This is a genomic window from Microbulbifer litoralis (assembly GCF_023634065.1).
Taxonomy (GTDB): Bacteria; Pseudomonadota; Gammaproteobacteria; order Pseudomonadales; family Cellvibrionaceae; genus Microbulbifer; species Microbulbifer litoralis.
Map to the genome: position 1 here is coordinate 57,672 of NZ_JALKCV010000006.1, position 57,671 is coordinate 115,342.

Below are 57,671 nucleotides of genomic sequence, written 5' to 3' on the forward strand. Positions count from 1 at the left end.
TGGCCCCAGTGTGCCAATGCGAACAGTGCCGACGTCAACAGCAGTGTGCCGCTGAGCCCAAGCGCCGAGCGCCGCCAGGCCCGGAACAGGTAGCCCCGAAAGATCAGCTCCTCGAGCAACGGTGCCACCAGAACCACTGTCAGCACCATGGGAATATGGCGACTACCGGCAATCGCCTGAGTGAAATCCCCCTGCCCGGCCGCCAGGAATTCCACTGCCAGTATCTCCGCCGCCAGCAAGGTGGCCAGCGCCAGCAACCACCGCCACAAATGCCGCAGTGCAAATCCGCGCACAGCCAGTGTCTGCGTCCACGACTGCCCCCTGAAACTCGACGCCAGCAACAGCGCCGGCAGGACCAGCAGCCAGCCGGCAAAAGACATTGCCACCAGCGACGCCGGCGCCTCCAGCTGCCGCCGGATCTCCGCCGGTTCAATGACTGCTCCCCGGGCGTCCAGAAAAACGCCAAAACCGACGATATAGAGAAGCATTCCCAGAAAATGCAGGATGGAAAATATCACCAGCCAGTTGATGGCAAACCAGGGATCAGGCCGGGAGGCAGGCTTGCATGTTTTCCCGACACCCAATGGATGTTTCTTTCCGGCTATCGAGCCCATGGTTTCTGCCCCGAGAGAACAGCGCCAAAACACAGCAAAGCAGGCGATACCCCCTGAGTATGGCGACCTGCTACCTAAGAGCTATTTTCGTACACAGCGACGGAATTGCCACCCAACTGAAGGGGCGGGGACGGGTGTATCGGGATCGGGAAACAACGGGATCTGCGGAAGGATCTGACACGGGCGGCTGTGAGGCGACAAAGGCCCCAGGTTACAGCCGTCCGCAGAAGTTCGCTGCAGGCTCTGCAGACGGATGCCGGAAGTTAACCGGCCGCGTATCCCTCCGGATTCTGCGACTGCCAGCGCCAGGTATCCTCGACCATCCGCTCCAGGCCGAATTCCGCCCGCCAGCCCAGTTCCCGCTCGGCCAGCGCCGGGTCGGCATAGCATTCGGCGATATCCCCGGGGCGGCGCGGGGCAATTTTGTAGGGGATTTCGCGGCCGCTGGCCCGCTCAAAGGCGCGCACTATTTCCAGTACCGAACTGCCGCGACCGGTGCCCAGGTTGTAGGTGTAACAGCCGGCCTCCGTGTCCTGCCGGCACAGCTTTTCCAGCGCCGCCAGGTGGCCGCGGGCCAGGTCCACCACGTGGATATAGTCGCGCACGCCCGTGCCATCCGGCGTGTCGTAATCGTCGCCGAATACCTGCAGTTGCGGCAGGCGTCCCACCGCCACCTGGGCCACGTAGGGCAGCAGGTTGTTGGGGATGCCGCGCGGATCCTCGCCGATGGTGCCACTCTCGTGGGCGCCGATGGGGTTGAAGTAGCGCAGCAGGCTGACCGTCCAGCCACTGTCCGGCGCGGCACAGAGATCGCGGAGGATATCCTCCACCATCAGCTTGCTGGCGCCGTAGGGATTGGTGGCGCCAGTGGGGAAGTCCTCGCGGATCGGCACGCTGGCCGGGTCGCCGTAGACGGTGGCCGACGAGCTGAAAATCAGTTGGCGGACACCGGCCTCCTCCATCACCTGGCACAGGTTGATGGTGCCGGCGACATTGTTCTCGTAATAGCGGAGGGGCTGGGCAACGGATTCGCCGACGGCCTTCAGGCCGGCGAAATGGATCACCGCGTCTATGTCGTAGCGGGAAAAAATGTCCCGCAGCGCGTCGGCGTCGCGGAGATCGGCCCGGTGCAGGGGCAGGCGGCGCCCGGCAATGACCTCCACACGCTGCAGGGCCTCTTCACTGCTGTTGCTTAAATTGTCCACCACTACCGGCTCCAGGCCGGCGGCGAGTAATTCGACGCAGGTGTGACTGCCGATATAACCGGCGCCGCCGGTGACCAGAACTGCCATTGAATCCCCCGGGATATTTTCGGTCGCGCAAAAGCGCCCTAGTAGAGCGCAGAAATGCCATCGAATTCAACCGCTATATTGTCGCTTTATCCAACGCTATAGCCAGTGGGAAAGCTATGCTGGAAGTGCGGGAGCGGAATTCGCCCCCCGCTCACGCACGGCGAAAGGCGGTTTTCGCCACGGCAATAAAGATAGTGTTTTCGCGTGCAAGCGCATTCCAGCATAAGCGCAGTCCGGCGGCCGGATTGCGTCCAGGTCGCCAGCCCGACGGCAGAGCAGTACAGATTGGCGCAGGCCTCTGCGGCCCCCGGCCAGGCCCTGGCCGGACACCGAATGCTGTACGACACGCTACAGGGAGCTGTACATCATGACGATATTCAACCATTACCTGGAAAGGTACGAATCCATCCAGGACGAAGAGCTCAGCATCCAGGAGTACCTGGAGCTTTGCAGGAAAGACCGCAGTGTCTACGCCTCCCCGGCCGAGCGCATGCTGATGGCCATCGGTGACGCGGAGCTGATCGACACCTCCCTGGATCCGCGCCTGTCGCGCGTCTTTTCCAACAAGGTCATCAAGCGCTACGAGGCTTTCAACGAATTCTACGGCATGGAGGAGGCCATCGAGCAGATCGTCTCCTTCTTCCGCCACGCGGCGCAGGGGCTGGAAGAGAAGAAACAGATTCTCTACCTGCTGGGTCCGGTCGGCGGCGGCAAGTCATCCCTGGCGGAGAAGCTCAAGTCCCTGATGGAGAAGATCCCGATCTATGCCATCAAGGGCTCGCCGGTATTCGAGTCACCGCTCAGCCTGTTCGATCCGGATGAGGACGGGCAGATCCTGGAAGAGGACTACGGCATTCCGCGCCGTTACGTGAATACCATCATGTCCCCCTGGGCCATGAAGCGCCTGCACGAATTCAAGGGCGACCTCAGCAAGTTCAAGGTGGTGAAAATCCGCCCGTCGATCCTGGACCAGGTGGCCATCGCCAAGACCGAACCCGGCGACGAGAACAACCAGGATATTTCCTCGCTGGTAGGCAAGATCGATATCCGCAAACTGGAGGACTTCCCCCAGAACGATCCCGATGCCTACAGCTTCTCCGGCAGCCTGTGTCGCGCCAACCAGGGGCTGATGGAGTTCGTGGAAATGTTCAAGGCACCGATCAAGGTGCTGCACCCACTGCTGACCGCTACCCAGGAGGGCAACTACAACAGCACCGAGGGGCTGGGCTCGATCCCCTTCAACGGCACCATCCTGGCGCACTCCAACGAATCCGAGTGGCAGTCGTTCCGCAACAACCGCAACAATGAAGCCTTCCTCGATCGCATCTATATCGTCAAGGTGCCCTACTGCCTGCGGGTACAGGAAGAGATCAGTATCTACCGCAAGCTGCTGGAAAACAGTTCCCTGTCGAAGGCGCCCTGTGCACCGGATACCCTGCGGATGCTGGCGCAGTTCTCGATCCTCTCGCGCGTCAAACTGCCGGAAAATTCCAGTATCTTCTCCAAGATGCGCATCTACGACGGCGAGAACCTCAAGGATACGGACCCGAAAGCCAAAACCATCCAGGAATACCGCGACAACGCCGGTGTCGATGAGGGGATGACCGGGCTCTCCACCCGCTTTGCCTTCAAGATTCTGTCCAAGGTCTTCAACTTCGACGCCACCGAAGTGGCGGCCAACCCGGTGCATCTGCTCTATGTACTGGAACAGCAGATTGAGCAGGAACAGTTCCCACCCGAAATCCAGGAGAACTACCTCGGCTTTATCAAGGAGTACCTGGCACCGCGCTATGTCGAATTCATCGGCAAGGAAATCCAGACCGCCTACCTGGAATCCTACGCGGAATACGGCCAGAACCTGTTCGATCGCTATGTGACCTACGCCGACTTCTGGATCCAGGACCAGGAATACCGCGATCCGGAAACCGGCGAGATCCTCGACCGCGGCGCCCTGAACGAGGAGCTGGAGAAAACCGAGAAACCGGCCGGCATCTCCAACCCGAAAGACTTCCGCAACGAGATCGTCAATTTCGTATTGCGCGCCCGCGCCAACAACCAGGGCAAAAACCCCGACTGGCGCTCCTATGAAAAGCTGCGCGCAGTGATCGAGAAGAAGATGTTTTCCAACACCGAGGATCTGCTGCCGGTCATTTCCTTCAACACCAAGGCCTCGGCAGACGACAAAAAGAAACACGCGGACTTTGTCGATCGCATGGTGGAACGGGGCTATACCGAGAAGCAGGTGCGGCTGCTTTCCGAGTGGTATCTGCGGGTACGCAAGTCGCAGTAGTAAACCCGGCACCCGGGCGGGCCCGCCCCGCCCGGCAATATCGGGACGGGCCGCAGCGAATCCGACGAAAGGCAGTAATATGAGCTACATCATCGACCGCCGACTCAACGGCAAGAAAAAGAGCACGGTAAACCGCCAGCGGTTTCTCAGGCGCTACAAAGCCCATATCAAGAAGGCCGTCGGCGAGGCCATGAACAGCCGCTCCATCACCGATATGGACAAGGGTGAGCAAATCAGTATTCCCACCCGCGATATCAACGAACCGATATTCTCCCACGGCGCCGGTGGTCATGTGGAACGGGTGCTTCCCGGCAACAAGGAATTCATCACCGGCGATCGTATCCCGCGCCAGGGCCAGCAGGGCGGTTCCGGTGGCGGCGGAGGCGGCGCCAGCGACAGCGGCGAGGGTGTCGACGACTTTGTCTTCCAGATCTCGCAGGAAGAATTCCTCGACTTCATGTTCGAGGGCCTGCAGCTGCCCAATATGATCAAGCGCCGACTGGCCGGCAACGAGTCCTTCCAGGTGGTGCGCGCCGGCATCAGCAACGAGGGCACCCCGGGGCGAATCAATGTGGTGCGCTCCATGCGCGCAGCCAACGCGCGCCGCATCGCCCTGACCAGCGGCAAGCGGCGCAATATCCGCGAACTGGAAATGGAACTGGATGTCGAGGAAGGCAAGGATCCGGCGCTGCGCGACATGCGCAGGATCGAGCAGTTGCGCGGCCGCATTGCAGAGATTCGCAGCCGAATACAGCGGGTACCGTTCCTCGACGACTTCGACCTGAAGTACAACCTGCTGGTGCGCCAGCCGCGACCGCGCTCCAAGGCGGTGATGTTCTGCCTGATGGACGTTTCCGGCTCCATGAACCAGGCTACCAAGGATATGGCCAAGCGCTTCTTCCTGCTGCTGTACCTTTTCCTGCAACGCAGCTACGAATACACGGAGGTGGTCTTTATCCGCCACCATACCAGCGCCAAGGAGGTGGACGAGGAGGAGTTTTTCTACTCGCGCGAGACCGGTGGCACCATTGTCTCCAGCGCCCTGAAACTGATGCGCCGCATCATGCTCGAGCGCTACCCCGCCAGCGAATGGAACATCTACGGCGCCCAGGCATCCGATGGCGACAACTGGAACGACGACTCCAGCACCTGCCACAAGATCCTGATCAACGACATCATGCCGGAAGTCCAGTACTACTCGTATGTGGAAATCACACCGCGCGACCACCAGGCGCTGTGGGAGGAGTACGAAAGTGTGCGCGCGCTGTTCCCCGAGCATTTCACGATGGAACAGATCGTCGACGTGCAGGACATCTACCCGGTATTTCGCCAACTGTTCAGCCATAAGGTGGCCGCCTGATGCTCGATACCTACCCGACAGGAACCACGCCGCCCGATGCCAAATCCAGCGGCCCCATTTCCACCAGCTCGGAGTGGACTTTCGAACTGGTCCAGGACTACGACGCCGCCATCGGCGAGCTGGCGGACGAATTCGGCCTGGACACCTACCCGAACCAGATCGAGATCATCAGTTCGGAACAGATGATGGATGCCTATTCCTCCGTGGGTATGCCGGTGGGTTACAACCACTGGTCCTTCGGCAAACAGTTCATCAGCGTCGAAAACAATTACCAGCGCGGCCTGATGGGGCTCGCCTATGAAATCGTCATCAATTCCAACCCCTGCATCGCCTACCTGATGGAAGAGAACACCATGACGATGCAGGCACTGGTCATTGCCCATGCCAGTTACGGCCACAACTCCTTCTTCAAGGGCAACTACCTGTTCCGCAGCTGGACCGATGCCGGCAGTATCATCGACTACCTGATCTTCGCCAAAAACTATATCTCCCGCTGTGAAGAGCGCTACGGGCTGGACGAGGTCGAGGCCGTACTGGATTCCTGCCACGCACTGATGAATTACGGCGTGGACCGCTACAAGCGTCCCTACCCCATCTCCGCCGTGGAGGAGGAGCGGCGACAGAAGGAACGGGAGGAATATCGCCAGCGGCAACTGAACGACCTGTGGCGCACCATTCCGAAAATGGGTGAGGGCGAAGAGGAGAAATCGGAGCACCGCTTTCCGGAAGAGCCGCAGGAAAACCTGCTCTACTTCATCGAGAAGCATGCACCGCTACTGGAGAACTGGCAGCGCGAACTGGTGCGCATCGTGCGCAAGCTGGCACAGTATTTCTACCCGCAACGCCAGACCCAGGTGATGAACGAGGGCTGGGCCTCCTTCTGGCACTACACACTGCTGACGGAGCTGTACAAACGCGGGCGGGTGACCGACGGCTTTATGATGGAGTTCCTGCAGAGCCACACCAATGTCATCTACCAGCCGCCGTTCGACAGCCCCTACTACAGCGGCATCAACCCCTACACACTCGGGTTCAGTATTTTCAGCGACCTCAGGCGCATCTGCGAAAACCCCACCGACGAGGACCGCCAGTGGTTCCCGGATATCGCCGGCAGCAACTGGAAGGAGACGCTGCAGTTCGCGATGCGGGACTTCAAGGATGAGAGTTTTATCCTGCAGTTCCTGTCGCCCAAGGTGATGCGCGACATGAAACTGTTCTGCATCAGCGACGACGATCGGGAGAACGAAATCCTGGTCGATGCCATCCACGACGAGGACGGCTACCGGCAGCTGCGCGCCAACCTGGCCGGGCAGTACAACCTCGGCAACCGCGAGCCCAATATCCAGGCATTCTCCGTGAATACCCGCGGCGACCGCTCACTGACACTGCACCACACCCAGCACCAGCGCCGCCCGCTGGGCAAGGATACCGGCGAGGTCATGCGCCACCTGCACCGGCTCTGGGGCTTCGATGTGCATTTGCATAGCCTGCACGGCGATGAAATCACCGCCAGCTACCACTGCCCCGAACTGGGACGCGATCGCGCCGAAGGCGATGAGGAATCCATGCTGATTCCCAAACCCATCTGACGCCATGAACAATTAACAATGACCAGTGATCAATGCAGCCCCCGCAAACGCCGGTCCCTGATCATTGTTTATTGGTCACCGATCAAATTTCGAGCAGTAATTTCACCTTGGCCGCCAGCTCCCCGCGATCCGCTGCCTGGCTGATCAAGGCATCGGCGCCCGCATCCAGCCAGCGTTGCTGGTCCCGCTCCCCGACCGGCGCCACCACCAGCACACCGACATTGGCGAAGTCACTGTTGGAGCGCAGGTGGTCGAGAATCTGGAACCCGGTGACGCCCACCAGGTTGGCGTCCATCAGCAACAGCGCCGGCTTGCAACCGGCCATCAGCGTACCGGCAACAAACGCGTCGCCGGCAATCTCCACCTCGCAGCCCTCCTGCTGCAGTGCCTGGCGAGCGGCGCCGGTCAGTTCCGGGTCACCGGCCAGCATCAGTACCTTGCGGCTGGCGCCGGCCAGCTCGGTGGGCACCGGCATGGCGTTGTCGCGCAGAAAGCCGACAAAATCCTCCACACAGATTCGGTGATCGCCGCGCCCGGGCAGCTTGTAAGCCTTGAGCTGGCCCCGCTCGATCCAGCGGATCACTGTACGGAAATTGACCCCGCAATACCTCGCGGCCTCCCCGGTGGTCAATACATGCAGTTCATTCATCTTATTATTTCCCCCAAACATCCTGCGATTGGCAACGGTACTCACACAGGCATTCTCAAAATCCACCTCTGCGTCCAAAACGCCGATAATGGCAGCTTTACGCGAATTTATCCTGTTTTTTCGAAGCACCCTTATAAATTATGCTGCCGAAGACTGCAAAGTCAGTCTTAAACTCGGCCCCTTGTAAGAGTATGACGAACGGCGATCAAAGGTCCTCAAAAATATCTCGAAAGATAGAGTTGACAGTTAAGACAGGTCAAATAGAATGGTCAACACTGAATGGTGAATGGTTATTCCCAACGCGAATACCCTAAGACCCTGGGCCCCCTTGTATTTTCGGGGCCTTTTTTTTATCTTGCCGAAATCCCTGTTTCACCTTTCCTCTATCTACCGCGGCCGTGCAAAACGGTGAGCGGCGCCGGAATCAACGGACTTATGGCAGTAGAGCGCGCACCCCGGCAAACCGCCCCTGTCCCTGTGGGGCCGATCCCGTGAAAATCTACCTGGTCGGCGGCGCCGTCCGCGACAAACTGCTGAAACGACCCGTGCACGAACGCGACTGGGTTGTCGTCGGCGCCGATGCCGCACAGATGGAAAGCCTCGGCTACCGCCCGGTGGGCAAGGATTTCCCCGTATTCCTGCATCCCGACACGGGCGATGAATACGCCCTGGCCCGCACCGAACGCAAGAGCGGTCATGGCTACGGCGGCTTTACCGTCTACGCGGAGCCCGATGTCAGCCTGGAACAGGACCTGCTGCGCCGCGACCTCACCATCAACGCCATGGCCGAGAGCGATAACGGCGAACTGATCGACCCCTACAACGGCCGCGCCGACCTGGAAGCCCGCCTGCTGCGCCACGTCTCCCCGGCCTTTGCCGAGGATCCGCTGCGCGTCCTGCGCGTGGCCCGCTTCGCCGCGCGCTATCACCACCTGGGCTTTGCCATCGCCGACGAGACTATGACGCTGATGCGGCAGATGGTGGATGCGGGGGAAGTGGCGCACCTGGTACCGGAGCGGGTCTGGAAGGAGGTCAGCCGCGCGCTGACCGAGCCGGACCCGGATATTTTTATCCGCACACTGCGCGACTCCGGTGCACTGAAGGTGCTGCTGCCGGAAGTGGATCGCCTGTTCGGCGTGCCGCAGCCGCCGGCGCACCACCCCGAGGTCGATACCGGAGTCCATGTGCTGATGGCCCTGCGCGCCGCACCGCCGGAACTGCCGGTGCGCTTCGCGACGCTGCTGCACGACCTGGGCAAGGGCATCACCCCCGAGGAAATACTGCCCAGCCACCGCGGCCACGAAGTCGCCGGCCTGCCGCTGGTGCGCGATGTCTGCAAGCGCTGGCGCGCGCCCAAACAGCTGACCGCGCTGGCCACCGGCGTCTGCGAATACCACCTGCACTGCCACAAGGCCTTCGAGCTGCGCCCACAGACACTGATGAAAGTGTTGCGCGCACTGGACGCACTGCGCCGCCCGGAGCGCTTCGAGGATTTTCTCAAGGCCTGCGAAGCGGACGCCCGCGGCCGCGCCGGACTGCAGGATCGCGACTACCCGCAGGTGGACTACCTGCGCGCCGTGCGCGAAGCCGCCGCCGGCGTCTCCGCCGAGGCGCTGATGGCAGAGGGCTACGAGGGCGCCGAACTGGGCCGGGCCCTGGACCGCGCCCGTATCCGGGCGATTGCCGCGGTAAAGAATCAATACCTTGAGAACAGCGCCCCCGGGAACAACGGCGATGCGTAACGCCCTGATCACCGGCGCCGCCGCCCGCCTCGGCCGCGCCATCGCCCGCGACCTGCACCGGGATCACCGCATCGTCGTGCACTACCGCCATTCCGGCCAAGCCGCGCGGGAACTCGTCGACGAATTGAACGCCATCCGCCCGGACTCCGCCGCCGCGCTGCAGAGCGACCTGGGCGCGGTCGCGGATTGCGAACGGCTGGCCCGCGAGGCAACCGGACTCTGGGGCGGCATACAGGTGCTGGTCAACAACGCCTCCGCCTTCTACCCGACGCCCATCGGCGAGGCGGACGAAAAAGCCTGGGATGAACTGCTCGGCAGCAACCTCAAGACGCCTTTCTTCCTCAGCCAGGCGCTGGCGCCGAGCCTGGCGGAAGGCGGCGGCTGTATCGTCAATATGGCCGATATCCACGCCGAGCGCCCGATGCCCGGGCACACGCTCTACTGCGCCGCCAAGGCCGGCCTGGTCATGCTGACCAAGAGCCTGGCGCTGGAGCTGGCACCAACGGTGCGGGTCAACGCCGTGGCGCCGGGCGCAATCCTGTGGCCGGAGCAGGAAGAGGTCGACCCCGATACACAGCGGGATATCCTGGCGCGCATCCCGCTGGCCCGCACCGGCACCGAGGCCGATATAGCCCGCACAGTGCGCTTCCTGGCTGCGGATCCCTCCTATATCAACGGGCAGGTGATCGCGGTGGACGGCGGGCGCAACCTCAATATCTGACGCTTCAGCCTACCTACCACCGGCAGGATCCGCCGCAAAGTGCGCCAGAATCCAGCGTTTGAGCGCGATAGCCTCCGGACCCAGGTTCGCATCGCGGCGGTGGGCGAGAAACAGGTGCCGGCGCGCCGGCAGAGCCACCGCCACCGGCATCACCAGTGCGCCCCGCTCCAGTGCCGGCCCGGCCAGCATGCGGTCGGTCAGCAACAGGCCGAGCCCTCCCTCCGCCGCCTGGTGCGACAGGATGGCCTGGTCGAAATAGAGGTTATCCACCGGTGTCCCCCGCAACCCGGCACAGCGAAACATGCGCTGCCAGTCCTGGTGCAGGTGATCGTGAATCAGGGTGCAGCCATCCAGGTTGCCCGACCGCAGCGACGGATGCCGGCGCAGGTAATCCGGGCTGCAGGCGACGACCACCTCCAGTCGCGCCAGGCAGGTGCAATCGAGCCGCCGATCTTGCCCGGGCAGGAAGCGGATCGCCAGGTCGTGGTCCGAGCCATCCAGTGGCGACAGCATCGAAGAGGCGTGCACCTGCAGTTCGATACCGGGGTTCCAGCGGCGAAAATCCGCCAGCGCCGGCCCGAAACTGATCATCGCAAAACTCGGTGGCAGCGTGATACGCACGACCCCCGACCGGTTGACGCGCTGCATCGACTGGCTGATATCCAGCACCTCCGACAGCAGCGGATAAACGCGCCGGTAAAAGATGCCGCCCGCCTCGGTCAGATGCACCTGCCGCGCATTGCGCGCGAACAGCTGCAGCCCCATCCACTGTTCCAGAGACCTGATCTGCTGGCTGACCGCACCGGGGGTTACCGACAGTTCCTCGGCGGCGCGTTTGAAGTTCTGGTGTCCGGCGGCGATGCAGAAATAGTGCAGCGCCTTCAGTGGCGGCGGGTTCATGGCTTAGATTTTCTATTCAGCATGGCAAGAAAATATCGTTTGCCGGCTTCTACCAGCATTCGCAGAATAGAGAAATTAGCCCTCCACGTAAAAACCCGCAAAAAAGGAAGTATCGATGCAAGCACCTCGCCTGCCCTCCTCCGCCTGGCTCACCATCGCCGCGGGCTCCTGCCTGCTGATGCTGGCGTTCGGTTTCCGCGCCAGTTTCGGCCTGTTTGTCGGCCCCATCTCGGAAGCCAACCAGTGGGGGCGCGACCTGATCGGACTGGCGCTGGCGATACAGAACCTGGCCTGGGGCCTGATCGCAGTGCTGGCCGGCGGCCTGGCGGACCGCTTCGGCAACCGCCCCGTGCTGGTGGCCGGCGCGCTGCTGTATGCGCTGGGGCTGTGGATGACATCCGGCGTGGAATCGGTCTGGTCGCTGCAGATGGGCGCGGGCCTGCTGGTGGGCGCCGGTATCGCCGGTACCGGCTTCGGTATCGTGCTGCCGCTGATGGCCAGGTCCGTCAGCGAGGAGAACCGGCAGTGGGTGCTCGGCGTCGGCACCGCGGCCGGCTCCCTGGGCCAGTTCCTGATCGCACCGCTGGCGCAGCAGTTTATCCACTGGTTCGGCTGGAGCGGCGCCCTGAATGTCATGGCACTGATGGCGCTGGCCATGGTGCTGCTGGTCATGCCGCTGGCGCAGCGGCTGAAGCCGGCGGCAGCGGGTGGCAACACTGACGACGAGCCCTTCGTCGCAGTAGTCGAGCGCGCCCGCGGCCACCTCTCCTACTGGCTGCTGACGGTCGGCTTTTTCGTCTGCGGTTTTCACCTCGCCTTTATCACAGTGCACTTTCCCGGCTACCTGACGGACAACGGCTTCGAGCCGGATGTGGCCGCCTGGTCCATCGCCCTGATCGGCCTGTGCAATGTGGTCGGGGCCATGGTGTCCGGCTACCTCTCCGGGCGCCTGTCGATGAAGCGGGTGCTGATGTTCATCTACCTGGTCCGCGGCGCGGTGACCGTGGCGCTGTTATTGCTGCCGCTGTCACTGGCCTCGGTGCTCACCTTCAGTTGCCTGACCGGCTTCCTGTGGCTGGCGACGGTACCGCCCACCACGGGCCTGGTGGCCACCATGTTCGGCACCCGCTATATGGCCACGCTGTACGGCGTGGTGTTCCTGGGGCATCAACTGGGCAGTTTCACCGGCGTCTGGCTGGGGGGCTGGATTTACGAGCGCACCGGTAGCTACGACGGCGTCTGGTGGACGGGTGTGGCGCTGAGCCTGGTGGCGGTGGCACTGCACTGGCCGATCCGGGAGAAGCGGGTGGCAATGCCGCAGCCAGTCGCGGCCTGAGCCGACTGGAGAGAAACTGGACTGGAAAGAAACTGGAGAGAGTGCAACTCAGCCGGTCGACTCCAGCGGCCGGCCCTCCTCGTCCACGAACAGCACATCCCGGACACCCAGCGCCTCTCCCGCGGCGCTTCGCACCGCCAGCGGCGCAATGGCCTCGCCGCTGCTCCGCTCCACCAGCTGCATATCGTCCCGGTTGCCATTCCAGCGCTCGCTCCACTGGCGCAGGGCGACCACCACGGTAAACAGGTCGCGCCCCTTGTCCGTCAGCCGGTACTCGTAGCGGGTACCGTGCTCGCCCACGTCGACGCGGGCCAGTACCCCGTTGTCCACCAGCCGGGACAGGCGGTCACAGAGGATATTCCTGGCGATGCCCAGGCTGTTCTGGAAATCCACGAAGCGCCGCGTTCCCAGCATCGCCTGCTTGATCACCAGCAGGGACCACCAGTCGCCGACTTCGTTGAGCGCGCAGGCCACCGAGCAGTTCAGGTCATCGAATCGTTTGCGTGTCATGGGGACAGTATACGCAAAAGAGGTTGCATCAAGAAACCAAATAAAGTCTCATAACGCAACCAAATACGCCGAAGCAGACGCCCGGCGCCCACGATCCCCGACGACTGCGAGAATTCCGAGAGTTAGAGACATGAGTGATTCCCTGGACAGCCTGCTGCGTCCGTTCGAGCACAAATCCCTGAAACTGCGCAACCGGGTGGCCATGGCCCCCATGACCCGCACCGCCTCTCCGGGCTATGTGGCCAACGACCAGGTGGCCGGCTACTACCGCCGCCGCGCCGAGGGCGAAGTGGGCCTGATCATCACCGAGGGCACCTTTGTCGGCCACAAGGCCGCCAACGGCTACGAGAATGTACCGGCCATCTTCGGCGATCGGGCCCTGGCGGGCTGGAAAAAGGTCGTGGACGAAGTGCACGCCGCCGGTGGCCAGATCGTTCCGCAGCTGTGGCATGTGGGTGCCGTGCGCCGGGAGGGCACAGGGCCGGACAAATCCGTGCCGGGCCACTCGCCTTCCGGCCTGTTCAAACCGGGCAAGGCCAACGGTCACGCCATGAGCAGGGAAGATATCCGCGAGGCGGTGCAGGCGTTTGCGGAGGCGGCCAGGGCCGCGAAAGCAGTGGGTTTCGACGGCGTGGAGATCCACGGCGCCCACGGCTACCTGATCGACCAGTTTTTCTGGGAAGGCACCAACCAGCGCGACGACGAATACGGCGGCTCGATCGAGAAGCGCGGCCGCTTCGCGGTGGAAATCGTCGAGGCCGTGCGCGAGGCGGTCGGCGAGGACTTCACCATCGTGTTCCGGTACTCCCAGTGGAAACAGCAGGACTACGAAGCCCGGCTGGCACAGAACCCGGAAGAGCTGCAGCGCTTCCTGGCGCAGCTAGTCGACGCCGGTGTGGATATTTTCCACGCATCGACGCGGCGCTTCTGGGTACCGGAATTCGAGGGCTCCGACCTGAACCTGGCCGGCTGGACCAGAGAACTGACCGGCAAACCGGTCATTTCCGTCGGCAGCGTGGGCCTGGACGACGACTTTATCGGCGGCAAAAACCAGGGCATGGGCGGCACCGCCAACCCCACCGGCCTGGACGAACTGACCCGGCGCATGGACAACGGCGAGTTCGATATCATCGCCGTCGGCCGCGCCTTGCTGCAGGATCCGAACTGGCTGGCGAAAGTGCGCACCGGCCGCGAGGACGAAATCACGCCTTTCACCAAAGAGGCGTTGGCGAGCCTGAGCTGAGGCTCTCCGGACAACAAAAGCGGCCGCCCCCGGCCGCTTTTACTTCAATTTCACCGGCAACTTGTCACAATGCTCCGGCGAGCAGACAGAAGAAGAACAGCGCCGGTGAATCCCCTCAAGATACTGCTGATCGAAGACAACCCCACCCTCGCCCGCCAGACCGGCGAGTTCCTGCAGGCCCACGGCTGGCAGATCGACTTTGCCCACAACGGCCGTCTCGGCCAGCAGCTGGCACTGGAACAGGTCTACGACCTGGTGATCCTGGACCTGGGCCTGCCGGATATCGACGGCCTGGAAGTCTGCCAGCGGATCAAGGAGCGGGCGCCGGTCAATATGCCGGTGCTGATGCTGACCGCCAGGGATGCCTTCACTGACAAGGCACAGGGTTTCGAAAGCGGCACCGACGACTACCTGTGCAAACCCTTCGACCCGCGGGAGCTGGCCCTCCGCTGCAAAGCGCTGACGCGGCGCAACCGGCTGTACCAGAGCGACCGCGTCTGTGTCGGCGAGCTGACCATCCATCGCCGCGGGCACTGCGCCGAGAGAGCCGGGCAGCGCCTGCACCTGACAGCCATCGGCTTCCGCATACTGACACTGCTGGCCGAGGCCCATCCGGAGCCGCTGAGCCGCTCGGCAATCACGCACCATATCTGGGGCGACGATCCGCCGGAAACCGACGCGCTGAAATCCCATATCTACAGCCTGCGCCAGGCCCTGGACAGACCCTTCCCGTCCGCAATGCTCAAGACCATCACCAGCCTCGGTTACCAGTTGGAGGCACCCGATGCGGATCGATAACAGCCTGCAGCGGCGCGTCTTCGCCACCTTCGGCGCCTTTACCCTATTGCTTTGCCTCATCTATACAGCCATCTGCGCCCTCGCAGCCTACGTCATTGAAGACCAACTGCTGGACAACCTGCTCGCCGATGAAGCCAGCCATATCGCGCGGCAGTATCGCGCCAGCGGGGAATTGCCGTCGCCGCGACTTCCCTATATCCGACTCTACTCCGACAGCAATCCGGCGCCCGCCGATATCCGCAGCGCCCTGCCCGCAGGCGCAGACAGGGCCGAGTGGTTCAGCGATACCGATCGACACTTCCACCTGCGCAGATTACACCTGGACGACCGGACTTCGCCGATACTGGCCGCCGAGGTGAGCCGGCTGCTGACTGTCTCGCACCAGGCCGGCGGCCTGCTGTGGCTGGTTTTTTTCGCGTTGCTGGCCACTTCCGCCATGGCCCTGTGGGCCGCCTATCGAATCTCATCCCGCACCATCGCACCGGTGATCGCACTGGCCGGAGAAGTCGAGAGCCAGCAGACAGGTGGCGCACCGCTCTCCCTCAGTGCTACCGGCACCCACGATGAAATCGGTTTTCTTGCGCGGACCCTGGAGACCACGTTCAACCAGCTCAAACTCGCCCTGCAGCGCGAGTCCGAATTTACCCGCGACGCCAGCCACGAACTGCGCACCGCGATCAGCATCACCAGGAACACCCTGGCACTCTCCCGGCAGCGGGAACTGTCACAACGCGAAAAGAATGAGCTCCACAACACGGTGGAGGGAATGGAACACACCGTCTCGGCACTGCTGGCGCTGGCCAGGGCCGAATCCATAGAGAGGCAGCCGCTGGAACTCCGGCCACTGCTGGAGGAGCGCATACTCGCCCAGCACCGCAGGATTGCAGAAATGCAGTTCCGGGTTCGGCTGGACCTGGCGGACCAGTATCGCACCTGCGGCAACCGCCACCTCGCCGCGCTGCTGATCGACAATCTGCTCAACAATGCCATGCGTCACGCGGCGCATCCCGAGCTGCATATCTATGCCGCTGGGGAAACCCTGGTTTTTGAAAACCCTGTCGCGGAAACCTTTGATACGGACAGATCTTTTCTCCCGAGACAAAAAGGCAAGCAGAGTGACGGCCTCGGCCAGGGGCTGTTCCTGGTCAGGAGAATACTGGCAGCGTTGGAGTGGGACTCGAGCGTCGACTGTGCCGACGGATTTTTCCGGTGCGTCATCAAACCGGCAAACTCCACAGTCTGAGCCGAAATCCCCGCATTTTCACCCGCACTTTACCGACCGCCACTCAAGGTGGCTCCTGCCAAACAGGAGAATCACACCATGGTAAAGAAACTGCTACTTGTCTTTTCAATTCTTGTTTTATCACTGGCCGGCACCGGCCTGTGGCTGAAGGGCCTGATTCCACCGCCGCAGAATCACCAGCTTCTGGCCCGGACCCTGCCCACCGACCTGGGTTACCTGCAGCAGAGGCCAACCGAAAACCGCGGCAAGATACTCGCGGTGGTCACCAGTGCCGACACCATGGGCAGCGGCGGGAACCCTACCGGCTATGAGCTGACGGAACTGTCCCGCCCCTACTATGTATTTACCGCCAACGGCTTCCAGGTAGAGATCGCCAGCCCCGCCGGCGGAAGACCCGGGGCCGTGATTGATAAGGACGATATGGGTCCCTTCGACTACGCCTTCCTCAACGACCCCGAGGCGCAACGCAAAGTCGACAACAGCACCCCGGTGGAGCGGGTTTCAGCGGCAGACTATCGGGGCGTATTCTTTGTCGGTGGCAAGGGCGCCATGTACGACTTCCCCGACAACCCGGCCATACAGCGCCTGGTTCGCGATTTCTACAGCGACGGCAAACTGATCGGTGCCGTGTGCCACGGGCCCGCAGCGCTGGCCAATGTCGCGCTGGAAAACGGCGAGCCGCTGGTGGCCGGCCGCCGGGTGACGGGCTTTACCAACGAGGAGGAACTGTTTCTGATTCCCGATGCACGGCAAGTGTTTCCGTTTTTACTGGAGGACGGCTTGCGCAACAGCGGCGCAATTTTCGAGCCGGGCCCGGCCTATCTGGCGCAGGTCAGCATCGACGGCCAATTGCTGACCGGACAGAACCCCTGGTCAACCTGGCCACTGGCCGAAGCGATGGTGGCAGCACTGGGCTATCAACCCGTTCCGCGGGCTATCACACCGGCGGAAAACACCGTTGAGATACTGCTGGCCTATGAGCGACAGGGAATAGCGACGGCCGCGGAAAGGCTGCGCCAGATTGTCGCGCAGAAGGGTGACAGGGTCGACCGGCGCCTGCTGGCAATGCACGGTGTGGTGGCCGCGATGCGCGGCGAGTTTCGGAAGTCTGTGGATATTGTGCGACTGGCAGCACAGGCCAGGCGCTACGACTAGTGGTCCATGCGGAAAGTTTGGTGACTAAGGAGCACAGCCAAAGTGTTCAGGTCAAGGCGAGAAAGCGCTGGAATAGCAGCGTTATTTCAAACTTTCTCAACGCAGAGCTGGACGATTTGGCGAAGCGAACTGTTACCTAACTTTGCGAGCGGCCCACTAGGGCCAGTCAAATTCCACCGGCCACAGCTTCTGTTTCGACTTGTCGTACTCGGCCCACATCTGCGCAAAGGTCTGGCCAGTGAGCGGGTGCCGGTGCTGCGGTGCCAGCTCCGCCAGCGGCTGCAATACAAAAGCATTTTTCTGTATTTCGCCGCGCGGCAGTTTGACACCGTCGATGGTGCCGGTGAGGTCGTCGTAGGTGAGGATATCGATATCCAGGGTGCGGGCACTGAACTTGGGGCCGGCGCGCAGGCGGCCGTTGGCGTCTTCGATGCCGCGCAGGAACAGCGCCAGCCGCCCCACCGGCAGGTCGGTGTGAATACCCACCACCAGGTTGTAGAAATCGTCGCCGTCGAAACCCACCGCCTCGCTCTCGAACACCCGCGATACCCGCAGCGTGCCGAACTCCGCCGCCAGTGCATCGAGGCCGGAGCGGATATGGCGCTCGCGATCGATATTGCTGCCGAGACTCAGGAACACCTCTGCCACGATCACACTCCGTTCGGCGCGGACGCGACAGCGGACGCCGGGCGTGCGCCCGCAGCGGGCAAAGAGCCGCGCTCGATGATGACCCCCACATCCCGGGAGCCGCGCACGGCGCCGGGCTTGGACAGGCGCAGGCGCAGCCAGCCGACGTTGAACTCGTCGCGCACGATGGCCGCGGCCTGTTCCGCCATGGTCTCCACCAGCAGGAACTCGCTGCCCTCGATAAACGCGATCAGTCGCTTGGCCACGGCCTTGTAGTTGAGCGTGTGCGCGATATCGTCCGTGCGCGCGGCCTCGCTGATATCGAATGCCATTTCCAGGTCCAGGCTGACAGTCTGGCGCACTTCGCGCTCCCAGTCGTAGATACCGATGATGGTATCCACCTTCAGGTCCCTTATATAGACAATGTCCATGGGTTGGCTGAGACTCCCCTTCAACTCTTGTTTAACTGCGTCATCGGCCAGCGCGGCCTGACTTCTATATCCAGATCGGCGCGCTCGCCCGCTTTCAGGCGCAGGCTGCCGGCGTAGGCGATCATGGCGCCGTTGTCGGTGCAGAACTCGTGGCGCGGATAATAGACACCGGCACCTTCTTGCCGCAGTTTTTCTTCCAGCCGCGCGCGCAGGACCCTGTTCGCGGACACTCCTCCCGCCACCACCAGGGTCTTGTGGCCCGACGCCTTGATCGCGCGACGACATTTGATCACCAGGGTGTCGACCACCGCGTCTTGGAAAGCCGCGGCGATATCGGCGCAGGTCTGTTCATCCGGCAGCCCGTCTTCCTGCGCGTGCGCGCGCACCGTGGTCAGGGTGTAGGTCTTGAGGCCGGAAAAACTGAAATCCAGCCCGGGCCTGTCGGTCATTGGCCGCGGGAAGGTAAAGCGCGCCGGGTCGCCCTTTTCCGCCAGCGCCGCCAGGCGCGGGCCGCCGGGGTAATCGAGGTCCAGCATCTTGGCGGCCTTGTCGAAGGCCTCGCCGGCGGCGTCGTCGAGGGACTCGCCCATCAGCTGGTAATCGCCCAGGCCGCGTACCTCCACCAGCTGCGTGTGACCGCCGGAGACCAGCAGCGCCACGAACGGAAAGGCGGGCGGATTCTCCTCCAGCATCGGTGCCAGCAGGTGACCCTCCATATGGTGGATCGCCACCGCCGGGATGCCCCAGCCGTAGGCCAGTGCGCGGCCGGCGCAGGCACCCACCATCAGGGCGCCGATCAGGCCCGGGCCGGCAGTATAGGCAACACCGTCCAGATCATCGGGGCCGGTACCCGTCTCGCCCATGATCCGGCGGACCAGCGGCAGCAGTTTGCGCACATGGTCGCGACTGGCCAGTTCCGGCACTACACCGCCGTAATCCGCGTGCAGGCCCACCTGACTGAACAGGGCGTGACCGAGCAGTCCTTTTTCGCTGTCGTAGATGGCGACGCCAGTTTCATCGCAGGAGGTTTCGATACCCAGAATTCGCACTTGGTCTCTTCACTCGTGGCTGTCTGAAAAGGCGCCTATCATACTGGAAAACAGGGTTGCGATCCCGCCGGGGAGTGTTTAGAATTTGCGCCCTCGCTGTGAACCGGCCGCCGGATAGCAGCTATCGAGCAACTGCCGGAATGGCCGAAGAAACGAATTTTACAGGTAAACGAATGCCCTCAGTACGAATCAAAGACAACGAACCGTTCGATATCGCCCTGCGCCGCTTCAAGCGCTCCTGTGAGAAAGCCGGTGTACTGTCTGAAGTACGTCGCCGCGAGCACTACGAGAAGCCGACCGCCGTTCGCAAGCGCAAAGCTGCCGCGGCCGTGAAGCGTCACGCCAAGAAGCTGCAGCGCGAAAACCGCAAGTTCCAGCGTCTGTACTGATCGACTGCAGGCGCTACCGATTCGGCTTCCCACGGCTGGAAGCGCCCTGAGAGCGTAGCGTCACTGCAGGGGCCAGAGCCCACAGCGGTTACCGAAACGGCGTGCGAGCCCGACTCGCGCGCCGTTTTTGCGTTCTGCGGCGCGGCATTCTCCACTGCCGGCGGACGCGCTATTCTATGTCTTTCTTCCTGATAACAACCCAAAACCGGGATCGCGCACTATGAGTACTCTCAAGGAAAGCCTGACCCAGGCCACCAAAGACGCCATGAAAGCCCGCGACAAGGAGCGCCTGGCGACCCTGCGGCTGGTCAACGCCGAAATCAAGAAAGTGGAAGTGGACGAACGCATCGAGCTGGATGACGCCCGCATCCTCGCCCTGCTGGACAAGATGACCAAGCAGCGCCGCGACTCCATCGCCCAGTACGAGAAGGCCGGTCGCGCCGAACTGGCCGCGGTTGAGCAGGCCGAAATCGACGTAATCCAGGAATTCCTGCCGGAACAACTGTCCGAGGGCGAAATCGCCGAGATCGTCGCCGCCGCAGTGAAGGAAACCGGCGCCAGCGGCATGGCGGATATGGGCAAGGTCATGGCCCAGGTGAAGCCGCAGGTCCAGGGCCGCGCCGATATGGGCGCCGTCAGTAAACTGGTCAAGGCCCAACTGGGTTAAACGCGAGCCCGAACAGCACTCTATGGCCGGCAAGATCCCCCAGCACTTTATCGACGATCTGCTCGCACGGGCGGATGTCGTCGAGCTGATCGACAGCCGCGTCAAACTGCGCAAGACGGGGAAAAACTATTCCGCCTGTTGCCCGTTTCACGATGAGAAAACCCCATCGTTTACCGTCAGCCCGGACAAACAGTTCTACTACTGCTTCGGCTGCGGCGCCAGCGGTACGGCCCTCGGCTTCCTGATGGAATACGACCGCCTGGGGTTTCCCGAGGCGGTGGAAAAGCTGGCCGGCTCCCTGGGCCTGGAAGTGCCGCGGGAACAGCTGGCACCGGGCGTGGAAAAGCGCCGCCAGGAGAGCCAGTCGCTCTACCAGCTGACCGAGAAGGCCGCCGACTACTACCGACAGCAACTGCGCGCACACCCCGCCGCCGGGCCCGCCATTGCCTACCTGCGCAACCGCGGCCTGTCCGGCGAAATCGCGCGGGATTTCGGTATCGGCCTGGCGCCGCCGGGCTGGGACAACCTGCTGAATGAACTGGGCGACACGGCACAGAAAGCCGACCAGCTGGAACAGGCCGGCCTCGCCATCCGCCGCGGCGACAGCGACGGCAACACCTCCACAACAACCGGCTCCGGCCGGCGCCACCACTACGACCGCTTCCGCAACCGGATCATGTTCCCGATCCGCGACCGGCGCGGCCGCACCATCGCCTTCGGCGGTCGGGTGCTGGGGGACGACAAGCCCAAGTACCTGAACTCGCCGGAGACCCCGATCTTCCACAAGGGCCGCGAACTCTACGGCCTGTGGGAGGCGCGCCAGGCCAACCGCGAGCTGAAGCGCCTGATTGTGGTGGAAGGCTATATGGACGTGGTGGCACTGGCGCAGTTCGGCATCCGCTGCGCCGTGGCCACGCTCGGCACCGCCTGCGGCGAGGACCATATCCAGCTGGCCTTCCGCCACACCGCGGAGCTGGTGTTCTGCTTCGACGGCGACCAGGCCGGCCGCACCGCCGCCCGCCGCGCGCTGGAGGCCGCGCTGCCGCACATGCAGGACGGCCGCAGCCTGCGCTTCCTGCTGCTGCCGGAGGGCGAGGACCCGGACACCCTGGTACGCCAGCTGGGCGGCGAGCGCTTCGAGCAGATACTGGAAGAGCAGGCGCGCCCGCTGGAAGACTTCCTGTTCGACCTGCTGGGCGAGGACATCAACCTGCAGACCATGGACGGCCGCGCGCGCCTGTCCAAGGCGGCGGCGCCACTGCTCGACCTGTTGCCGGACGGCGTCTACCGGCAACTGATGTTCCAGCAACTGGCGGCGCGCACCGGGCTCGATAAAGAGACACTGCAGGAGGTCATCGGCGCCGAAAAGGCCAAAGCGCGCGCCGCGCAGGCCGCACTACAGCCGCCGGCGCCACGCCCGCCACAGGTGGAGGCAGCGCCGGAGCCCGGCGAGATACCGCCGCCCGACGACCCGCTGCTGCCGGACTTCGAAGCCGCCGCACCGGGGTACGAGCCGGACCGTCACGGGGCCCCGCCGGCGGAGCAGCCGCGCCGGGGCCAGTATCGCCTGCCGGCGGAGCGGATGCTGATTGCACTGGTCCTGCACCACCCGGAACTGGCGGCACAGATCGGGGACCCGGAGCCCTACCGCACCAGCGGCGATCCGGACCTGCAGCTGTTCGGCAGGCTGGTGGAAGTGATCCAGTCGCGCCCCGGCCTGACGATGTTCCAGCTGTTCGGACACTGGCGCGGCAACTTCCGCGACGGCACCCACGAGATCCTCGAGGAACTGGCCAATACACCCCTGGTCAGCGGCGTGCGCCAGCTGGCCCGGGGAGATGCCAAACTGGAATACGACCCGGCGGCCGAATTCGCCGACTGCCTGCAGCGCCTCGAGCGCGCGGCACAGAAACAGCGCAATCGCGGCCTGCTGGCCCAGTTGGGCAACAGCGGCCAGCTGACCGAGGAGCAGCGGGCGCTGCTGGCCAACTGGCAGCGTAAAAACTGACAAGTCACCGGCGCCAGGCCTTGAAAATACAGGGCCCGGCACCATATCCATTCACCCCCGGACGGGGATCGGGTGAGCACAATTCACACAGCACCGACGCTGTCGCTTGACAGCCAGGGTGGTTATTGCTATCGCAGATAAGCTATAATCCCGCGTCTTTGTCCCCTATTTTTGATCTCTACTTTTAGGGTTGTGCATGACCGACAAAACCCAGCAACAGACTTCCCGCATCAAGGAACTGATCGCCCGCGGTAAAGAGCAGGGCTATCTGACCTACGCAGAAGTAAACGACCACCTGCCGGAGGACATCTCCGATCCGGATCAGGTGGAAGACATCATCGGCATGATCAACGACATGGGCATCAAGGTGTTCGAACAGGCACCCGATGCCGAAGAACTGTTGATGGCCGAGGGCGATAGCTCTGCCGATGAAATTGCCGCCGCCGAAGCCGCCGCCGCCCTGGCCGCGGTGGAATCCGACGTGGGCCGCACCACCGATCCGGTACGCATGTATATGCGCGAAATGGGCACTGTAGAGCTGCTCACGCGCGAGGGCGAAATCGCCATTGCCAAACGTATCGAAGAGGGCCTGCGCGAACTGATGGCGGCCCTGGCCTACTGGCCGGGCGCCGTGCAGCGGATTGTCGACGAATACGAGTTGATCCAGAAGGAAGAGCGCCGCATCCCCGACGTGATCGCCGGCTGGCTCGACCCGGCCGACGAAGTGCCCCCGGGCGCGCAGACCGGCCAGGCGGCCCCCGCCAGCACCAGCAGCAATGACAGCGATAACGACAGCGATTCCGACGACGATGACGACGATTCCTCCCAGGAAGAAGAGGAAAACACCGGCGGCATCGACCCGGAGGAGCTGGCCGAACGCATGAACCGCCTGGTCGCCGCGCAGAAGAAAGCCGATGCCGCGATCAAGAAGCACGGCCGCGACTCCAAGCAGGCCGGCGAGGCGCTGGAAGCCGTGGGCGAGGTATTCCGCTACTTCAAGCTGGCCCCGCGCCAGTTCGAGCCGCTGTACCTCGAGGTTCGCAGCATTCTCGACGAAGTGCGCGCACAGGAACGCATGGTGATGAACCTGTGCATCCGCCGCGCTCGGATGCCGCGCAAGACCTTCATCAAGGAGTTCCCGGGCAACGAGACCAACGAGGAATGGATCCCCGGTATCGTCAAGAAGAAGCGCGATTACTCCGACAACCTGCGCCAGGTGGCCGAAGACATCATTCGCAGCCAGCGCAAGCTGGCCCAGTGCCAGGAGCGCGCCGGCCTGGAGATCGGCCAGATCAAGGAGATCAACCGCCGCATGTCCATCGGCGAGGCCCGCTCCCGCCGCGCCAAGAAAGAGATGGTCGAGGCCAACCTGCGCCTGGTGATCTCCATCGCCAAGAAGTACACCAACCGCGGCCTGCAGTTCCTGGACCTGATCCAGGAGGGCAACATCGGCCTGATGAAGGCGGTGGACAAGTTCGAATACCGCCGCGGCTACAAGTTCTCCACTTACGCCACCTGGTGGATTCGCCAGGCCATTACCCGCTCCATTGCAGACCAGGCGCGCACCATCCGTATCCCGGTGCATATGATCGAGACCATCAACAAGCTCAATCGTATCAGCCGCCAGATGCTGCAGGAGATGGGCCGCGAACCCACCCCGGAAGAGCTGGGCGAGCGCATGGAAATGCCGGAAGACAAGGTGCGCAAGGTACTCAAGATCGCCAAGGAACCGATCTCCATGGAGACGCCCATCGGCGACGACGAGGACTCGCACCTGGGCGATTTCATCGAGGACCAGAACCAGGACTCGCCGGTGGACACCGCCACCCAGACCGGCCTGCACGACGCCACCCGCTCAGTGCTCTCCGGCCTGACCGCGCGCGAGGCCAAGGTGCTGCGCATGCGTTTCGGCATCGACATGAACACCGACCATACACTGGAAGAGGTGGGCAAGCAGTTCGATGTGACCCGCGAGCGCATTCGCCAGATAGAGGCCAAGGCGCTGCGCAAACTGCGCCACCCGTCGCGCTCGGAGCACCTCCGCAGCTTCCTCGACGAAGGCTAAGCGCTATACTGAAGCCCGGCAACGCCGGGCTTTTTTATGTTACCCCCGGATGACAGTAACCATAGGCTGCGCCCTGCGCACCAGAGGCAATGCGCCGCAAGAAAAGCACCATGCAGGAAGAATTCGTCAACAAACCCGGCAAGACCGGGATCCCCCGCCTGATCGACGCCACCAGCTACTCACGCCAGGGCCTGATCGCCACCTGGCGCAACGAGGCCGCCTTCCGCCAGGAAGTAACGCTGGCCATATTCCTGATCCCGCTGGCCCTGTGGCTCGGCCAGAGCGGCATCGAGCGGGCAATCCTGATCGGCGTCACCCTGCTGGTGATGATCGTCGAACTGCTCAACAGCGCCGTCGAAGCCGCCATCGACCGTATCGGCCCGGAAAAACACCCGCTATCCAAAATCGCCAAGGACACCGGCTCCGCCGCAGTCTCCATCTCATTGCTGATGTGGCTGCTGACCTGGGGCTGCATACTGATCCCCCGCTGGATCGGCTGATACCCGTCCCCCGGATAAAAACAGCGCGCCGCGGGAATAAACACCGCACCCGCATTTTGATGACCACATTCATTTCGCGCCATTGATGCCGCAATCCGCTAGCGTCCCCCTGCCGCTCGGCTAGACTTTTTCCACCCGAAATAGAAGCACCGATAAGCCAGGGAAAGGTTTATGCCAGAGTTACGCGCAGGACGCGCGCGCATCTGCAGTGCCAACCTGCTGTTAGCCGCCGCCTTTTCCAGCCCCCAGCCATTGCTCGCGGCCTGCAGCGAAAACTTCCCCGCAGATGGCGCCACAGTCTCCTGCAGCGGCACGGATCCCGTCGGTATCCGCGGCACATCCGCCCTCGGAGTCAGTGTATTGATCCACAGCGGGGCCAGCATCGACACCGTCGACGTCCCGGCCATCGAACTGGGCGCCGGCGCCTTTATCGAAAACCGCGGCACACTGGATTCCGGTGGCGGCTATACACTGCGGCTCTCCGACGGCGACGACGAGCTGGTGAACAACGGCAGCATTGCCGGCGGTGTCCACCTCGGCGACGGCGACAATCGCGTGGCGCTGAACGGCGGCCATATCGAACGCGTATTGCTGGGCGGCCGACACGGCGACACACTGGTCTGGAATGGCGGCAGCGTCGGCGACAGCATACTGCTCGGCACCGGCGACGACAGCGCCACCCTGAACGGCGGCGCCGCACCGGCCGACACCATGCTGAACGGCGGCTTCGGCCACGACCGCCTGCTGCTGTCGAATCAATCACTGCAGGGGGCCAAACTCTACGGCTGGGAACACATCCGCCTGAGCGACGACTCGGCGTTCACAATCGATGCGCCCCTGTCCCTAGGCGACAGCGATGCCCTGCCCTCCCGCCTCACCATCGACGCCGGCAGCCGGCTGCTGATTCCGGAGTTCACCACCAGCATCACCGCCGTCGCCGGCGGCGCCCTGGCGATCGAGAATCACGGCAGCATCGACCTGCGCGGCGAAACCGAAAACGAACTGCGCATCGCCGGCGACTACACCGGCACCGGCGGGCTCTACCTGGACGCCATTGTCGGCGGCGACGACAGCCAGGCCGACCGGCTGCTGATCGACGGCGGCCACGCCAGTGGCAGCACCCGCGTACATATCAACAAACTCGGCGGCCGCGGCGGCAGGACGGATACAGGTATCCTCGTCATCGAGGCCATCAACGGCGGCAGCACCGGTGCCGGCGCATTCCATATGCCCGAACCAATATCCGCCGGCCCCTACGAGTATTACCTGTTCCGCGGCGGGGAGAGCGCCGACGAGGCAGACAACTGGTACCTGCGCAACAACCTGCTGCCCGGCAGCGCGCCGCCGTCAACCCAGCCGACCACACCGGCCATATACGCCCGTGGCGGCGTACCGGCAGACGCCGGGAACGAGATCCACCGCGGCCCCCCGGTTCCACTGTACCGCCCGGAAGTGCCGCTCTACGCGCAGATAAAAAGCCTCGCCCAGCAGACGTCGCTACAGCAGATCAGCAGCTTCCAGCAGCGGCGCGGTGAACAGCGCAACTGGAGCTCGGGACAGGCCAGCGGCGGCCTGCGGCTCTACCACCGCGACACACGGCTGGCCTGGGACGGCGATGTGCACAGCGCGTTCGACGGGCGCATGAGTGGCCTGCAACTGAACGGCAACCTCTATGCCGGCCCCAGTTGCCGGGGCGCACAGGAGCTGGGTCTGTTCGCCGGCAGCAGCTTTGTGCGCGGCGACGTGAGCGGATTCGCACGCGGCAGCGAGCACTACCGCGCCGGTGAAAACCAGCTGGACAGCTACTACTTCGGCGCCTATTTCAGCGACTACCGGCGGGACAACAGCTATCTCGATATCCTGGTGAAACTGGGCTATGTCATGGCGGAGAGCCGCTCCTATCGGGGCCTCTCCAGCGACACTCGCGGCCCGCAGCTGACCCTGTCCGCCGAGCGGGGATTCGCACTGCCCCTGGGCGAACACTTCAACCTCGAACCCCAGCTGCAGGCGGTCGTCAATTACACCAACCTCAGCGCCTACCGCGACGGCATCTCCACCGTGGAGCCGGACATGACCCCCGAGGTCAGCTTCCGCGCCGGCCTGCGCGCCTACAACACCCGCGGCGACAACCAGTACTACCTGTTCGGCAGCCTCTGGCACACCCTGGACGGCAACGACGAGCTGCGCTTCGACGGCGGCACCTGGCTGGAAAACCGGCGCGGCGCCACCTGGCTGGAAGCCGGCGCCGGCCTGGTGCTGCTGGACACCGGCCCCGGCAACCTCTTCTTCAACCTCAGCTACCAGCAGTCCGCCGACGACCTCGACTGGCGCGGCGGCAGCGCCAACCTGGGCTTCGACCTGAACTGGTAGCAGACCCCACGCCGTGGGAAACCGTTGATTCCCAAGGGGAAATCGGGTACTTTGCGCTACCGCCTGCGGCCTCCCGCAGGCGCCTGTCTTTGGGGGCCCTTAGCTCAGTTGGTTAGAGCATCCGACTCATAATCGGCAGGTCCTGGGTTCAAGTCCCGGAGGGCCCACCATTTTCTTATTCTCCAAAGCATGTACCTCACTGCGCTTTCCACCCGTACTTAATCCGCGCAAAAAACTGTCAACGGAAGTACATAACTCAAGTTTCAGGGTTCACAGTCATTGGCAGGGCGTAGCCTGGATGGAGACGCGCAGCGTCGGAATCCGGGGTTGTGGTGCCGGGCCGAACCCTGTCCCGGATTCCGCTGCGCTGCATCCGGGCTACGGCTATCGATCCACTCCGCAACTTGAACGGCATGGTGCTGGCATCTCTAGCCGCCCTCCACTGTATCAGCGGTTTGCCGCCCGCTCCCGCACCGCATCAAAATCCCAGTCCACCAGCAGTTCGCCGTTGCGGAACACTTTCACCAGGGCATTGCGCCGGTCACCCAGTTCGTCTTCGCGTACAGTCCGGTAACCCTGTGGCCCCTCGACAAGTGCCAGGCGGCCGCGCTTGGAGCGTTTGCCGGGGTCGGTAGCGGGATCCTTGTAGATGTCGCGCCATTCGCCGTCGATACGGATTGCCGAGGCTTTCATGGCAAACTTCTGGGTGTCGCGGTTGATCTTCTGCAGCAGCTCGCCGCCCATGCCGAACGTCACGTTGTCGGCACTCAACCCCCGTTTTTTCATCGCCTCGAGAATGGCTTCGATGGAGCGGGCACAGATGCCGTCGCCCTGGATCAGGCGGATACAGGTGGGCAGGACGCGGTAGCCCCTGGTGTTGGTTTCATAGCCGAAGCGGGTCATCAGGCGCTCGATGGCTTCCGGGACAATTTCGGTGGGCTCGCCGGAGTCCGGGCGCACCACCAGGGTTCCGCCGAACTGCTGTACCTGCTCCCGGAGTTCCCCGCCCCAGAGGTTGTCGATGGCATTCCAGAAATCATAGGAATCGCTGACCACAGCCACCGGGCAACCTTCGCCGCCGAACTGCTGGATCATGTTGGCGTAGGCGGCGGCCTCGCCATCGCGGCCCCAGCTGGTAATCGTGCTGTGCTCGGCCGCGGGGATTGAGAAGCCGGCCATGTCGGCGCTGTAGTAACGGCGTGCAGCCATGATGCCGGACAGGGTGTCGGTTCCCATGAAGTTCACCAGGTGCGCAGCCCCGCCCAGTGCGGCGGCCTCCTCGGCGCTGGCACCGCGGGCGCCGAAGTCGTGGAGCTTGAACGGCAATCCCTCGAGATTGTCCGCCGTCTCTTCCATATAGCGGGCAATGATATTGCGGCAGGCGCGGGAAACCGTGGCCACCGTGGTGGGATACCACACGGCCCTCAGCAGTGCGGTTTCGATATAGCTGGTCAGCCAGGCGCATTTCGGGTCGGTGTTGATCACCTGCACCATGACATTCCCGGTCGGCAGGACAGTGCCTTCGGGCGCGGCTTCAATCTCGAGCGGCAGATAACCTTGGTACTCGTTGAGAATATACTCCCAGCCCTCCCGGTTGAACGGCACCCCGTGCGCCCCGCAGACGGCCTCGGCCTCATCGATATCCGCGCGGCTGATCGGGCGGCTCAGGTAAGCCTTGAGGAATGCCTGCAGACCGAAGAAAACGGTCTCGGGGTAAACGCCCCCACGGGATTCAATGTAGCTGGAAACATATTCGGCGCCCTGCGGGTACTGGGCGAAGTGGGACATTTTGTAGGAATCGGTATTGAGAACCAGGTTGCGCATGACGGAGTTCCTCCTGTCGGTAATTGTCGGCGCCGGTCTATCCAGCACTGTTCGCAGCGATCCGCTGCCCCGCTCCGGCGCTTGCCGCCGTCCCGGTGAACATATATTGGCCCAAAGCCACTATATCGTCAACAACTTTTTGATGCCCGAAATCCGGGGTTCAGTAACCGGGCAAGGCCGGTAGGGGAAGCACCGCGCGGGCGGGCGGATGCGCGATCGCCGCGCGACCGGGATCAACCCAGATCGACGCTGTCAGTCACACAGCGTATGCCGTTCACCCGGCAGGCACTGGCAGCCAGGTCGGAATAAATCGCCGGCGACGCGGAGAAGCCGACATCCACCGATACCCGGCTGCCGTCGCTGTCCAGCCGCTCGGCGCGAAAATACTGTGCGCCCCCACTGGCAACCGCCGCCATCCCTGCGGAAACCGGCGCGCCCCAGCGGGTAACCTGGAATTTATCCGCTTCGAGCCAGCGCACCACGCTATCGATCAGCTCCGGATCGTACGGCAGCAACAGGTCCACATCGGAGGGTTCCACACTCGCGCCCGCCAGCCAGCGGGCGAAACTGCCGATCACCAGTATCTGCGGGAAAGCACGCTGCAGCTCCCGCGCTGTCACCAGCGATGCTTCGAGATCGCAGGGCTTGGGTCCGTGCCGGGCAATCAACACATATTCATGGGCGCGATTGCTCAACGGCGATGCCGCCTCGTCATCGAGTCTGTCGTACACGATGATTCTGTCTTCGACAAAATCAAACCGCGCCATCATCAGTTTGGCCACATCCCACGCCTGCGGAATAAACTGTTCACCGAGGCGAATGTTTTCGACCGCAACTATGAGATAGCCACCGGGCCTGAGAGCAGTCTTCAATGCGATGAATGTGGTGCGGACTTTTTCCAGATAGGCGCCATAGTTGCCCGCCCGGTAGAGCTGGTCGTCACACTCACTTTCAAAGCCGCAGCCGAAATACGGCATGCTGGTCAGCACCAGATCCACCGGCTCGAGGGTTGCGGCCAGTGCCTCACTGTCGCCCAGCAGCAGGGTCGCCCGCTCCATACCCAGTGCGTCCAGGCGCTCGCGAGCAAGGCGGTGGCGGTTCTCTTCAATTTCGATCCCCACGCCCCGGCGCCCCTCCAGAGAGGCGGCGACCAGGGTGGAGCCAAACCCGGCAAAAGGGTCCAGCACCCGGTCCCCGGGTTTGGTGAACTCGCGGATATAGGGCCGCATCTGTTCGACCCAGCCACAATCCCGGGCCCCGAAAGGGTCAGCCTCGGCCAGGGCCGACGGCAGGGTATATGCCGCCGCCCTGGAATGAAGATGCATCCAGCTATTCGCCACGATCAGGTCCCTCCCCGGCGGCTGAGAACAGAATATGCCGTTCCGGGTTCCAGTCTGCGCACAGGTTGCCATTGGCATGGAAAACCAGTTTGAAGACACGTCCGGAATCGTGCTTTTCGTGCAATACGGTGTAGTCCGAGGCCTCGAACGTGATGCGCAGCCCGCTGTCCTCGACCACCAGATTCGAAAAATAGTAGCCACGGGTGGACTGTTTCAGTTCCGGCCGCGCAGCGCCCTTCCGCTCCAGGAATTCCAGCATCAGGTGCGCGACGGAGACCCGCGCGGCATCGATATAGCGAAAGGTGGCATTTGCCCGGTAGCGGCGATCCAGCGCCGACAGCTCGCGAAAAATGACATGCTTCACCCCCAGCGAACGCGCCCAGGCCAGATAGCGCAACATCTCACCCAGGCTGTCCACACCGCCGGCCTGGACGATACAGACCAGCCTGGTTTCGGTAATGTCGTTGAGGTGGTCGACACAGCTGGCGAATGCCCCGTTGTCGGCGGCGAGGCTGGAGGAGCGGAAGCGCATGATTTCCTGGTTCGTGTATTCGTCATGGTGATGCCGCGACAGTTCGATCCAGCTGAAGCCGAAGTCCGCCATGGCCCGCTTCAAGAGAGGGTCGCTCCCGAGAGCCAGCAGCCCGGACGCGTTGCTGTACAGCACCCGGTTCTCCACCGGATTACCACGCGTATGGGTTGCCAGTGTCTGCAGTAGCTGCAGAAACCAGCTGCGGTCGTCTGTCATTTCCAGCCCGGACAGGGAGTAGGACAACGGCAGGCCGCGCAGTTCATCCAGCGCCCGCTGCAGTTGCAGGAAATAACTGCCGGCGGGGCGAAGCAGGCTGGCGTGCCGGCCCGCGCCTTTTTCCCGCAGGTTTTCGGAGCAGAAACGGCAACGGCCGGAACAGGGCCGCACCGATGCATAGGGTGTAAAGGTGACGGGCTGAACCACCTGCCACGACCTGCCGCCAATCGTGTGCCGGCGCCAGCGCGACGGCTCCCCCTGCGGTTCGCGCAGCACAACGGTCTGTACCGCATCCCAATAACGGCTGACGGCGCTTTCCAGATCCATAGGACTCCCTGCCGCCAGCCGTTAACGGCCGGCAGCCCACAACAATGTGACTACACCAGGCCGAGGATGTCCTGGATGATGAAATAGTGATCCTCAAACAACATGCCGGGGTTCAGTTCCGCCAGCGGCACCCAGCGTGCCTGCCGGGCGTCGTCTCCCCCTTTCACTTTCGGCAGGTCCGCATTCGGCGCCAGCTCCATGTAGAACGCATGGGTGATGGTGCGACCGCGTGCGGAACGGTAGGGATCGTCGTAGACGGCCTGGCGGCGGATGGAGCCCTTCAGCACCGGCGCGGGGACTTTCACACGGGTTTCCTCGCGCAGTTCGCGCAGGCAGGCATCGAGCAATCGCTCTCCCTGGTCCACAAATCCGCCGGGCAGGGCCCACAGCCCCTTGCCGGGACTGGCCCGCCTCTCCACCATCAGCACATGGCCGGACTGCACCACCACCGCGTCCACCGTCACGAACGTGGGCGCATAAGGCGCATGGCTCCAGGCCTCGCGGTATTTGCTGACGAATGCGATTTCGTCCCGCACCTGAACGAAACCGGGATCATCGTTCCTGAAAGCGTCCAGGTAATCCGCCACCGGCCGGGGCAGGGCCTCCGCTGCCACCATGGTCTGCAGCACCGTTTCCGGCTCTTCCGTGAAGTAGCGCTCCCTGATCGGCGTCGCACTGATTTCTCTGTGGTTCTCCACCCCGACACTTTCCCATTGTGGAAACAGGTTCAGGTAAAACCCGGTGTGATCCTTGCGGTGGCCGATCAATGCGATCCTCGGCTTGCGGTGGGGCGTGGTGTGGTGGGCGGTAACCATGCCCGATACGGTCGACTGCACATTGCGCACCCAGGCTTCATCGTTATACGGCACATCCATCAATGGCAGGCACAACAGCCGCCGGTTGTCTTCCGCGGAGAGGCAGGCCCGCACCATCTGTTCCCGCTCCCGATGGAACCAGGGGTTGCGGGGATTGCGCGCTTGCCAGGAGGAGCCGATCAGCAGGATCAGCCGGTCGGCCTTTTCCAGGCCGGTCCGCACGACCTGCAGGTGCCCGGAGTGAAAGGGTTGGAAGCGGCCGATAAAGACCGCGAAATCGAATTCGCGTTGCATACAGCAAGCTCCTTGCCGTGAGTGGGGTTGGCGGGTCTGTCCCGCGTCCGGTTGCGCCGGATGGCTGCCGGGCCTATTATTGGCTAACAGCCACTATATAGCAAGCCGCCATGAGTCGAGAAATCACCGAAGCCCGGTTCCTGAAGCAATACGACCCGAAGGATTACGACAGCCCGCTGGTGACGGTGGATATTGCATTGTTCACACTGCATGAATCGACCCTGCAGGTCCTGCTGGTGGAGCGCGGCGAGCATCCGCACAAGGGGCGTTGGGCCCTGCCCGGCGGATTTATCGATCTGCAGGCAGACGCCGAGCTGCATGACACTGCCCAACGCAAGCTGCGACAGAAAACCGGTGTCGATGTGCCACTGCTGGAACAGGTCGGCACGGTCGGCAACGCGCAGAGGGATCCCCGGGGCTGGTCGGTCACCGCGCTCTACATGGCCCTGGTTCCACACGCGCCCACGGCAGAGTTTATCGACAGCGTCACGGATGCCCGCTGGTGGCCGATTGACGAAGTCGGCAAGCTGCGGCTGGCTTTCGATCACGCGGAGCTGGTCGACCTGGCGCGCGAACGGCTGAAAAGCAAAACCGCCTACACGGTTCTGCCGGTGCATGTACTCAGGCAGCCGTTCTCACTGACGCAGCTTCAACGGGCCTTTGAACTGTTGATGGATGCCACGCTGGAAAAGAAATCGTTCAGGCGGCGCATTCTCAATGCCGGGGTACTGGAGGAGGCCGGCGAAGGGGTACCGGAAGGGGGGCGCGGCCGCCCCACCGTGCTCTACCGCCCGGCGAAAAATTCTGGGCAATATCTGTTTACACGGGTTTTCGGTTGAGCCGTATCACCGTGTCCCACCGTTATTACTCAAGTTTCCGGGTTCGGATTGGGGCGCCGGGTGGCGTGCCAGTTTTCAAGATTTCTCGAGTCCGAAACTTGAGTTATTACAGCCCCCCGTGATCACACAAGGGAGAACAACACATGGACACACTGAAAGACAGGTTCGCCGGCGCCCTGCTGGGCCTCGCCTGCGGCGATGCGGTTGGCACGACGCTGGAGTTTGCCCCCAGGGGCAGCTTCCGCCCCATCACCGACATGGTCGGCGGCGGCCCCTTCAGGTTGAAACCCGGGCAGTGGACGGATGACACCTCCATGGCGCTCTGCCTGGCAGAGAGCCTCGTCGAGAAAGGGACCTTCGATCCGGCCGACCAGATGACCCGCTACCTCAACTGGTGGCACTGGGGTTACTTCAGTGCCACCGGCACCTGTTTCGATATCGGCAATACCGTCAGGGCCGCGCTGACCCGATTCCGGGAAACCGGCGATCCCTATTCCGGCTCCCGCGATCCCCGGACTGCCGGCAATGGCTCCCTGATGCGGCTCGCACCCGTGGTGCTGTTCGCCCATACCTCACCCGGCGAACTGCAGACTCTGGCCGCGGACAGCTCGCGCACCACACACGGCGCCGGCGAAGCCATCGAAAGCTGCCAGCTCTTTGCCCAACTGATTCACCGCGCCCTGAGCGGGCACCGGAAAGCGGCCCTGTTGAGCGGGATTTCCGGCGAATGGCGGCAAGACAGTATCAGGCAACTCGCCGCGGGCGGCTTTACCGAAAAGCCCTCTTCTGACCTCCGTGGCTCCGGTTACTGCGTCGAGTCACTGGAAGCCGCACTCTGGTGCTTCTTCAATACCGGATCCTACCCGGAAGCGGTATTGGCCGCGGCCAACCTCGGCGACGATGCCGACACCACCGCGGCGATTTGCGGCCAACTGGCGGGCGCCTTCTACGGCGCCGCGGCCATCCCTGCCCGCTGGCTGGAAAAGCTGGCCATGCGCGAGGATATCGAGACACTGGCGAGCCGACTTTACCAGCGCGCCACCGCCGGCCAGCCCGGTTCCACCGAAGTGGCGCCAAAAGGATAAGGATAAGGCGCGCCGCTTGTCAGGCTGGGATCGCAGCATCGCGGCCACTGGGGCGGCGACGTTCCAGCCGCTTCCACACCTTCTCGTGGAAGTAAAAGGCCACGGTGTTACACAGCGGTTCCACCAGCGCGAGGGCGCTGCCGACCAGGATATCGCCGGTCATCACGAAACCGACACCGAAGGCGACCGTCATATGGACGATGGCAAAGCTGATTGTCTTGAGCATGATACGTCCTGCCCTGTTGGAAGTTACGGGCAATTATTGCGAACAATTCTCATTTTCAGAAATTAAATAAACTCTTTACTCCCATAGCCTGACGCAATCAATCCCCGCCTTCGTTCGCCACGCTCCTGACTTTTGGGTCACCCCGCATGATGCCTGACGGGGGCGCAGAACAACTCTTGTCTATTCTGATTGGAACCAGAACCAGAATTCGCCCATTTCAGCCCCAACCGGATCTCAGGAGTGCAGGATGCACGAATCCAAGTCATCGGCAGGCTCTTCCAAGGCATCGGAGGAAGAGGCCCGGATCAAGCCCCTGGTGTTCTACGGCTCGATTATTGGTATTGCGCTGTTTTCACTCTGGGCGATGTTTTTCACCGATGCGGCCGGCAGCCTGATCAACAGCGTACTGGCCTGGATCTCGTCGGGTTTCGGCTGGTTCTATTTCCTGGCCGTGGTCGCCTACCTGGTCTTCGTGATCGTGGTCGCGATCTCCAAATACGGCGATATCAAGCTCGGCCCGGACCACGCGGAACCGGAGTTCAACGTGGTCACCTGGGCCGCGATGCTGTTCAGTGCCGGTATCGGTATCGATCTCATTTTCTACTGTATCGTCGAACCGCTGACACAGTTCATGGCGCCACCGGTCGGCGAGGGCGGCTCCGTGGAGGCGGCGCGCCACGCGATGGAGCTGACCTTCCTGCACTGGGGCCTGTCCGGCTGGGGGGTCTATACACTGGTGGGCATGGCCCTGGCTTTCTTCAGCTACCGCCACGGCCTGCCACTGACGATCCGCTCCTCGCTGTATGCACTGTTCGGCAAACGCATCAACGGCTCGCTCGGCAACGCAGTGGATATCGCCGCGGTGCTGGGTACGGTTTTCGGTGTGGCCACCAGCCTCGGCATCGGCATCATCCAGCTGAACTTCGGCCTCAAATATATGTTCGGGGTACCGGAAGGCACCCTGACCCAGGCGATACTGGCGATATTTATCGTGGTCTTCTCGGCGATATCCGCCGCTACCGGTGTGGAGCGCGGCATCCGGCGGCTGTCGGAATTCAATATGCTGCTGGCGGTGCTACTGATGCTGTTCGTGCTGGTCACTGGCAAGACGCGTTTCCTGCTCGATGCCTTTGTCACCAACCTGGGCGACTACCTGCAGAACTTTATCCAGCTCTCATTCAACACCTATCCGTTCGATCCCCCCACCGACTGGCTGAATGCCTGGACGCTGTTTTTCTGGGCCTGGTGGATTGCCTGGGGGCCGTTCGTGGGAATGTTCCTCGCGCGGATTTCCCGCGGCCGCACCATCCGTTCGTTTGTCACCGGCACGCTGATCCTGCCGTTTACCTTCATGGCTGCATGGATGGGGATCATGGGCAATTCCGCCATCGACATGGTGATGGGGGGAGCGGTGGAATTCGGCCAGGCGGCGGTGCAGAACCCCGGCTCGGCCATCTACAAATTCCTCGAGCAGATGCCCTGGACCTGGATGACCACCATTGTGGTCACCATCCTGTCCATCGTCTTCTTCGTGACCTCCGGCGACTCCGGCTCACTGGTACTTTCCAACCTGACCTGCCGTATCGACGACCCGAACCACGATGCGCCGCCGTGGATGCGTATCGTCTGGGCGGCCATCATCGGCGTGATCACCGTGGCGCTGTTGATGACCGGCGGCCTGTCGGCCCTGCAGGGCGCCGTGGTGATCATGGGGCTGCCGTTCACTTTCGTGTTGATCCTGATGATGCTGAGCATGTTGCGCGCGCTGCGCCTGGAGGGCCTGAAAACGGCCAGTATGCAGGATGCCCTGTCCGGCCACTTGTCCGGCCGCATGTCCCGCGAGGGCGCCAGCAACTGGACGCGACGGCTGTCCCGCGCGATCAGCTTCCCGACCTTCAAGCAGGTTGAGCAGTTTATCGAGCGCACGGTGCGGCCCGCGTTCGAAGATGTCCGCAAGAAGCTCGAGGAAGGGGGTTACCCGGTGCAGATCAACGGTGACAGCGGCGACCAGTTGCACCTGTCGCTGGACGTCGACCTGGGCGGCGAAGTGGACTTCAGCTACCAGGTCTGGCCGCGCCAGTGCAGCATGCCCGCGTTCACACTGCTGGCAGAGAAACCCCGCTCCAGTTACTACCGGCTGGAACCGCACCTGCGCGAGGGCGGCCTCACCTACGACCTGATGGGCTATAGCCGCGAGCAGGTCATCGGCGATATCGTCGACCACTTTGAGGCGCACCTGCAGTACCTGCATATGCGGCGCGAACTGAGCTCGCGCACGCCGGGTGAAGAGGGGCAACCGGGAGCAAGCTGATGAGCACGGAACAGTTCGACCAGACCTACGATTACATCATCGTCGGCGCCGGTTCCGCCGGTGCGGTGCTGGCCCACCGCCTGACCGACGACACCAAGTACAATGTGCTGTTGCTGGAATTTGGCGGCCGCGATAACTCCATCTTTATCAAGATGCCATCCGCGTTTTCCATTCCGTTGAATATGCCGAAGTACGATTGGGGTTTTCATACCGAGCCGGAACCGGGCCTGCACGGACGGCGCATTCACCAGGCCCGCGGCAAAGTAATCGGCGGCTCTTCATCGATCAATGGCATGGCCTATGTGCGCGGTTGTGCCGGCGACTTCGATGAGTGGGTGGAGCACGGCGCAACCGGCTGGGGCTACGCCGATGTACTGCCCTATTTCCGGCGCTCGGAAAACTGTGTCTACGGCGGCGACGACTACCGCGGAGCCGATGGACCGACCACGACCTGCAACGGCAACAATATGAAAAACCCGCTCTACCGCGCCTTTATCGAGGCCGGTAAACAGGCGGGCTACGGTTACACCGAGGACTACAACGGCTTCCGCCAGGAGGGCTTCGGGCGTATGGATATGACGGTGCGCGACGGCGTGCGCTGTTCCACCGCCCTGGCCTACCTGAAACCCGCGCACCTGCGTCAGAACCTGGATCTGAAAATGCACGCGCTGACCACGCGTGTGATCATGGAAGGCAAAAAAGCCGTGGGCGTCGAGTATCGGCAGCATGGCAAAACCTTCCGCGCCAGGGCCAACAAGGAGGTGATCCTGTCGGCCAGCGCCTTTAACTCGCCCAAGTTGCTGATGCTGTCCGGTATCGGCCCGGCGGAACACCTGCAGGCACGCGGCATCCAGGTGGTGCATAACCTGCCCGGAGTGGGCCAGAACCTGCACGATCACCTGGAGTGCTGGGTGCAACAGGAGTGCACGCAAAAAATCACCCTGAATGGCTGGCTGGGGCCGCTGGGGAAAGCCTGGATCGGTATCAACTGGCTGCTGTTCAAACGCGGCCTGGGCGCCTCCAACCAGTTCGAGTCCAACGGCTATATCCGCAGCCGCGCCGGGCTGAGATATCCGGATATCCAGTATCACTTCCTGGCCGGTGCCATCGCCTACGACGGTTCCAGTGCCGTCAAGGGCCATGGTTTCCAGGCGCACCTGGGCGCCAACAAACCGCTCAGTCGCGGCTGGGTGAAACTGAAGTCCGCCGACCCGGAAGATGCGCCGGAAATGGTGTTCAACTACCTGGCACACGAAGAGGACAAGCGCGCGTTCCGCGCGGGCCTGCATTTTACCCGCGAGATTTTTGCCCAGGCCGCCATGGATCCCTACCGCGGCGCGGAGATATCACCGGGACCGGATGTGCAGAGTGACGACGAGATCGACAACTGGCTGGCGGAATCCTGCGAGACCGCCTACCACCCCTGTGGCAGCTGCCGCATGGGCACCGACGACATGGCGGTGGTGGATCCGGAATGCCGCGTGCACGGGGTGGAAAACCTGCGGGTAATCGACTCCTCCATCATGCCCACGGCCACCAACGGCAACCTGAATGCACCCACCATCATGATCGGAGAGAAAGGGGCGGATCACGTGCTGGGCAAAAAAATGCTGGCCCCCTCAAGCGCAAAGGTAGGCGTAGCGGAAGAGTGGGAAAACACCCAGCGGGGAGGGAAACCGGAAAAGCCGCTGGAGTAATTTGCCGCCGCTGCCGGGGTGGGCGAACCAAGGCTCGCCCCTACAATCTATCTACCTTGTTCTCCCGCCTCTGCTTGTTCCCCCACCTCTGTAGGCTGCACCATGTGTTCTACATTCAATAGGGAGACTCCACATCCCCCTGCGCCACATAGACGGTTTTCAGCCGCGTGTAGTGCTCGAACGCCCGGCGACTGTTTTCCTTGCCGATGCCGGACTGCTTGAAACCGCCAAACGGCATTTCCACCGGCGTGATGTTGTAGTGGTTGATCCACACAATGCCCGCATCGAGCTGGTCCGCCACGCGGTGGGCGCGCTGAACATCGCGGGTAAAGACACCGCCGGCGAGGCCGAATTCCGTATTGTTGGCCCGCTTCAGTACCTCCCTCTCTTCACTGAAGCTGAGCAGTGACAGTACCGGACCGAAAATCTCCTCGCGCACGATGGTCATATCGTCCTTGAGACCGTCGAATACCGTCGGCTGGACAAAATTGCCGTTTTCGAAACCCGGCACTTCTGCCCGCTCGCCACCGACCAGTACCCTGCCCCCTTCCTGTTTGCCTTTTTCCAGGTAGCCCAACACACCCTGCATATGCTCGGCGCTCACCATCGGCCCCACATCGGTGTCCGGGTCCAGCGGATCGCCGAGCTTCAGTTTTTTCACCCGCGCCACCAGCCTGTCGGTGAACTGCTCGCGTACGTCTTCGTGTACAAAAACCCGGGTACTATTGGTACAGATCTGGCCCTGGGTATAGAAGTTGCCGAGCATCGCCGCCCCCACGGCGTTGTCCAGGTCGGCGTCGTCAAATACGATCAACGGCGACTTGCCGCCCAGCTCCAGGGTCACGGATTTCAGGGTATCGGCCGCTGCGCGCATTACCGCCTTGCCGGTGCCGACTTCGCCGGTCAGGGAAATCTTGGCAATGCGGGGGTGCGCCGTCAGCGCCTGACCGGTTTCGGCAAAGCCCTGCACCACATTGAAAACACCGTCCGGCAGGCCCGCCTCCTTGAACAGCTCCGCCAGCCGCAGCGCCGTGAGCGGGGTCAGCTCCGCCGGCTTGAAAATCATCGCATTGCCCGCCGCCAGCGCCGGGGCGGACTTCCAGGCGGCGATCTGTACCGGGTAATTCCACGCGCCGATGCCGGCACAGACACCCAGCGGCTCCGGGCGCGTGTAGAAAAAGCCATCGGGAACCGGCTGGTACTCTCCCTGCAGGGAGGCCGCCTGGCCGCCGAAGAATTCCAGGCAGTCGGCAGCCGAGCCGACGTCCGCTTCCGGGGTTTCCGCAATCGGCTTGCCGCCATCAAGGGATTCGAGCCGCGCCACCTCATCGCAGTATTGGCGCAGCAGTTGCGCCGTGCGCGTCAGTACGCGTCCGCGCTCGGCGCCACTCATGGCTGCCCACTCGGCCTGCCCGATTTCCGCCGCGGCCACCGCCTTGTCCACATCGTTGGCACTGGCCTTGGCCACCCGACAGATCACCTCCCCGGTGGCCGGGTTGATGGTGTCGAAAAAGGCCTCTCCCTCGGCGGCGACATACTGTCCGCCGATCCAGAGCAGGCGATCGTCCAGCTGGGCCATGGCATTCTCCCGGTGCAGGCCCGCCTCGGGAAAAGGCGGGTGTTACTGTGATTGCAGCAGTCTGTTCAGTGCATGGTGCCGCCGCTGCGGCTGGCTTCAAACAGGAACCAGGCGCGCTTCTCGGCATCGTTGATAAATTCTTCGAGGATGGAAGCCGTGGCCACGTCCCGGTGCTCGTCGCACAGGTCGTGGGCTTCGCGCATGCGGGCGAGCAGGCTCTGGTTATCCTCGCGCAACTCCGCCAGCATATCCTGTGGATCCACATATTCCGCGTCGTTATCGGACGAGCGCTGCAGGCGGGAAATATGCCCGATGGACCTCAGTGTCGAGCCACCGAGACGGCGCACCCGTTCCGCCAGGTCATCCGTCATCGACAGGATTTCCGCAGCCTGCTCGTCGAACAGCCGGTGATAGTCGCGGAAGTGGGGTCCACTCACATGCCAATGGAAATTCTTGGTTTTCAAATACAGGGAAAAGGTATCCGCCAGCAGCGCATTCACCGCTCCGGAGATATCCTCACGCGCGCGGTCGCCCAGGTCGGTGGGGGTATTGATACGCGCGCGCTCTCTGCTGCGCACCTCTGACTTTGCGGTCTTGCTCATGGTAGTCCTCTCTGGTTACAGCGGAAGCCGCTCACTGGCGGGCGGAAACGCGCGCCACACTATGCAGATTAGACAGAGGTTGCCCGACGCGCCATCGGGGACACGCTACCAATATGGACCAGCGGTTCTTCGGGGCGCGTAAAAGCACGCGTAAACGAGACCCAGTCCACGCCCAGGCCGCACACCGGGTCCCGCCGCAGAGGAATGCCCGGCAACAGGCTTTACAAAAAAATATAACCTGACTAACCTCTGAATCACTTTTGGTATTGCCAATTGGTGACAAAGGCAGACCAAAAGGCCCGCCCCCCACAAGCTATCGGGCTGCGGGACAGCAGTTCAGCGATGATGATTGGCCGGCTGCGTCCATACGCAATCCGGGCCAGCCGACGCACTGATCATCTTTCCACTAATAAACGATAAATACGGAAAGTCAGATGAAAACGACAAGCAGAATACCGGTGATGCTCGGCGCATTGCTGGGCAGCCTGTTGATGCCCGCCTGGGCGTCGGCGCAGCCGGTAGGCTACGCCACACTGAATGGCGGCACCACCGGCGGTGCCGGCGGCAACGTGGTCTATGCCACCACCGGAACGGAAATTCACGCGGCGCTGTGCAACCGCGCATCCAGCGACACCCCCATCATTATCCAGGTGGAGGGCACCATCAATCACGGCAACACCAGCAAGGTCTCCGGCGACAGCTGCAACACTGCCGACGACAAGATCGAGATCAAGGAAGTCAGCAACGTCTCGATCATCGGTGTCGGCAGCGGCGCCCTGTTCGATGAACTGGGTATCCACCTGCGCAGTGCATCGAACATCATTTTGCAGAACCTGCACGTGCGCAACGTGAAAAAATCCGGTTCGCCCACCTCCAACGGCGGTGACGCCGTCGGCATGGAGAGCGACGTCTACAATGTGTGGGCGGACCACCTGACCCTGGAGGCCTCCGGCGGTGAGGACGACGGTTACGATGCGCTCTTCGATATGAAGGCCACTACCAAGTACGTGACCCTGTCCTACAGCATCCTGCGCAATTCCGGTCGCGGCGGCCTGGTCGGTTCCAGCGATGGCGATACCGACAATGGCCCGGTAACCTTCCACCACAACCTCTACGAGAATATCGATTCCCGCACGCCACTGCTGCGCGCCGCCACCGCGCACGCCTTCAACAACCACTATGTCGGGTTGGTGAAATCGGGCATGAACCCGCGCATCGGCGGCCGCATGAAGGCGGAGAACAACTACTTCGAGAATTCCAAGGACCCCCTCGGCACCTTCTACACCGACGACATGGGCTACTGGGAAGTCAGCGGCAATATCTGGTCCAACATCACCTGGACCGCCGATGACGACGAGAACCACCCGGCCGGTCCCAACCCGGTTTCCACCACCTCCATCAGCATTCCGTACAGCTACACACTGGACGACGCCGGCTGTGTGCCGCAGATAGTGGTGGCCACCGCCGGCGCCAATACCGGCCTGCTGGAATCCGACGGCAACTGCCAGAGCCAGGGCGGCTCGTCCAGCAGTTCCTCGAGCAGTTCCAGCTCTTCCAGCAGCTCCAGTTCCTCCTCCAGCAGCAGCTCTTCCTCCAGCGGCGGTTCCGGCGGTGAGCCCGGCGAGCTGGGTGCGAACCTGGCGCTGTCCGGCGATGCGGACGGCAGCAGCAAGGCAGACGGCAGCAGCTACGGCAACGCGGTCGACGGCGATACCTCCAGCTACTGGCAGCCGGATGCTTCCAGCGGCGAGCGCATTTCCGCGAAGAATTTCGGCGGCAGTTTCAATACCGTGATCATTCGCGAGATCGGCAGTGCGGTACAGAACTGGCGCCTGGTGAACCACGACAACGGCGGGGAGCTGGCCTCCGGTACCGGTATCGGCTCCGCCATGCAGGTCTACCTCGGCGATGTCAGCATGGACAAGATCGACCTGATGATCGACAGCGCAGCCAGCGCGCCACAGATTGCCGAGTTCGAAATCTACAATGCGACCGGCAGCGGTTCCTCCTCGAGCAGCTCTTCGTCCAGCAGCAGCTCCAGTTCCTCCTCCAGCAGTTCCAGCTCTTCGTCATCCAGCGGCGGCAGCGGTACCCAGTCGACCCTGGTGCTGGAGGAAAACAGCGCGGGCTTCTGTTCCGTGGACGGTGCCATCGAGAGTGAGCACAGCGGCTTCAGTGGCAGCGGTTACGCCAATACCGACAACGAGAGCGGCACCGCGGTGGAGTGGTCGGTATCCGTACCGGAAGCCGGTATCTATACACTGCAGTGGCGCTTTGCCAACGGTTCCGGCGATCGCAGTGCCTCGGTGATCGTCAACGGCAACAGCGACGCCTCGGTCACCATGGCGGACAGCGGTGACTGGACCAGCTACACCGACAGCGCCGGTATCGTCGTCGCACTGGCGGCCGGCGAAAACACCATCCGCCTGGAAGCGTCCGGCAGTTCCGGCCTGGCAAATATCGACCGGCTGGCGGTGACCGGGATCGACCCGCTCGCCGGCGACTGTAACGGCGGTGACGGCGGCGGCTCTTCCAGCTCGTCCAGCAGTTCCTCTTCCGGCGGTACCGGCAGCAGCTCCGGCGGCTCTTCCGGCAGCTCCTCCAGTTCCAGCAGCAGTTCCAGCTCTTCCGGCGGCGGCTCCGGTTCCTCCTCCGGCGGCAGCAGTTCCGGTGGCGCCTTCCCGTCCCCCGACGTCAGCAATGCCTGCTATATCCTGGCCACCGACCCGAACGTCAACTGGCGCGATTCGGCCGAGCTGGATACCGACCAGGAAATCGTCGAGTGCCTGTTCAAAACCCTGGGCCGCGCGGTCGGCTATGGCGAAAATGCCATGGGCGGCTACGACCCGGACGGCAATAGCACGCTGACGGTGATCACCAAAAACGGCGGCACTTCGGTCGAACAGCAGATCCTGGACGCAGTGAGCGGCGACGAACACAACTGGATCGTGTTCGACAAATTCGATTTCGCCAATGAAAGCGAAATCTCCATGCACCGCAATCACTGCGGCGATGCGGACGTGCAGAGCGCGATCGGCGGTACCGAGGCCCAGTGTATCGATTATCGCCAGTGGTGCGCGGACAACGGCTACTCCGGCGACGGCTGCATGGACGAGTTCTTCAACAACCGCCTGAACGACAAGGATCTGCCGATCCGCAACACCGTGATCGGTTCCCACACCACGCTGGACGGCCGCCTGAGCAATGGTTACTTCCGCTTCAACGGCTTCGCCATCGGCAAGGACAGCTCCGGCCAACCGACCCAGACCGCGGACAGTGTGATCATCACCCACCTGGATTTCCGCGGGGCCGGCCACACCGAGGACCACGGCCTGGATCCGGACATGCTGCGGGTGACCGGCGCCTCCCACGATGTATGGATTCACAAGAACACTTTCGATACCACCGGCGATTCGGCGTTCGATGTGAAAGTGGGGGCCTACGATGTCACCATGTCCTTCAACCGCCTGGTGGATGTGAAACGCGCGACGCTGCACGGCTCCAGTGACAGCCGCGAAATCAACGCGCAGATCACCACCACCATGCACCACAACGCGTTCATCACCACCGACACTCACTACGACAGCCTCGGCAATACACTGCGGCGCGTGCCGCTGATCCGCCGCGGCACCTCGCATATGTTCAATAATTTCTTCATGAACTATCGCAAGGACATTCTCAGTGTCCGCGTCGGAGCCAGCGTGTTGTGGGAAGACAACATGATGTTGATCAACGGCGACTTCCAGGAGAAAGACGATCGCTACACGGCACTGGAGGAACGCTGGGAACAGCTGACCCGCGATGTGGACGGCGGCAATTTCCGCGACGACGGTTCGCGCCTGTGGTTCTCCGACAGCGCCTGCAACCTGGACGCCTCGCTGTACTTCGACGTGGCGGATGCCTCCGGTTCCGTCGGCGACCTGAGCCAGGACTACTCGCAGTATTCCCGCGATGTGATCGCCGCGCAGCAGGTACCGGTCAGCCAGGATATGGCGGACTACGTGATCGCCACCGCGGGTAAATACGGGGAAATCCCCTTCAACTCGCCACTGGGATACGACCAGGCCTATGTCATCGGCCTGGGAGAAGTGCCCTGCCAGTAACCCCCGACTGACGTCTCTTGGTCAATGCTTCGGGCGCCCCAACGGGGCGCCCTTTTTTGTTGCCGGCATTGGAAAGACAGTCCATCTTATTGGACAGTCCAAATTGGACTTACCAAGAAGCCGGCGTTATGCTCCGGAAGCAATTGGCCAAATTGCCATACAAGAATATCGGCCTGCAGTGACAACCCGCCCCCTGTCGGAATGGGAGCCGATGGAACAACCGGAGCGCCAGAGCCGGCCCCTCATTGTCGAGGAAACATCAATGCACCCAGCCAAAAAGAACACACAAAGGAGTTGGGCTATCGGCCTCGCCCTTCTCACTCCGCTTTTACTCCTCGCCGGCAGCGATCTGCACGCGGCCGGCTACACCCTGGACAGCACCCACGAAAAACTGAAAACCCGATACCCCGATATAGTGCCGGTGCGACTGGAGCCGATCGAAGGCGTGCGCCGCTGGCCGGCACTCACCTACCGGGAATCGAACGGTCACTCACTGCAGCTGGACATTTTCGCACCGGAAGGCGCGAGCGCACCGCGCCCCGGCCTGCTGCTGGTGCACGGCGGCGGCTGGGGGTCCGGTCACCGCTCACTGCTGGCGCCACTGGCCCAGGCCCTGGCCGCGCGCGGTTACATGACCGCCACCGCCGACTATCGCCTCTCCGCCGAGGCACAGTTCCCGGCTCAAGTAGAAGACCTGCGCGCCGCCCTGCACTGGCTCCGAAACCACGCCGCGGAATACGGCCTGGACCCGGATCGCCTGGCGATCGGCGGCAGCTCCGCCGGCGGCCAGTTGGCCGCCCTCACCGGCCTCAGGGACGGCGACACCAGCGCCATCGTCAATATCGATGGCCTGTGGGATTTCACCACCCCACTGGCGCTGCGCTACGAAAACGATCCCTCCCGCGCGCAGACCTCGGCCAGCCGCTTCCTCGGCGGCCGCTTCGAGAAAATTCCACAGACCTGGCGCCGGGCCTCGCCGCTAAACTACCTGGACAGGCAATCCCCACCACTGCTGGCACTCAGCGGCGACAACCCGCGCTTCTCCGCCGGCATTGAAAACGTCGAGGCCCAGGCCGGCGCACTGGGCATACCTTTCCGGCACCATCACTACACGGGCGCGCCGCACAGCTTCTGGCTGTTCGAACCCTGGTTCGGGCAGGTGGTAGAGCAATTGGACGAGTTTCTGGCCGCGACAACACACCGAGCCGTCACCGACAAAACTGGTACAAGTAAACCAACTACTGTCACCAGCCGATAAAAAGCCGCCGAACGCACCTGATTTTTATAAATCTCCTTTACCAATTGTCTAAACAGGTTGTATGTGCCTAACCAATATTGTTAGATTGCCTAACCAATAAGTATTAGAAACTGGGCCTCAGTGGTACCCAGGCTCATAACAATAACGATGGACAATGAGAGAAGAGGTGACGGAATGAAAGCTTTACGCTGGACCCGGTCCGCGCTCGCGCTTTGTGTAATGGGGGGCCTGACCGCCTGTAGCGGAGGTACGGACACATCTGGAGGGGAGGGGGATATCGCGGAGCTGCCCGATCCACCGCCGGTTGTGGTAACACCTCCAGAAGAGAGTGGCATTACCAATACACCTCTACCCATTCTGGAAACCTTCGGCGAATACACCAGCTTTGACCAGAGCGACACCATCGATTTCTTCAGTCCAGGCTACAAAGCCCTGGCCACCGATAACGAAGACGACACCTACCCGGCCTTCTACTACCCCACCTGTTGCTTCTTCGATGGCGACAATCCCAACGCAGAAATCACCGTGAACCACACCGAGCGCCTGGGCATCGTCAGTGACGCTGGCGATCCGTCTCTACTGGTGAGTGATGCGCGTATCAGCATCGGCCAGACCCTGTCGGACCTGGCCGACAGCAGCCGGACAGATCCGAAGAAAGATTCCACCCCGGGAGACGATGGCGGCAGCGGTTGGGGTGAACTGGACCTGTCCGGGCCCTACCGTATTTCCTTCTGCGTTACATCTGCCGCTGGCTCCGGGTCCATGACCCAAATGTATGTGAACAACAATACCACCTCGGAGGCCGATTCCATCCACGGCGGCGGCGCCCTGGGGTCGCGGATCTTCAATGTCGAGACTGCGTCCCTGATTCCCGGCCAGCGCGTGGAAATCAACGTACCCGGCGAAATCTACCTGGAGGAAGGTGGCGAGGCCGTTGACTTGAAGACCGCGCAGGTGGGCACCGAAAAGTCGTTCCTGCAGTTTCGTGTCTCCAGCGGTGGCACAGCCATTATCGATGACCTGCTGATCGAGCGGCAGAGTGACAACGGCCAGGCGGAACTGCCGGCCTGTACGCCCTTCCAACCGGCATCGGTGCCGGATCAACTGGCAGCACCGTCCACCCGGGGCGGGGACACAAACATGCTTGTGAGCTGGGACAGCACACTGAACGCGTCCAGCTACGACCTGGCCTATGGCACCAGTGCCGATATCGCCACGGCGACGCTGGTCAGTGGGCTGGAAGAGAACGCGCACACGCTGACTGAGCTGGAAAACGGCACCGAGTATTTTGTCTGGGTTCGCGGCGTCAACAATGTCGGCCCGGGTGATTGGAGTGCGCCTGCCAGCGACACCCCACAGGCGCCCGTGGGTGCCAACTGTGTACCGACGGCGCAGGTCGATCCATCGCCCGGCAACATGATTACGTGGAATGTGTACGACGGCTGTACTCACCCCGGCGAATCCGGCGCAGTAGTCGTCAACGGCAGTTCGCCCGCCAACTTCGAATTCAGTGATGAAGAAGAGCCATTCTTCAGTGTCAGCGACCAGGGCGTGATGACACTGGACAGCAGGGAGATCAGTGACAGCGTCACCGGTGACTTGAGCGGCGTCCTGTCTGCCGCCACCTATCCGAAAACATTCACCTGGCTGGCCCGTATCGACACACCGTTGAAGGACCCCCGCGGGTTCGAAATAGAAACCTCTTTCGGTGAAGCGGACGGTCGCAGGGTGAAAGTTCTCCTCCGCCCGGATGACGGCGATCACCCCGACGGCCAGGGCCGTATCCAGCTGGAAGACTTCCTTGCCGGAGACGACATCGATGCGGATGTGCCGCTCGACGATGGGTTCCACGTCTACCACGTAACCCTTACCCTGAATAACCCCAGCGATGTATCCGTCAAAGTCTACATGGACGGCGAAGACATCACGGCACTGTTTGACCCGGACATTACCGCCGGCGGCGAGGGCGACGACAGTGGCAGTAGCTCCAGCCGGCTCCGTATCGGCGATGGCAGTGGAGGCAACGCCTACTATGCCAATGTCGACTGGATTGTCTGGAGCGACGACCCGGTACTCTCCGGCCTGACACCGGAAGACCTGGTGGGCGAGCTTCCCGAAGGAATCGGCGAGCTGGGCGCCTACACCTCCAATCCCTGGACCGGACAGGCCCTGGATCTCGCCGGTGACTCGGGCACCGAAGCCAGCGGCAGTATTGTCGACATCGCCGGCGATACCGTGACCTTTGAAGCCGCCGGCGGCAACCTGTCATCCGACAGCCACCGGATCTATTTCTTCAATCGCACGGTCACCGGTGATTTCACCTTCACCGCCCGACTCGACTCAGTGGCGCTCCCCACAGCGCCCGGGAAAATCGATAACAACGCCTACCGCTACGGCATCATGGCGATGGAGAATATCGACTCCGTCGGCAGTAACTATGGATTTCTCGGTCGCTGGCTGGCGATTGGTCACTTCACGCTGGAAGAGGGTTATCAGGGGTCGAGAACCGTCAAGACCGACGTGGGCGCGGATGAGGGACGATCCCGCTCCAGTGATGATCACGGCCTGGGCGACTACCTCCGCATAACCCGCACCGGCAACGCGTACACACTGGAATCATCTGTCGACGGCGATGAATTCAGGCAACTGAAATCCGGCAGCCTCGAAAACGAGAATGGAAACCCCATTGGTGATACCTGGCATGTCGGCCTGTTTGCAGCCCCCGGAGACCAGGCGACATTCACATTCGACAGTATTTCCGTTGAATAAAAACGCTACCGGCCGCCACGCGGCCGGTCCGGCCAACTATAAAAATCAGGGAAAACGGGAGGGAGCCATGACTCCGTACAGCATTCAACGTAAAGTTTTACCACTGGCAATAGCACTTGCCAGCGCCGCCACATTTGCACAGGAAGACAACCAGGCAGTGGATGCCAGTGCCGTAGACGATCCGACCCTGGAAGAGGTCTATGTTGAGGGCGTGCAGGGTGCCGAATTGAACGCCCGCAAAGCCGAACGCATGAAAGACGTTTTCAGCTCTGTCATCACCGGGGACGACGCCGGTAATTTTGCCGACCAGAACGTGGCCGAGTCCCTGCAGCGCCTGCCCGGCATCACTCTGCAGAAATCCGAGGGCGAGGGGAAATTCATTAACTTGCGCGGCCTCGGTCCGGGCTTTGTCTCAGTGCAGATGAATGGCTCGGAAATGGCCAATGGCGGTGGTGGTGCCGGCGATGACCTTGAGGATCGTGGATTTTCCCTCGATTCACTACCGGCCGACGTACTCCAGTCCATCGAGGTCCTGAAAAGCCTGACCCCGGATATGGACCTGAACTCCATCGGTGGCAGCGTCAACGTGACCACCGTGTCCGCACTCGATCGTGGCGAGAACACCCTCAAACTACATGCCCAGAGTGCCTACCAGGACCAGAGTGGTGAAATGTCACCCAAGATGACCCTGCAGGGCACCAATATTTTTGCCAACGAAACCATCGGCTTCGCCTATTCGCTCTCTTACGAGAACCGCAAGACCGAGGGCTACGAATCCCGACACCACGATTCCACTCTGCCCCGCTACGTGGCCGTGGACGGTGGCACGCCGATGCTGATCGCCCACGAACTGCAGAACCGCCAGGAAACCGCCGAGCGCGAACGCATGGCGGGAATTTTCGATCTGGAGTATCGCCCGAATGACAATAGCGCCTACTATGCGCGTTTCAGTAACACCGTCTACAGCGACGACGATATCGCGCTGCGGGAATACTATCGCTTCGGCCAGGCGGAATACGCGCCCGATGATCCTGACGAGAACGAGATCTACTACCTGGATCCCGGTAGCAACACCTACGGAATGGGCGGCATAGACCTGCAGCACCAGTTCTTCATTCAGGAAGCGGAGAGCGATACCAAAGTGTTCGCCCTCGGTGGCGAAAACCTGTTCGAGGGCAACTGGACGCTGGATTACGAACTGACCCACTCCAGCAGCACCCTCGATTCACCCGACGGTCGCCGGGTCCAGTTCCGCGTGCGTGACATCACCGCCATCAGCCAGTATGGCGATGACTTTCTCAATGGCCAGATCGTACACCCGAGTCAACTCGAGGATCTCGCGGGTGTCGACAGTGTCAATGGTACCGGTGGATTCGGCCCTTCCGGTTACCAATACGGGGAAACCGTGCAGCCGTATATGCTCTATGACAACCTGTTTATGGAGCAGAGTTTCCGCGAAGACACGCTCGACCAGGCCACGCTGAACCTGCGCAAGGACTTCAATGTCGGCCCGCTGAACTACTTCAAGACGGGCTTCAAGATCAAGAACCGCGACCGCAATCGCGATAAGAACCGGGTCAGTATTGTTCCCAACGACAAGGCAGTGGCAGGCTGCGGTACCGGCAATCTGGATTGTGTAACGGCGGCGGGCTCCCGTCTCGGTGACTTTGAAACCTTTATTCCCAATACTCCGATGTTCGATCACGCCATGATCACCCGTGGAGAAGCCGAGCGGTTGATAGGCCTGACCCGGGTTATCGGTGACAACTACGATCCGGGCGAGAACGAAGTCGAGAGTACCCGTAACGACTACACCATCACCGAAGATGCGGCCGCGGCCTACGCGATGGCGGAGTTCCAGGTCACCGATACCGGAACCCTGATAGGTGGTGTACGCTACGAGCAAACGGATTTCAACTCCACCGGCTATCTTTCCATCCGCAATGATCGCGAAGAAAGTTCGGATCAACTCGAGTCTTTCGATATCGCAGTACCACTGGACGATACAGCCAACTCCTACAGCGGTTTCTTCCCCAGCCTGCACTACCGCGACGAGCTTCGCGAAGACCTGCTACTGCGCACCTCCCTGTGGACCTCTTTCTCACGCCCATCGTTCGACCAGGCCCGGGCCTCGGCCCAGGTACGCGATCGGGTGATCTTCTGTAACAATGATCCGGCGGCCAACCTCGGAGACGACAACTGCTCCGACACGCCGTCAGACCTGCAGGGCGACCTGAGTGATGCAACCTACACCGATGCATACAAGTCCCGGAACCTGGAAATGTCGCCGGACAACGTATTGGAAATCGGCAATCCAAAACTTGACCCGATGAACTCGACGAATTTTGACGCCTCACTGGGTTGGTATGCCAATGAAAACCTGTTTATACAGGCAGCGGCCTTCTATAAAAAGATCGACGACTTTATCGTCGAGGTCAGTGGTGCCAACCTGAACCTCAACGAACTGCCCTATCGCCTTCCGGTCGAAGAGGTGGATATGTTCCAGATTCCCTCCGACCTTCAGCTGACCAACGCCCAGACCTACCTCAACGGTGAAAGCGCCGAAGTCTATGGTCTCGAGTTCACCTACAACCAGTACTTTATGGAGGGCCTGCTGAAGAACTTCTTCATACAGTCCAACTTCACGCTACTGGACTCCGAAGCCGACGTAGGGGATACGATTCGAGCGGGCAAGATCCGGCTTCCTGAGCAGGCGGATGTGACCCTGAACACCACTCTGGGCTGGGAAAACGATATCTTCTCTTTCCGCTTTATCACCAATTATCGCAGTGAAATCCTGAAACGTATCGGCTCCTGCACCGAGTCCGATATTGCCGCAGATGCATCGCTCGGCTACTCAGCCAACTGCGCGGCCTGGGCGGATGTATACCAGGATGCGGGCGTAACCTATGACGTCAAGGCTACCTATAACGTGACCGAGGATATCAGGCTCTACCTGGATGCGGTCAACATCACTGATGAGAGCAACATTCGCTACTTCGAGGGCAACGCATTGTCCGGCGGCAACATGGTATTCATGACGGAAACTTATGGTCCCTCGTACCAGCTGGGTATGAATATCCGGTTCTGATTTCCCCGTATTCCACTTGCCCTTGCTTGACGCCCCGTAATGCGGGGCTTTTTTGGGCTGTAATGTCATCCGAGACCAAGTCATGAAAGTAAAAGTATTGATCGCCATAGCGTTATCCGCACAACTCGCAGCCTGTGGCGGTGGAAGCTCGGGAGGATCAGCCCCAAGCCCACCCGCTTTTGACTCCTCGAGCAGTTCGTCCAGTAGCTCCAGTTCTTCGAGCAGTTCATCATCCAGCAGCAGTTCCAGCTCCTCCGGTGGCCCCACCACCGTCAGCGAAGCCTGCCGTACCCTGGCCACGGACCCGAATGTCAACTGGCGCGATTCCGCCAGGTTGGACACGGATCAGGAGATCGTCGGGTGCCTGTCGGAAACCCTGGGTCGCGCCGTCGGCTATGGCGGGAATGCCACCGGCGGCTACGATGAAAATGGCAACAGCAAACTGACGGTCATCGTGGACCAGACCAGCGACCCGGAGAGCCGCACCGTGGAGCAACAGCTCCTCGATGCCATCTCCGACGACGGTTACAACTGGATCGTATTCGACAAATTCGACTTCGCCGCGGAAACCGAAGTGGCCATGTACCGCAATGACTGTGGCAGCCCATCGGTGCAGAGTGCCATCGATGGTACCGAGGCCCAGTGCCTGGACTACCAACAGTGGTGTTCCGACAAAGGCGTGGCGGAAGGCGACTGTGTAGCCGAGTTCTTCAATAATCGCCTCAACGTCGATGGCCTGCCGATCGGCAACGCGGATATCGCCAGCAACACCACCATCGACGGCAGGCTCAGCAATGCCTATTTCCGCTTCAATGGTTTTGAAATTCAGGGCGCCGGGAATGTGATACTGACCAGCCTGGATTTCCGTGGCGCCGGCCACACCGAGGATCACCAGCTGGATCCGGACATGATCCGCAGCGATGCATCGCAGGATATCTGGATTCACAGAAACCGTTTCGACCTGACCGGTGACTCCGCCTTCGACGTCAAGCGGGGCGCACACCATATCACCATGTCGTTCAACCGCCTGACGGACGTCAAGCGGGCCAGTCTGCACGGCTCCAGTGACGACCGGGAAATCAATGCGGATATCCGCACCACCATGCACCACAACGCTTTTATTACCCGCGATACACTCTACAGCACCTTTTCCAATACCGGCCGCCGGGTGCCATTGATCCGCCGCGGCCGCACGCATATGTTCAACAACCTGTTCATGAACTACCGCAAGGATGTGCTCAGCGCGCGCGTGGGTGCCCAGGTACTGTGGCAAGACAATGTGTTCCTGATGAACGAGGACAACGGTGTATCCGTGAGCGATCTCTCCGGCGAGCTGGCCCGCAACGACCGGGCCGCCGGTGAAGAGGGCAACTTTCGCGATGAGGGCAGTGCCATCTGGCTGTCCGACAGCGCCTGCAACCTCGCCGGCGAGGCAGGGCAGATTGCCAACGACTGGGGCACTGTCGAGGCACCGGAGTACGGTAGCGCCGACGACGTCCGATCCGACCCCGGGCAGGCACTGGTCGACTACATCAGTGCCACCGCCGGGCCCGACGGCGAAATACCGTTCAACTCACCACTGGCGCACGACCAGGCCTATGTGCTGGGCCTGGGCAAGGTTTCGTGCCAGTAATAGCTAGACTGCGGACAGGCTTCCGCAGCTCACCGAAATAACCGGGAGGTACTCTGGATGAAAAAGTTACTCTTTTCCCTGCTTATGATTGTTCCGCTGTTTTGCCACGCCGAGACCGTCTATATGGCCGGGGACTCCACCATGGCCATCAAGGACGTAAAAGACTACCCGGAGACCGGCTGGGGGGTGCCCTTCCAGTACTTTTTCGACGAATCGGTAACGGTCGACAACCGGGCCAAAAACGGCCGCAGCACCCGCACTTTTATCGAGGAGGGGCGCTGGCAGTCGATCGCGGAAAATCTGCACAAAGGCGACACGGTGATCATCCAGTTCGGCCACAACGATGAATCGGAACACAAGACGGATCGCTACACCACGCCGGCCCAGTACAAGGCCAACCTCAGTCGCTTTATCCGCGAGACGCGGGAGGCGGGGGCCAGTCCGCTATTGATGACACCGGTCACACGCCGCTACTTCGAGGCCCCGAACCGGATTGAACACACCCACCCTTATGCCAGCCTGGCACGGGAAGTCGCCGCCGAAGAGGCAGTGGATTTCATCGATATGGAGAAGGTAACGCGGGAGTATTTCCAGGCCATGGGAGACGCGGAGTCGGCCCTGCGTTTCATGCATATTCCCCCGGATACCCACCCGAACTACCCGGTCGGCGTGCGCGACAACACCCACTTCAACCACCTGGGTGCACGGGAAGTGGCACAGCTGGTGCTGGAGCAGCTTAAACAGATGGAACACCCCCTGGCACAGCACCTGCGCAAGCCGGACCCCAAACACTTGGCGCTGGAGTACTGACCTGGGTTTTCCCCGCCCGCACCGCTGCCGGTGGCGCCCAGCTTTCAGCAGGTAGTTGATTTCAGCAAGACAATGGAAGGAAACATCATGAGGCTCCTGACCTTCTTTGCACTGGCCCTGTCTTTCAATGCCGCCCTGGCGGCGCCGGATTACGACGCATTGGTCGATCCCGGTTCCCCCATCGCCGACGGCGTCTACCATACTGTCAGCGAAGCCCTGGCCAGAGCTCCCGCCGACGCCAACCGCCCCCACACTATTTATATTCGCGACGGCCGCTATCGTGAAAAGCTGACGATCACCAAACCCCATGTCAACCTGGTGGGCGAGTCCAGAGACGGCGTGGTACTGAGCTACGATGCCTATGCCGGGCAGAAAATGCCCGGCTCCGGGAAAACCTGGGGTACATTCCGCTCGGCGACCCTGAGTGTGCTGGCACCGGATTTCCGCGCGGCAAACCTGACGGTGGAAAACAGCTTTGACTTTCTTCGCAACGACGCGCTGGACAAGCGCGCCACCGAGAAAGTCGGCGGCACCCAGGCGGTGGCCCTGGCCATAAATGGTCGCGCCGACCGCAGTATGTTGCACCACGTAAAACTGTCCGGTTACCAGGACACGCTGTATGTAAACAGCGGCCGCAGCTACTTCCTCGACAGCGTCATCGAGGGCAATGTGGACTTTATCTTTGGTGCCGGCACGGCGCTGTTCGAGGACAGCGATATCGTCAATCGGGTGCGGGCACGGGATATGGAAACCACCGGTTATGTCACGGCCCCCAGCACCAATATCAATAGCGACTACGGGCTGGTATTTATCGACTGTCGGCTGCTGAAAGAAGACGGCGTACCGGCAGGCTCAGTGCCGCTCGGACGCCCCTGGCACCCCACTACCACATTCCCGGACGGCCGCTACGCCGATCCCGATGCCATCGGTGCCAGCGTGTTTATCAATACCTGGATGGACGATCACATCGCCGGCGTAGGCTGGGCATCGATGCGCGGAACCAGCCGCGATGGCAGCAAAAGCACAGTATTCAAGCCGGAGAATTCCCGCTTTTTCGAGTACGGGAACACCGGCCCCGGCGCCGTGATCAATAGCGAACGACGCCAGCTGAAGAAGGGGGAAGCCGCCCGCTACACGAGGGAGAATATTCTGGAAGGCTGGATGCCGGAATTTTAGTGCTGTGTGGGAGCCGGCCGTGCCGGCGGCTCCTGCGAGGCGGGCCCACGGCCCGCCATATCCTCAATCGGCTTCAGCCATTATCTTTTTCGGGAAGTTGCCGACACCGGATGTGGTGCGCTCGACATTGCGGATGGTGCCGTCTTCGTTGAACTGGAGATATTCGGCGGCCACATGTCGCTGACGCTTGTGGCAGCCGGTTTCAGGCGTTTCCAGCCAGCGGTGATAGAACAGCAACCACTGACCTTTGTATTCGACAATCGAGTGGTGGTTGTTGCTCTGGTGCTCCTGCTCCATAAACACGCCCTTGTACTCCCAGGGCCCACCGGGTGAATCGCTCATGTAGTAGCTCAGCACCCGGTTGTTCTCCGGCATGGTGAAATAGTATTGATCCCCCCGTTTGAAGACCCAGGGCCCCTCCATCTTGGGCTCGTGGCCGCCCATATCCATCTTGTGGAAATCGCCTTCCACGCTCAGCAGGTCATCGGCCATTTTCGCCACATAGTAGTCGTGCCCCTTGCCGTGGAAATACAGGTAGGCCTGGCCGTCGTCGTCGATAAAGAGGCTGGGGTCATTGGCGTAGGGCTCGCGCCACAGAGGCTCACCGATCGCATCCTCGAAGGGCCCCGTCGGCGAATCGCTGACGGCGACCCCGATTCCCATCCATTTGGTGCTGTTCTCCGGGTTCTGCCGATCCTTGAAACCGGTGCCGGCCGGGAATACCAGGTAGTACTTCCCGTTCTTGTAGGCCGCATCCGGCGCCCAGGCAAAGTTGTCCGCCCAGGAGAGATCATCCACCGTCAGCAGTGGGCCGTGCGTTTCCCAGTTGACCAGGTCATCGGAGGAGAAGGCATACCAGTCTTTCATCCAGAAATCTTTCTGGCACTCCTGGTCGTGGGAGGTGTAGAGATACATCTTGCCGTCCGGCCAGACATGGGCCGACGGATCGGCAGTGAGGATATCACCGCCGAAATCGAGCGGGTTCTGCCCGAAACACAGCGGGGCGCCAAACAGCAGTGCGGCGACAGCGGCTCTGCAGGCGAGAGGTCCAGTCATGATTCTCTTCCAGGATTGATTCACGATTTCAGCCAAAGGAGCGTAGCCCGGATACAGCGCAGCGGAATCCGGGAACTCCCCGACTTTTTTGCCCCCGGAATCCAACCCGATATCAGTCGATCAGGCCCAGTGCCCGCGGCAGGTACTCACTGATCGCCGGTACGTAGGTCACCAGTATCAGTACCAGGAACATCATCGCGTACATGGGCAGCAGCGGCCGGATCAGGCTGGTGATGGAGGTTTTCGAAATACTGGCACCGACAAACAGCACACTGCCCACCGGCGGCGTGCACAGGCCGATGCACAGGTTCAGGATCATGACGATACCGAACTGCAGCGGCGACATGCCCAGCTCGGTGACCACCGGCAGGAAGATCGGGGTGAAGATCAGCACCGCCGGTGTCATATCCATGAAGGCGCCAACCGCCAGCAGGATCAGGTTGATGGTCAACAGGATCAGCAGCGGGTTGTCGCTGAGGGTGATCAACGCCTGGCTGATGGTCTGCGGGATATTCTCGTAGGAGAGAATCCAGGACATGG

At 61.9% G+C, this 57,671-nt stretch carries 44 protein-coding genes and 1 tRNA gene (2 of these 45 cut by a window edge); 28 read left to right on the forward strand and 17 right to left on the reverse strand.

The window, feature by feature from the left end:
- Positions 1-488, reverse strand: the 5' portion of a protein-coding gene (locus MWN76_RS10945; RefSeq protein ID WP_250461455.1) for a CPBP family intramembrane glutamic endopeptidase. The gene continues 154 nt to the left of window position 1, outside the view; the window shows 488 of its 642 coding nt (coding positions 1-488); the start codon lies at positions 486-488; its stop codon lies off the left edge, out of view.
- A 389-nt stretch (positions 489-877) separates the two neighbouring features.
- A complete protein-coding gene (gene galE, locus MWN76_RS10950) occupies positions 878-1,906 on the reverse strand; it encodes a UDP-glucose 4-epimerase GalE (protein ID WP_250461456.1) in 1,029 nt (342 codons plus the stop codon).
- Positions 1,907-2,273: 367 nt separating this feature from the next.
- Between galE and MWN76_RS10955 the strand changes: the two genes are divergently transcribed.
- The 3 genes from MWN76_RS10955 (at position 2,274) to MWN76_RS10965 (ending at position 7,145) form a co-directional block, all read left to right on the forward strand.
- Entirely contained in the window at positions 2,274-4,196 is a 1,923-nt protein-coding gene (locus MWN76_RS10955) for a PrkA family serine protein kinase (protein ID WP_250461457.1), read from the forward strand.
- 79 nt (positions 4,197-4,275) lie between these two features.
- The gene (locus MWN76_RS10960) at positions 4,276-5,556 is read left to right on the forward strand and encodes a YeaH/YhbH family protein (protein ID WP_250461458.1); all 1,281 of its coding nucleotides are present in this window, start codon (positions 4,276-4,278) and stop codon (positions 5,554-5,556) included.
- Complete coding sequence (locus tag MWN76_RS10965; protein ID WP_250461459.1) at positions 5,556-7,145, forward strand: SpoVR family protein; 1,590 nt, start codon at positions 5,556-5,558, stop codon at positions 7,143-7,145. The genes MWN76_RS10960 and MWN76_RS10965 overlap by 1 nt, the downstream gene beginning before the upstream one ends.
- A gap of 82 nt (positions 7,146-7,227) precedes the next feature.
- Here the strand turns inward: MWN76_RS10965 and MWN76_RS10970 are convergent, their stop codons facing one another.
- A complete protein-coding gene (locus tag MWN76_RS10970) occupies positions 7,228-7,794 on the reverse strand; it encodes a helix-turn-helix domain-containing protein (protein WP_250461460.1) in 567 nt (188 codons plus the stop codon).
- 491 nt (positions 7,795-8,285) lie between these two features.
- On the opposite strand from MWN76_RS10970, the gene MWN76_RS10975 reads away from it, so the two are divergent.
- Together MWN76_RS10975 and MWN76_RS10980 are read left to right on the forward strand one after the other, a co-directional pair.
- Positions 8,286-9,536 carry a multifunctional CCA addition/repair protein gene (locus MWN76_RS10975; RefSeq protein ID WP_250461461.1) on the forward strand — a complete coding sequence of 417 codons (1,251 nt, stop codon included), beginning with the start codon at positions 8,286-8,288 and terminating at the stop codon, positions 9,534-9,536.
- Positions 9,529-10,257 (forward strand): pteridine reductase, encoded by a 729-nt coding sequence (locus MWN76_RS10980; RefSeq protein WP_250461462.1) that lies wholly within the window; start codon positions 9,529-9,531, stop codon positions 10,255-10,257. Before MWN76_RS10975 ends, MWN76_RS10980 begins: the two co-directional genes overlap by 8 nt.
- 9 nt (positions 10,258-10,266) lie before the next feature.
- On the opposite strand, the gene MWN76_RS10985 is transcribed toward MWN76_RS10980, so the two are convergent.
- Positions 10,267-11,157 carry a LysR substrate-binding domain-containing protein gene (locus MWN76_RS10985; RefSeq protein WP_250461463.1) on the reverse strand — a complete coding sequence of 297 codons (891 nt, stop codon included), beginning with the start codon at positions 11,155-11,157 and terminating at the stop codon, positions 10,267-10,269.
- A 115-nt stretch (positions 11,158-11,272) separates the two neighbouring features.
- Here MWN76_RS10985 and MWN76_RS10990 point away from each other — a divergent pair, with 115 nt between their 5' ends.
- The gene (locus MWN76_RS10990) at positions 11,273-12,493 is read left to right on the forward strand and encodes an MFS transporter (protein WP_250461464.1); all 1,221 of its coding nucleotides are present in this window, start codon (positions 11,273-11,275) and stop codon (positions 12,491-12,493) included.
- A 48-nt stretch (positions 12,494-12,541) separates the two neighbouring features.
- On the opposite strand, the gene MWN76_RS10995 is transcribed toward MWN76_RS10990, so the two are convergent.
- Entirely contained in the window at positions 12,542-13,003 is a 462-nt protein-coding gene (locus MWN76_RS10995; protein ID WP_250461465.1) for a winged helix-turn-helix transcriptional regulator, read from the reverse strand.
- A 130-nt stretch (positions 13,004-13,133) separates the two neighbouring features.
- On the opposite strand from MWN76_RS10995, the gene MWN76_RS11000 reads away from it, so the two are divergent.
- The 4 genes from MWN76_RS11000 to MWN76_RS11015 all read left to right on the forward strand — a co-directional run bounded on the left by MWN76_RS11000 (position 13,134) and on the right by MWN76_RS11015 (position 17,442).
- Positions 13,134-14,246 (forward strand): NADH:flavin oxidoreductase, encoded by a 1,113-nt coding sequence (locus tag MWN76_RS11000; RefSeq protein WP_250461466.1) that lies wholly within the window; start codon positions 13,134-13,136, stop codon positions 14,244-14,246.
- A gap of 105 nt (positions 14,247-14,351) precedes the next feature.
- A complete protein-coding gene (locus tag MWN76_RS11005; RefSeq protein WP_250461467.1) occupies positions 14,352-15,044 on the forward strand; it encodes a response regulator transcription factor in 693 nt (230 codons plus the stop codon).
- Entirely contained in the window at positions 15,031-16,287 is a 1,257-nt protein-coding gene (locus tag MWN76_RS11010; RefSeq protein ID WP_250461468.1) for a sensor histidine kinase, read from the forward strand. The genes MWN76_RS11005 and MWN76_RS11010 overlap by 14 nt, the downstream gene beginning before the upstream one ends.
- Positions 16,288-16,365: 78 nt before the next feature.
- Positions 16,366-17,442 carry a type 1 glutamine amidotransferase domain-containing protein gene (locus MWN76_RS11015; RefSeq protein WP_250461469.1) on the forward strand — a complete coding sequence of 359 codons (1,077 nt, stop codon included), beginning with the start codon at positions 16,366-16,368 and terminating at the stop codon, positions 17,440-17,442.
- Positions 17,443-17,598: 156 nt separating this feature from the next.
- On the opposite strand, the gene folK is transcribed toward MWN76_RS11015, so the two are convergent.
- The 3 genes from folK to tsaD are packed head-to-tail and all read right to left on the reverse strand — an operon-like array spanning position 17,599 to position 19,549.
- Entirely contained in the window at positions 17,599-18,090 is a 492-nt protein-coding gene (gene folK, locus MWN76_RS11020; protein WP_250461470.1) for a 2-amino-4-hydroxy-6-hydroxymethyldihydropteridine diphosphokinase, read from the reverse strand.
- 2 nt (positions 18,091-18,092) lie between these two features.
- Positions 18,093-18,500, reverse strand: a complete 408-nt coding sequence (gene folB / locus MWN76_RS11025) for a dihydroneopterin aldolase (RefSeq protein ID WP_250461471.1) — start codon at positions 18,498-18,500, stop codon at positions 18,093-18,095.
- A gap of 20 nt (positions 18,501-18,520) precedes the next feature.
- Positions 18,521-19,549: a tRNA (adenosine(37)-N6)-threonylcarbamoyltransferase complex transferase subunit TsaD gene (gene tsaD, locus MWN76_RS11030; protein ID WP_250461472.1), complete on the reverse strand. Its 1,029-nt coding sequence runs from the start codon at positions 19,547-19,549 to the stop codon at positions 18,521-18,523.
- 173 nt (positions 19,550-19,722) lie between these two features.
- On the opposite strand from tsaD, the gene rpsU reads away from it, so the two are divergent.
- The 7 genes from rpsU (at position 19,723) to MWN76_RS11065 (ending at position 27,718) form a co-directional block, all read left to right on the forward strand.
- Complete coding sequence (rpsU, locus tag MWN76_RS11035; RefSeq protein WP_250461473.1) at positions 19,723-19,938, forward strand: 30S ribosomal protein S21; 216 nt, start codon at positions 19,723-19,725, stop codon at positions 19,936-19,938.
- 220 nt (positions 19,939-20,158) lie between these two features.
- Positions 20,159-20,605 carry a GatB/YqeY domain-containing protein gene (locus tag MWN76_RS11040; RefSeq protein ID WP_250461474.1) on the forward strand — a complete coding sequence of 149 codons (447 nt, stop codon included), beginning with the start codon at positions 20,159-20,161 and terminating at the stop codon, positions 20,603-20,605.
- Between the two features lie 22 nt (positions 20,606-20,627).
- On the forward strand, positions 20,628-22,613 hold the full coding sequence (gene dnaG, locus MWN76_RS11045) for a DNA primase (protein ID WP_250461475.1): 1,986 nt from the start codon (positions 20,628-20,630) through the stop codon (positions 22,611-22,613).
- A gap of 196 nt (positions 22,614-22,809) precedes the next feature.
- Positions 22,810-24,678 carry an RNA polymerase sigma factor RpoD gene (gene rpoD, locus MWN76_RS11050; protein ID WP_250461476.1) on the forward strand — a complete coding sequence of 623 codons (1,869 nt, stop codon included), beginning with the start codon at positions 22,810-22,812 and terminating at the stop codon, positions 24,676-24,678.
- A gap of 110 nt (positions 24,679-24,788) precedes the next feature.
- Complete coding sequence (locus MWN76_RS11055) at positions 24,789-25,178, forward strand: diacylglycerol kinase (protein WP_250461477.1); 390 nt, start codon at positions 24,789-24,791, stop codon at positions 25,176-25,178.
- A gap of 171 nt (positions 25,179-25,349) precedes the next feature.
- Positions 25,350-27,548, forward strand: coding sequence for an autotransporter family protein (locus tag MWN76_RS11060; protein WP_250461478.1), 2,199 nt, complete (start codon positions 25,350-25,352; stop codon positions 27,546-27,548).
- Positions 27,549-27,641: 93 nt separating this feature from the next.
- Positions 27,642-27,718 (forward strand) — tRNA-Ile (locus MWN76_RS11065).
- Between the two features lie 277 nt (positions 27,719-27,995).
- Here MWN76_RS11065 and MWN76_RS11070 read toward each other — a convergent pair.
- From MWN76_RS11070 to MWN76_RS11085, 4 genes are all read right to left on the reverse strand, one after another.
- Positions 27,996-29,372 carry a nicotinate phosphoribosyltransferase gene (locus MWN76_RS11070; protein WP_250461479.1) on the reverse strand — a complete coding sequence of 459 codons (1,377 nt, stop codon included), beginning with the start codon at positions 29,370-29,372 and terminating at the stop codon, positions 27,996-27,998.
- Positions 29,373-29,605: 233 nt separating this feature from the next.
- Positions 29,606-30,697, reverse strand: coding sequence for a TRM11 family SAM-dependent methyltransferase (locus MWN76_RS11075; RefSeq protein WP_250461480.1), 1,092 nt, complete (start codon positions 30,695-30,697; stop codon positions 29,606-29,608).
- A 4-nt stretch (positions 30,698-30,701) separates the two neighbouring features.
- Complete coding sequence (locus tag MWN76_RS11080) at positions 30,702-31,787, reverse strand: hypothetical protein (protein ID WP_250461481.1); 1,086 nt, start codon at positions 31,785-31,787, stop codon at positions 30,702-30,704.
- 50 nt (positions 31,788-31,837) lie between these two features.
- A complete protein-coding gene (locus tag MWN76_RS11085) occupies positions 31,838-32,896 on the reverse strand; it encodes a bifunctional nicotinamide-nucleotide adenylyltransferase/Nudix hydroxylase (RefSeq protein WP_250461482.1) in 1,059 nt (352 codons plus the stop codon).
- 110 nt (positions 32,897-33,006) lie between these two features.
- Between MWN76_RS11085 and MWN76_RS11090 the strand changes: the two genes are divergently transcribed.
- Positions 33,007-33,735, forward strand: coding sequence for an NrtR DNA-binding winged helix domain-containing protein (locus MWN76_RS11090; RefSeq protein WP_250461483.1), 729 nt, complete (start codon positions 33,007-33,009; stop codon positions 33,733-33,735).
- A 143-nt stretch (positions 33,736-33,878) separates the two neighbouring features.
- Positions 33,879-34,820 carry an ADP-ribosylglycohydrolase family protein gene (locus tag MWN76_RS11095; protein WP_250461484.1) on the forward strand — a complete coding sequence of 314 codons (942 nt, stop codon included), beginning with the start codon at positions 33,879-33,881 and terminating at the stop codon, positions 34,818-34,820.
- A gap of 19 nt (positions 34,821-34,839) precedes the next feature.
- Here MWN76_RS11095 and MWN76_RS11100 read toward each other — a convergent pair whose 3' ends face one another.
- A complete protein-coding gene (locus MWN76_RS11100) occupies positions 34,840-35,046 on the reverse strand; it encodes a DUF2061 domain-containing protein (protein ID WP_250461485.1) in 207 nt (68 codons plus the stop codon).
- A gap of 247 nt (positions 35,047-35,293) precedes the next feature.
- On the opposite strand from MWN76_RS11100, the gene betT reads away from it, so the two are divergent.
- Positions 35,294-37,357 carry a choline BCCT transporter BetT gene (gene betT, locus MWN76_RS11105; RefSeq protein ID WP_250461486.1) on the forward strand — a complete coding sequence of 688 codons (2,064 nt, stop codon included), beginning with the start codon at positions 35,294-35,296 and terminating at the stop codon, positions 37,355-37,357.
- A complete protein-coding gene (gene betA, locus MWN76_RS11110; protein ID WP_250461487.1) occupies positions 37,357-39,054 on the forward strand; it encodes a choline dehydrogenase in 1,698 nt (565 codons plus the stop codon). Before betT ends, betA begins: the two co-directional genes overlap by 1 nt.
- Positions 39,055-39,169: 115 nt before the next feature.
- On the opposite strand, the gene betB is transcribed toward betA, so the two are convergent.
- Both betB and MWN76_RS11120 read right to left on the reverse strand, forming a co-directional pair.
- Complete coding sequence (betB, locus tag MWN76_RS11115; protein WP_250461488.1) at positions 39,170-40,633, reverse strand: betaine-aldehyde dehydrogenase; 1,464 nt, start codon at positions 40,631-40,633, stop codon at positions 39,170-39,172.
- A gap of 65 nt (positions 40,634-40,698) precedes the next feature.
- Complete coding sequence (locus MWN76_RS11120; RefSeq protein WP_250461489.1) at positions 40,699-41,235, reverse strand: Dps family protein; 537 nt, start codon at positions 41,233-41,235, stop codon at positions 40,699-40,701.
- Positions 41,236-41,669: 434 nt separating this feature from the next.
- Between MWN76_RS11120 and MWN76_RS11125 the strand changes: the two genes are divergently transcribed.
- The 7 genes from MWN76_RS11125 to MWN76_RS11155 all read left to right on the forward strand — a co-directional run bounded on the left by MWN76_RS11125 (position 41,670) and on the right by MWN76_RS11155 (position 56,075).
- Positions 41,670-45,338 carry a pectate lyase family protein gene (locus tag MWN76_RS11125; RefSeq protein WP_250461490.1) on the forward strand — a complete coding sequence of 1,223 codons (3,669 nt, stop codon included), beginning with the start codon at positions 41,670-41,672 and terminating at the stop codon, positions 45,336-45,338.
- A gap of 262 nt (positions 45,339-45,600) precedes the next feature.
- Positions 45,601-46,596 (forward strand): alpha/beta hydrolase, encoded by a 996-nt coding sequence (locus MWN76_RS11130; protein WP_250461491.1) that lies wholly within the window; start codon positions 45,601-45,603, stop codon positions 46,594-46,596.
- A gap of 174 nt (positions 46,597-46,770) precedes the next feature.
- The gene (locus MWN76_RS11135) at positions 46,771-49,365 is read left to right on the forward strand and encodes a fibronectin type III domain-containing protein (RefSeq protein WP_250461492.1); all 2,595 of its coding nucleotides are present in this window, start codon (positions 46,771-46,773) and stop codon (positions 49,363-49,365) included.
- A 67-nt stretch (positions 49,366-49,432) separates the two neighbouring features.
- Positions 49,433-52,456 (forward strand): TonB-dependent receptor, encoded by a 3,024-nt coding sequence (locus MWN76_RS11140; RefSeq protein ID WP_250461493.1) that lies wholly within the window; start codon positions 49,433-49,435, stop codon positions 52,454-52,456.
- An 82-nt stretch (positions 52,457-52,538) separates the two neighbouring features.
- A complete protein-coding gene (locus MWN76_RS11145; RefSeq protein WP_250461494.1) occupies positions 52,539-54,089 on the forward strand; it encodes a pectate lyase family protein in 1,551 nt (516 codons plus the stop codon).
- A gap of 57 nt (positions 54,090-54,146) precedes the next feature.
- Positions 54,147-54,899, forward strand: a complete 753-nt coding sequence (locus MWN76_RS11150) for a rhamnogalacturonan acetylesterase (protein ID WP_250461495.1) — start codon at positions 54,147-54,149, stop codon at positions 54,897-54,899.
- Positions 54,900-54,986: 87 nt separating this feature from the next.
- A complete protein-coding gene (locus MWN76_RS11155; protein ID WP_250461496.1) occupies positions 54,987-56,075 on the forward strand; it encodes a pectinesterase family protein in 1,089 nt (362 codons plus the stop codon).
- A gap of 63 nt (positions 56,076-56,138) precedes the next feature.
- Here MWN76_RS11155 and MWN76_RS11160 read toward each other — a convergent pair whose 3' ends face one another.
- Positions 56,139-57,131 (reverse strand): family 43 glycosylhydrolase, encoded by a 993-nt coding sequence (locus MWN76_RS11160; protein ID WP_250461497.1) that lies wholly within the window; start codon positions 57,129-57,131, stop codon positions 56,139-56,141.
- 112 nt (positions 57,132-57,243) lie between these two features.
- Positions 57,244-57,671: the end of a TRAP transporter large permease gene (locus MWN76_RS11165; protein WP_250461498.1), read on the reverse strand. It continues 874 nt past the right edge of the window; 428 of the gene's 1,302 nt are visible here — the last part of the coding sequence; the start codon falls outside the window, past its right edge; the stop codon is at positions 57,244-57,246.

Bases quoted from the DNA above. Each gene is read 5' to 3' on its own strand.
- MWN76_RS11010 (WP_250461468.1), top strand. From the start codon at position 15,031: ATGCGGATCGATAACAGCCTGCAGCGGCGCGTCTTCGCCACCTTCGGC.
- betA (WP_250461487.1), top strand. From the start codon at position 37,357: ATGAGCACGGAACAGTTCGACCAGACCTACGATTACATCATCGTCGGC.
- MWN76_RS11125 (WP_250461490.1), top strand. From the start codon at position 41,670: ATGAAAACGACAAGCAGAATACCGGTGATGCTCGGCGCATTGCTGGGC.
- MWN76_RS11080 (WP_250461481.1), bottom strand. From the start codon at position 31,787: ATGGATCTGGAAAGCGCCGTCAGCCGTTATTGGGATGCGGTACAGACC.
- galE (WP_250461456.1), bottom strand. From the start codon at position 1,906: ATGGCAGTTCTGGTCACCGGCGGCGCCGGTTATATCGGCAGTCACACC.
- MWN76_RS11140 (WP_250461493.1), top strand. From the start codon at position 49,433: ATGACTCCGTACAGCATTCAACGTAAAGTTTTACCACTGGCAATAGCA.
- MWN76_RS11135 (WP_250461492.1), top strand. From the start codon at position 46,771: ATGAAAGCTTTACGCTGGACCCGGTCCGCGCTCGCGCTTTGTGTAATG.
- MWN76_RS11150 (WP_250461495.1), top strand. From the start codon at position 54,147: ATGAAAAAGTTACTCTTTTCCCTGCTTATGATTGTTCCGCTGTTTTGC.
- betB (WP_250461488.1), bottom strand. From the start codon at position 40,633: ATGGCCCAGCTGGACGATCGCCTGCTCTGGATCGGCGGACAGTATGTC.
- MWN76_RS10970 (WP_250461460.1), bottom strand. From the start codon at position 7,794: ATGAATGAACTGCATGTATTGACCACCGGGGAGGCCGCGAGGTATTGC.
- MWN76_RS10980 (WP_250461462.1), top strand. From the start codon at position 9,529: ATGCGTAACGCCCTGATCACCGGCGCCGCCGCCCGCCTCGGCCGCGCC.
- MWN76_RS11160 (WP_250461497.1), bottom strand. From the start codon at position 57,131: ATGACTGGACCTCTCGCCTGCAGAGCCGCTGTCGCCGCACTGCTGTTT.
- MWN76_RS11075 (WP_250461480.1), bottom strand. From the start codon at position 30,697: ATGCATCTTCATTCCAGGGCGGCGGCATATACCCTGCCGTCGGCCCTG.
- folB (WP_250461471.1), bottom strand. From the start codon at position 18,500: ATGGACATTGTCTATATAAGGGACCTGAAGGTGGATACCATCATCGGT.
- MWN76_RS11090 (WP_250461483.1), top strand. From the start codon at position 33,007: ATGAGTCGAGAAATCACCGAAGCCCGGTTCCTGAAGCAATACGACCCG.
- MWN76_RS11145 (WP_250461494.1), top strand. From the start codon at position 52,539: ATGAAAGTAAAAGTATTGATCGCCATAGCGTTATCCGCACAACTCGCA.
- MWN76_RS11100 (WP_250461485.1), bottom strand. From the start codon at position 35,046: ATGCTCAAGACAATCAGCTTTGCCATCGTCCATATGACGGTCGCCTTC.
- MWN76_RS11070 (WP_250461479.1), bottom strand. From the start codon at position 29,372: ATGCGCAACCTGGTTCTCAATACCGATTCCTACAAAATGTCCCACTTC.
- MWN76_RS11130 (WP_250461491.1), top strand. From the start codon at position 45,601: ATGCACCCAGCCAAAAAGAACACACAAAGGAGTTGGGCTATCGGCCTC.
- MWN76_RS10955 (WP_250461457.1), top strand. From the start codon at position 2,274: ATGACGATATTCAACCATTACCTGGAAAGGTACGAATCCATCCAGGAC.
- MWN76_RS10995 (WP_250461465.1), bottom strand. From the start codon at position 13,003: ATGACACGCAAACGATTCGATGACCTGAACTGCTCGGTGGCCTGCGCG.
- MWN76_RS11085 (WP_250461482.1), bottom strand. From the start codon at position 32,896: ATGCAACGCGAATTCGATTTCGCGGTCTTTATCGGCCGCTTCCAACCC.
- MWN76_RS11095 (WP_250461484.1), top strand. From the start codon at position 33,879: ATGGACACACTGAAAGACAGGTTCGCCGGCGCCCTGCTGGGCCTCGCC.
- dnaG (WP_250461475.1), top strand. From the start codon at position 20,628: ATGGCCGGCAAGATCCCCCAGCACTTTATCGACGATCTGCTCGCACGG.
- MWN76_RS10990 (WP_250461464.1), top strand. From the start codon at position 11,273: ATGCAAGCACCTCGCCTGCCCTCCTCCGCCTGGCTCACCATCGCCGCG.
- MWN76_RS11055 (WP_250461477.1), top strand. From the start codon at position 24,789: ATGCAGGAAGAATTCGTCAACAAACCCGGCAAGACCGGGATCCCCCGC.
- MWN76_RS11040 (WP_250461474.1), top strand. From the start codon at position 20,159: ATGAGTACTCTCAAGGAAAGCCTGACCCAGGCCACCAAAGACGCCATG.
- MWN76_RS11155 (WP_250461496.1), top strand. From the start codon at position 54,987: ATGAGGCTCCTGACCTTCTTTGCACTGGCCCTGTCTTTCAATGCCGCC.
- MWN76_RS10985 (WP_250461463.1), bottom strand. From the start codon at position 11,157: ATGAACCCGCCGCCACTGAAGGCGCTGCACTATTTCTGCATCGCCGCC.
- MWN76_RS10965 (WP_250461459.1), top strand. From the start codon at position 5,556: ATGCTCGATACCTACCCGACAGGAACCACGCCGCCCGATGCCAAATCC.
- rpoD (WP_250461476.1), top strand. From the start codon at position 22,810: ATGACCGACAAAACCCAGCAACAGACTTCCCGCATCAAGGAACTGATC.
- MWN76_RS10960 (WP_250461458.1), top strand. From the start codon at position 4,276: ATGAGCTACATCATCGACCGCCGACTCAACGGCAAGAAAAAGAGCACG.
- MWN76_RS11000 (WP_250461466.1), top strand. From the start codon at position 13,134: ATGAGTGATTCCCTGGACAGCCTGCTGCGTCCGTTCGAGCACAAATCC.
- betT (WP_250461486.1), top strand. From the start codon at position 35,294: ATGCACGAATCCAAGTCATCGGCAGGCTCTTCCAAGGCATCGGAGGAA.
- MWN76_RS11120 (WP_250461489.1), bottom strand. From the start codon at position 41,235: ATGAGCAAGACCGCAAAGTCAGAGGTGCGCAGCAGAGAGCGCGCGCGT.
- MWN76_RS11015 (WP_250461469.1), top strand. From the start codon at position 16,366: ATGGTAAAGAAACTGCTACTTGTCTTTTCAATTCTTGTTTTATCACTG.
- MWN76_RS11060 (WP_250461478.1), top strand. From the start codon at position 25,350: ATGCCAGAGTTACGCGCAGGACGCGCGCGCATCTGCAGTGCCAACCTG.
- rpsU (WP_250461473.1), top strand. From the start codon at position 19,723: ATGCCCTCAGTACGAATCAAAGACAACGAACCGTTCGATATCGCCCTG.